This is a genomic window from Candidatus Gastranaerophilales bacterium (assembly GCA_028696075.1).
Classification (GTDB): Bacteria; Cyanobacteriota; Vampirovibrionia; order Gastranaerophilales; family JAILCC01; genus JAQVHS01.
In genome coordinates, this window is record JAQVHS010000001.1 from 57,672 (window position 1) to 115,342 (window position 57,671).

57 protein-coding genes (2 of these 57 cut by a window edge) are annotated in these 57,671 nt (G+C 36.7%); 37 read left to right on the top strand and 20 right to left on the bottom strand.

Annotation, left to right across the window (positions count from 1 at the left end; genetic code table 11):
* The 3 genes from PHX18_00310 to PHX18_00320 form a co-directional block, all read left to right on the top strand.
* A protein-coding gene (locus PHX18_00310) for a type II secretion system protein (protein MDD3593050.1) crosses the window boundary here: on the top strand, positions 1-988 show its end. Its footprint begins 3,320 nt before the window's first position; only the last 988 of its 4,308 coding nucleotides appear in the window; the start codon falls outside the window, past its left edge; its stop codon occupies positions 986-988.
* A gap of 116 nt (positions 989-1,104) precedes the next feature.
* Positions 1,105-3,015, top strand: coding sequence for a diguanylate cyclase (locus tag PHX18_00315; GenBank protein MDD3593051.1), 1,911 nt, complete (start codon positions 1,105-1,107; stop codon positions 3,013-3,015).
* Between the two features lie 125 nt (positions 3,016-3,140).
* Positions 3,141-4,109, top strand: a complete 969-nt coding sequence (locus tag PHX18_00320; GenBank protein MDD3593052.1) for a DUF3326 domain-containing protein — start codon at positions 3,141-3,143, stop codon at positions 4,107-4,109.
* Here PHX18_00320 and PHX18_00325 read toward each other — a convergent pair.
* Positions 4,094-4,777 carry a type II secretion system protein gene (locus PHX18_00325; protein ID MDD3593053.1) on the bottom strand — a complete coding sequence of 228 codons (684 nt, stop codon included), beginning with the start codon at positions 4,775-4,777 and terminating at the stop codon, positions 4,094-4,096. The genes PHX18_00320 and PHX18_00325 overlap by 16 nt on opposite strands.
* Before the next feature lie 140 nt (positions 4,778-4,917).
* On the opposite strand from PHX18_00325, the gene PHX18_00330 reads away from it, so the two are divergent.
* From PHX18_00330 to PHX18_00345, 4 genes are read left to right on the top strand one after another with little or no spacing between them, the layout of a single operon-like run.
* A complete protein-coding gene (locus PHX18_00330) occupies positions 4,918-5,556 on the top strand; it encodes a DUF47 family protein (protein MDD3593054.1) in 639 nt (212 codons plus the stop codon).
* Positions 5,557-5,570: 14 nt separating this feature from the next.
* Positions 5,571-6,581 carry an inorganic phosphate transporter gene (locus PHX18_00335; GenBank protein ID MDD3593055.1) on the top strand — a complete coding sequence of 337 codons (1,011 nt, stop codon included), beginning with the start codon at positions 5,571-5,573 and terminating at the stop codon, positions 6,579-6,581.
* 6 nt (positions 6,582-6,587) lie between these two features.
* A complete protein-coding gene (locus PHX18_00340; GenBank protein ID MDD3593056.1) occupies positions 6,588-7,190 on the top strand; it encodes a nucleoside recognition domain-containing protein in 603 nt (200 codons plus the stop codon).
* A complete protein-coding gene (locus PHX18_00345) occupies positions 7,183-7,716 on the top strand; it encodes a spore maturation protein (GenBank protein MDD3593057.1) in 534 nt (177 codons plus the stop codon). Before PHX18_00340 ends, PHX18_00345 begins: the two co-directional genes overlap by 8 nt.
* A gap of 3 nt (positions 7,717-7,719) precedes the next feature.
* Here PHX18_00345 and PHX18_00350 read toward each other — a convergent pair whose 3' ends face one another.
* Both PHX18_00350 and PHX18_00355 read right to left on the bottom strand, forming a co-directional pair.
* Positions 7,720-9,024, bottom strand: a complete 1,305-nt coding sequence (locus PHX18_00350; GenBank protein MDD3593058.1) for an ATP-binding protein — start codon at positions 9,022-9,024, stop codon at positions 7,720-7,722.
* Between the two features lie 118 nt (positions 9,025-9,142).
* On the bottom strand, positions 9,143-9,952 hold the full coding sequence (locus tag PHX18_00355; GenBank protein MDD3593059.1) for a hypothetical protein: 810 nt from the start codon (positions 9,950-9,952) through the stop codon (positions 9,143-9,145).
* Positions 9,953-10,022: 70 nt separating this feature from the next.
* Here PHX18_00355 and PHX18_00360 point away from each other — a divergent pair, with 70 nt between their 5' ends.
* The 9 genes from PHX18_00360 to PHX18_00400 all read left to right on the top strand — a co-directional run bounded on the left by PHX18_00360 (position 10,023) and on the right by PHX18_00400 (position 20,557).
* Positions 10,023-11,096 (top strand): DnaJ C-terminal domain-containing protein, encoded by a 1,074-nt coding sequence (locus tag PHX18_00360; GenBank protein MDD3593060.1) that lies wholly within the window; start codon positions 10,023-10,025, stop codon positions 11,094-11,096.
* The gene (locus PHX18_00365; protein MDD3593061.1) at positions 11,089-11,829 is read left to right on the top strand and encodes a 7-carboxy-7-deazaguanine synthase QueE; all 741 of its coding nucleotides are present in this window, start codon (positions 11,089-11,091) and stop codon (positions 11,827-11,829) included. Before PHX18_00360 ends, PHX18_00365 begins: the two co-directional genes overlap by 8 nt.
* A 72-nt stretch (positions 11,830-11,901) precedes the next feature.
* On the top strand, positions 11,902-13,695 hold the full coding sequence (gene typA, locus PHX18_00370) for a translational GTPase TypA (protein MDD3593062.1): 1,794 nt from the start codon (positions 11,902-11,904) through the stop codon (positions 13,693-13,695).
* Positions 13,696-13,709: 14 nt separating this feature from the next.
* Complete coding sequence (locus tag PHX18_00375; GenBank protein MDD3593063.1) at positions 13,710-14,066, top strand: YraN family protein; 357 nt, start codon at positions 13,710-13,712, stop codon at positions 14,064-14,066.
* A gap of 76 nt (positions 14,067-14,142) precedes the next feature.
* A complete protein-coding gene (locus PHX18_00380) occupies positions 14,143-16,668 on the top strand; it encodes a tetratricopeptide repeat protein (protein ID MDD3593064.1) in 2,526 nt (841 codons plus the stop codon).
* On the top strand, positions 16,665-17,393 hold the full coding sequence (gene rsmG, locus PHX18_00385; GenBank protein MDD3593065.1) for a 16S rRNA (guanine(527)-N(7))-methyltransferase RsmG: 729 nt from the start codon (positions 16,665-16,667) through the stop codon (positions 17,391-17,393). The genes PHX18_00380 and rsmG overlap by 4 nt, the downstream gene beginning before the upstream one ends.
* A 53-nt stretch (positions 17,394-17,446) precedes the next feature.
* Positions 17,447-18,142: a prepilin-type N-terminal cleavage/methylation domain-containing protein gene (locus tag PHX18_00390; protein MDD3593066.1), complete on the top strand. Its 696-nt coding sequence runs from the start codon at positions 17,447-17,449 to the stop codon at positions 18,140-18,142.
* 57 nt (positions 18,143-18,199) lie between these two features.
* Positions 18,200-20,035, top strand: a complete 1,836-nt coding sequence (uvrC, locus tag PHX18_00395) for an excinuclease ABC subunit UvrC (GenBank protein ID MDD3593067.1) — start codon at positions 18,200-18,202, stop codon at positions 20,033-20,035.
* 234 nt (positions 20,036-20,269) lie between these two features.
* Complete coding sequence (locus tag PHX18_00400) at positions 20,270-20,557, top strand: helix-turn-helix transcriptional regulator (GenBank protein ID MDD3593068.1); 288 nt, start codon at positions 20,270-20,272, stop codon at positions 20,555-20,557.
* 79 nt (positions 20,558-20,636) lie between these two features.
* Here the strand turns inward: PHX18_00400 and PHX18_00405 are convergent, their stop codons facing one another.
* The 7 genes from PHX18_00405 to rpsO form a co-directional block, all read right to left on the bottom strand.
* On the bottom strand, positions 20,637-21,698 hold the full coding sequence (locus PHX18_00405) for a hypothetical protein (protein ID MDD3593069.1): 1,062 nt from the start codon (positions 21,696-21,698) through the stop codon (positions 20,637-20,639).
* 181 nt (positions 21,699-21,879) lie between these two features.
* Positions 21,880-23,088 carry a U32 family peptidase gene (locus PHX18_00410; protein ID MDD3593070.1) on the bottom strand — a complete coding sequence of 403 codons (1,209 nt, stop codon included), beginning with the start codon at positions 23,086-23,088 and terminating at the stop codon, positions 21,880-21,882.
* Positions 23,081-24,202, bottom strand: coding sequence for an acyl-CoA dehydratase activase-related protein (locus PHX18_00415; GenBank protein MDD3593071.1), 1,122 nt, complete (start codon positions 24,200-24,202; stop codon positions 23,081-23,083). Before PHX18_00415 ends, PHX18_00410 begins: the two co-directional genes overlap by 8 nt.
* 117 nt (positions 24,203-24,319) lie before the next feature.
* Entirely contained in the window at positions 24,320-25,252 is a 933-nt protein-coding gene (locus PHX18_00420; GenBank protein ID MDD3593072.1) for an RluA family pseudouridine synthase, read from the bottom strand.
* Entirely contained in the window at positions 25,249-25,716 is a 468-nt protein-coding gene (gene lspA / locus PHX18_00425; protein ID MDD3593073.1) for a signal peptidase II, read from the bottom strand. The genes PHX18_00420 and lspA overlap by 4 nt, the downstream gene beginning before the upstream one ends.
* A gap of 11 nt (positions 25,717-25,727) precedes the next feature.
* The gene (locus tag PHX18_00430; GenBank protein ID MDD3593074.1) at positions 25,728-26,600 is read right to left on the bottom strand and encodes a hypothetical protein; all 873 of its coding nucleotides are present in this window, start codon (positions 26,598-26,600) and stop codon (positions 25,728-25,730) included.
* A 114-nt stretch (positions 26,601-26,714) separates the two neighbouring features.
* Positions 26,715-26,984 (bottom strand): 30S ribosomal protein S15, encoded by a 270-nt coding sequence (gene rpsO, locus PHX18_00435; protein MDD3593075.1) that lies wholly within the window; start codon positions 26,982-26,984, stop codon positions 26,715-26,717.
* Between the two features lie 3 nt (positions 26,985-26,987).
* Here rpsO and PHX18_00440 point away from each other — a divergent pair, with 3 nt between their 5' ends.
* The 16 genes from PHX18_00440 to PHX18_00515 all read left to right on the top strand — a co-directional run bounded on the left by PHX18_00440 (position 26,988) and on the right by PHX18_00515 (position 42,899).
* Positions 26,988-27,296: a hypothetical protein gene (locus PHX18_00440; protein MDD3593076.1), complete on the top strand. Its 309-nt coding sequence runs from the start codon at positions 26,988-26,990 to the stop codon at positions 27,294-27,296.
* Between the two features lie 68 nt (positions 27,297-27,364).
* Positions 27,365-28,405 carry a tetratricopeptide repeat protein gene (locus PHX18_00445; protein MDD3593077.1) on the top strand — a complete coding sequence of 347 codons (1,041 nt, stop codon included), beginning with the start codon at positions 27,365-27,367 and terminating at the stop codon, positions 28,403-28,405.
* A 7-nt stretch (positions 28,406-28,412) separates the two neighbouring features.
* Positions 28,413-29,627 carry an HDOD domain-containing protein gene (locus PHX18_00450; protein MDD3593078.1) on the top strand — a complete coding sequence of 405 codons (1,215 nt, stop codon included), beginning with the start codon at positions 28,413-28,415 and terminating at the stop codon, positions 29,625-29,627.
* Between the two features lie 110 nt (positions 29,628-29,737).
* Complete coding sequence (locus PHX18_00455) at positions 29,738-30,016, top strand: hypothetical protein (protein ID MDD3593079.1); 279 nt, start codon at positions 29,738-29,740, stop codon at positions 30,014-30,016.
* A 132-nt stretch (positions 30,017-30,148) separates the two neighbouring features.
* Entirely contained in the window at positions 30,149-31,495 is a 1,347-nt protein-coding gene (gene dacB / locus PHX18_00460; protein ID MDD3593080.1) for a D-alanyl-D-alanine carboxypeptidase/D-alanyl-D-alanine-endopeptidase, read from the top strand.
* A 112-nt stretch (positions 31,496-31,607) separates the two neighbouring features.
* Positions 31,608-32,486 (top strand): sugar ABC transporter permease, encoded by an 879-nt coding sequence (locus PHX18_00465; protein MDD3593081.1) that lies wholly within the window; start codon positions 31,608-31,610, stop codon positions 32,484-32,486.
* Positions 32,479-33,321: a carbohydrate ABC transporter permease gene (locus PHX18_00470; GenBank protein MDD3593082.1), complete on the top strand. Its 843-nt coding sequence runs from the start codon at positions 32,479-32,481 to the stop codon at positions 33,319-33,321. The genes PHX18_00465 and PHX18_00470 overlap by 8 nt, the downstream gene beginning before the upstream one ends.
* A 112-nt stretch (positions 33,322-33,433) precedes the next feature.
* Positions 33,434-34,372 (top strand): hypothetical protein, encoded by a 939-nt coding sequence (locus tag PHX18_00475; GenBank protein ID MDD3593083.1) that lies wholly within the window; start codon positions 33,434-33,436, stop codon positions 34,370-34,372.
* A gap of 136 nt (positions 34,373-34,508) precedes the next feature.
* Positions 34,509-35,072 carry a dTDP-4-dehydrorhamnose 3,5-epimerase gene (rfbC, locus tag PHX18_00480; GenBank protein MDD3593084.1) on the top strand — a complete coding sequence of 188 codons (564 nt, stop codon included), beginning with the start codon at positions 34,509-34,511 and terminating at the stop codon, positions 35,070-35,072.
* A gap of 3 nt (positions 35,073-35,075) precedes the next feature.
* Positions 35,076-36,062 (top strand): dTDP-glucose 4,6-dehydratase, encoded by a 987-nt coding sequence (gene rfbB, locus PHX18_00485; GenBank protein ID MDD3593085.1) that lies wholly within the window; start codon positions 35,076-35,078, stop codon positions 36,060-36,062.
* A gap of 10 nt (positions 36,063-36,072) precedes the next feature.
* The gene (gene rfbD, locus PHX18_00490) at positions 36,073-36,915 is read left to right on the top strand and encodes a dTDP-4-dehydrorhamnose reductase (protein ID MDD3593086.1); all 843 of its coding nucleotides are present in this window, start codon (positions 36,073-36,075) and stop codon (positions 36,913-36,915) included.
* A 9-nt stretch (positions 36,916-36,924) separates the two neighbouring features.
* Positions 36,925-37,791, top strand: a complete 867-nt coding sequence (gene rfbA, locus PHX18_00495; protein MDD3593087.1) for a glucose-1-phosphate thymidylyltransferase RfbA — start codon at positions 36,925-36,927, stop codon at positions 37,789-37,791.
* A 6-nt stretch (positions 37,792-37,797) separates the two neighbouring features.
* A complete protein-coding gene (locus tag PHX18_00500; GenBank protein ID MDD3593088.1) occupies positions 37,798-38,604 on the top strand; it encodes a TlyA family RNA methyltransferase in 807 nt (268 codons plus the stop codon).
* Positions 38,604-39,470 carry an NAD(+)/NADH kinase gene (locus PHX18_00505; GenBank protein ID MDD3593089.1) on the top strand — a complete coding sequence of 289 codons (867 nt, stop codon included), beginning with the start codon at positions 38,604-38,606 and terminating at the stop codon, positions 39,468-39,470. Before PHX18_00500 ends, PHX18_00505 begins: the two co-directional genes overlap by 1 nt.
* Before the next feature lie 6 nt (positions 39,471-39,476).
* Entirely contained in the window at positions 39,477-41,150 is a 1,674-nt protein-coding gene (recN, locus tag PHX18_00510) for a DNA repair protein RecN (protein MDD3593090.1), read from the top strand.
* Between the two features lie 54 nt (positions 41,151-41,204).
* On the top strand, positions 41,205-42,899 hold the full coding sequence (locus PHX18_00515) for a hypothetical protein (protein MDD3593091.1): 1,695 nt from the start codon (positions 41,205-41,207) through the stop codon (positions 42,897-42,899).
* 9 nt (positions 42,900-42,908) lie between these two features.
* Here PHX18_00515 and PHX18_00520 read toward each other — a convergent pair whose 3' ends face one another.
* A complete protein-coding gene (locus PHX18_00520) occupies positions 42,909-43,922 on the bottom strand; it encodes a PfkB family carbohydrate kinase (protein MDD3593092.1) in 1,014 nt (337 codons plus the stop codon).
* Positions 43,923-44,006: 84 nt separating this feature from the next.
* Between PHX18_00520 and PHX18_00525 the strand changes: the two genes are divergently transcribed.
* Positions 44,007-44,408, top strand: coding sequence for a hypothetical protein (locus PHX18_00525; protein MDD3593093.1), 402 nt, complete (start codon positions 44,007-44,009; stop codon positions 44,406-44,408).
* Between the two features lie 2 nt (positions 44,409-44,410).
* Here the strand turns inward: PHX18_00525 and PHX18_00530 are convergent, their stop codons facing one another.
* The 3 genes from PHX18_00530 to PHX18_00540 form a co-directional block, all read right to left on the bottom strand.
* A complete protein-coding gene (locus tag PHX18_00530; protein MDD3593094.1) occupies positions 44,411-45,199 on the bottom strand; it encodes a transporter substrate-binding domain-containing protein in 789 nt (262 codons plus the stop codon).
* 52 nt (positions 45,200-45,251) lie between these two features.
* Positions 45,252-46,238, bottom strand: coding sequence for a thiamine-phosphate kinase (gene thiL / locus PHX18_00535; GenBank protein MDD3593095.1), 987 nt, complete (start codon positions 46,236-46,238; stop codon positions 45,252-45,254).
* A gap of 253 nt (positions 46,239-46,491) precedes the next feature.
* The gene (locus PHX18_00540) at positions 46,492-47,235 is read right to left on the bottom strand and encodes a hypothetical protein (GenBank protein MDD3593096.1); all 744 of its coding nucleotides are present in this window, start codon (positions 47,233-47,235) and stop codon (positions 46,492-46,494) included.
* A 131-nt stretch (positions 47,236-47,366) separates the two neighbouring features.
* Here PHX18_00540 and wecB point away from each other — a divergent pair, with 131 nt between their 5' ends.
* Complete coding sequence (wecB, locus tag PHX18_00545) at positions 47,367-48,497, top strand: UDP-N-acetylglucosamine 2-epimerase (non-hydrolyzing) (protein MDD3593097.1); 1,131 nt, start codon at positions 47,367-47,369, stop codon at positions 48,495-48,497.
* A gap of 337 nt (positions 48,498-48,834) precedes the next feature.
* Here the strand turns inward: wecB and PHX18_00550 are convergent, their stop codons facing one another.
* A complete protein-coding gene (locus PHX18_00550) occupies positions 48,835-49,671 on the bottom strand; it encodes a hypothetical protein (GenBank protein ID MDD3593098.1) in 837 nt (278 codons plus the stop codon).
* Positions 49,672-50,020: 349 nt separating this feature from the next.
* Between PHX18_00550 and PHX18_00555 the strand changes: the two genes are divergently transcribed.
* Complete coding sequence (locus PHX18_00555) at positions 50,021-50,749, top strand: hypothetical protein (protein ID MDD3593099.1); 729 nt, start codon at positions 50,021-50,023, stop codon at positions 50,747-50,749.
* Between the two features lie 31 nt (positions 50,750-50,780).
* Here PHX18_00555 and flhA read toward each other — a convergent pair whose 3' ends face one another.
* The 5 genes from flhA to fliP are packed head-to-tail and all read right to left on the bottom strand — an operon-like array spanning position 50,781 to position 55,831.
* The gene (gene flhA / locus PHX18_00560) at positions 50,781-52,883 is read right to left on the bottom strand and encodes a flagellar biosynthesis protein FlhA (protein ID MDD3593100.1); all 2,103 of its coding nucleotides are present in this window, start codon (positions 52,881-52,883) and stop codon (positions 50,781-50,783) included.
* Positions 52,884-52,886: 3 nt separating this feature from the next.
* A complete protein-coding gene (flhB, locus tag PHX18_00565) occupies positions 52,887-53,957 on the bottom strand; it encodes a flagellar biosynthesis protein FlhB (GenBank protein MDD3593101.1) in 1,071 nt (356 codons plus the stop codon).
* Between the two features lie 8 nt (positions 53,958-53,965).
* On the bottom strand, positions 53,966-54,757 hold the full coding sequence (fliR, locus tag PHX18_00570) for a flagellar biosynthetic protein FliR (protein MDD3593102.1): 792 nt from the start codon (positions 54,755-54,757) through the stop codon (positions 53,966-53,968).
* A 14-nt stretch (positions 54,758-54,771) separates the two neighbouring features.
* On the bottom strand, positions 54,772-55,038 hold the full coding sequence (fliQ, locus tag PHX18_00575) for a flagellar biosynthesis protein FliQ (GenBank protein MDD3593103.1): 267 nt from the start codon (positions 55,036-55,038) through the stop codon (positions 54,772-54,774).
* Between the two features lie 13 nt (positions 55,039-55,051).
* Positions 55,052-55,831 carry a flagellar type III secretion system pore protein FliP gene (gene fliP, locus PHX18_00580; protein ID MDD3593104.1) on the bottom strand — a complete coding sequence of 260 codons (780 nt, stop codon included), beginning with the start codon at positions 55,829-55,831 and terminating at the stop codon, positions 55,052-55,054.
* A gap of 187 nt (positions 55,832-56,018) precedes the next feature.
* Between fliP and PHX18_00585 the strand changes: the two genes are divergently transcribed.
* A complete protein-coding gene (locus tag PHX18_00585) occupies positions 56,019-57,332 on the top strand; it encodes a hypothetical protein (GenBank protein ID MDD3593105.1) in 1,314 nt (437 codons plus the stop codon).
* Between the two features lie 8 nt (positions 57,333-57,340).
* Positions 57,341-57,671, top strand: the start of a protein-coding gene (locus PHX18_00590; GenBank protein ID MDD3593106.1) for a 3-isopropylmalate dehydratase large subunit. The gene runs 968 nt beyond the window's last position; only the first 331 of its 1,299 coding nucleotides appear in the window; the start codon lies at positions 57,341-57,343; its stop codon lies beyond the right edge, outside the window.

Genomic DNA, 57,671 nt, shown 5'->3' on the forward strand with positions numbered 1-57,671 from the left:
GTACTGGTCTTCAAACGTAATTACTGCTTCAGGTACAAATCGAAAATATTTTGATTTATCAACACAGATCGGATTAGCCGTCGTTGTTGGTGAATTCAGCCCGAGAAGCTGGTTTAATATGTTCAATAATACAGATACAGCTGCAATTACAGAAGATGCTACAGAAAATAATCAAGACATTTCTGAAGATATCGATTCCAATTATGTTTCCGCTTATCAGGTAAAAGGTAATTGTCGTGAGTTATGTGACAAGGGCGGAATAAACGAAAAAAATGAATGTATCAATACTTGTGAAAACTTCAAGGTAAAACAAGATATATTTAATGATTGTAAAAAAATAGGTGGTGCTAAACCGGAACTTTGCTCAGGCGGGGCGATATCTTACAAGGATTGTCCCTATTCCGTAGCGGAAACATTCAGAAGATATTCTTCACCTTTAGTTCTTGATTTATTGGGTGACGGACTGTTATTTACTTCGCTTGAAGACGGGGTCATATTTGACCTTGATGCTGACGGTCATGCTGAAAAAACGGCATGGACTACTTTGCAAACCAAATTTGACAATGCCTTCTTATGCCTTGATAAAAACGGCAATGGACAAATCGACAACGGCAAAGAACTCTTTGGCGACCAAAGCGGTGCAGCAACCGGCTTTGATGAACTTGCCAAGTATGATGAAAACGCAGACGGCGTTATAAACAAAAAAGACAAAGTTTATTATCAGCTTCGTCTATGGGCGGATATGAACAAAAATGCCAAAGTTGACCCCGGAGAACTAAAAACGTTGGAAGAAGCCGGTATTATAGAAATTCCCGTGGACTATTCTATTGAAAACGATTCTTCAGGTCAAATCAAAAAAGATATGCATGGCAATATTGTCGGTTTTGTCGGCGCATTTAAAATGTTTGTCAGCCAAATTGTTAATGGCGTTGCTACTATGGTTGAAACCGTAAGACACATGATAGACGTCTTCTTTGTAACGTCCTAACCTCTTATCTTCACCCCTTCACTTCCTAACTTCTAAGCGAGCCCTACTTATATTTATATAAAAAATAGTGTATAATTATTAAAGTCAATTTGTTAAGAAGAGATAGCTTATTTTACATGTTTGATAAATTTTTTAACAAAATAAAAACCTATGGGGAAAAAATCCAAAATTTTGAGTCGGTGTTGTCGAGCGAACAGCTTAATTTTGTTGAAATTTTAGAAAAAAATGTACGTTTGGAAAAAGAAATAGCAGACCGTACAGAGGAACTTTATCACGCCAATAAAAGTATCCTCACTCTCAAACATATTTGGAGTACTATGAACTCTTCTGAGCCTTTGAGCGAGGTTTTGCGCACTATTGCCGATGGTATGACGAAGGATTTAGGCTATTTGCACGCTATTATTTTCCAGTCTTTCGGCAAAGCCGGTAATGAATATCTTAAAATAAGAGAAGCCTCCGATGAAGAATATGCCGCTAAGGTTAAAGGAATAGTAAATATAAACCCCGAGGATATTTATATTCCCTACAAAATTGAAAACAACCCTCTAATTAAGTGTATTACTACCAACGAAATCGTAGAAGTTGAACATGCTACGGAACTTTTAGAGGGTTTTGCGCTTTTTTTGCCCGACGAACATAAAAAAGCTATAGAAAAACTTTTTTCAGGGAAAGCTATTTCTATTATCCCTATTATTTTTCAGGATAAAATTTTTGGCTGCATGCTCGTGATATCAATCAGATCCGAGATATCAGATATTGAAAAGAATTTTTTGGGACTTTTTGCCAAGCAAATTGAGCTTGCCGTTACTATTGCGGATTTGTTCCAGACTATCAAAGAGCAGGCTATTACGGACGGTTTAACGGGTCTTTATAACAGACGTCATTTTGACCAGTGTCTTGCTAATGAAACCAAGCGTTCTTTACGTTTAAAGCAGCCTTTTACTCTCATTACGCTTGATTTAGACCATTTAAAAGCTATTAACGATAATTACGGACATTCGGTAGGTGATGCCGCCATTGTGGGTATTGCCCAAATTCTTAAACAAAATGCACGTTCTATTGATTTGCCTTCACGTTTTGGCGGTGAAGAATTCGGAATTGTACTTCCCGGTATTGATTTAGACGGCGGTTTAATCGCGGCGGAAAGAATGCGCTCGGCTATAGAAAACACCACGATTGAAGGCGCCGGCAGAATTACCGCAAGCATCGGCGTCGGCACTTTTTTGACCCATACGGATAATGTTGAAGAGCTTTTAGAACTTGTTGACCAGGCGATGTACAGGGCTAAAAGAAACGGCAGAAATCAGGTTCAGGTTGCTCAGCCATGGGATGAAAATATTTGGAAACGTCAGGCGCTAGATTCTTTGGTTAGCTTGCTTTCAAGGCAAATGATGCCTATCAACCAAAATTTGGCGATGGAACTTATTGAAAAACTCAGAAATACTAACCTGAACGATAAAAACGTTGATGAGATTATTTTCCTTGTGGTTGATGAATTTGTAAACATCTACAAGCCGCATTATCAGCGCGGCAATATTAAAGAAAAAATGGAAATGATTGAATATATTGCAAAAGAACTGAATATTTCGCAGGAAGACATAGGCAAATACAAAATGGCTGCTATGGTTTATGATATCGGTAATGTAATGCTGCCTGAAAGCATTTTGCTTAAAGAAGGACCTTTAGATGAAGGGGAACGTAAAAAACTCCTAAAACACCCATTGGTTGCAGCAAAGGAAATTCTTGCACCTATAGGTACAGCTTCCAACATTGTTGCTTTGATTGAGCACTGGAATGAAAATTATGACGGTTCGGGTTATCCCGGAATTTTAAAAGGCGATGATATCCCTGTCGGTACAAGTATCTTAGTGGCTGTAAATGCTTATTTTGCTTTGATTTCACCCAGACCGTACCGCAAGGCTTTTGATAAACAAGCAGCGCTTGAAATCTTAAACCAAGACGAAGGCAAAAAGTGGAGTCCTAAAGTTATAGAAATTATTAACCGTCTAATACTCGCCAAGAAATAAAATATACCCAATCGGCTAATATATTAAATTGTCAGAAATGGCTATATTTGAATTGTGCATATTCCACTCTCACTCATAAACTTTTTAAGACCTTAAGTGGTCTTTTTTTTTGCTAAAATTATTTTATGGACAATAATTTTGCAGCATTTATAGTTCCTGCGGGGATTGGGGCTTCTATAGGAGGCTTTGCGGGTGATGCGGGAATTTATGCAAGGAAGCTAAGTCATGACATTAAACTTATTGTCAACCCCAATGTGGTTAATGCGGCATGTTTTTCCGCCATTAACGATAGCATGCTTTATGTTGAAGGTTTTGCTCTCAACAGATTTTTCAAAGGCGACATTGCGCTTAGAAAAAGCACTAACAAAATAGGTGTAATTTTTGATAAAGCCATACCTCAAGGGGTTCTTAATGTACATATAAATACCTTAAATGCCATGAAAATGGTTTATGGCGTTGAGGGTATAGAGTTTGAAGTAACCTCACAAGCGGCTTGTGTCAATTTTGAAATAAGCTCAAGCAATATTTCAACGGGAAGCGTTGACAATCTTGATACGCTTATCGAGGCAGGACATAAACTTGTTAAAAAAGGCTGCAGCGCTTTAGCAGTTGTATGTAGGTTTGATGAAACGCCTGATGATGGCTATGAAAACGGGCAGGGTGTCGACATAGTAGGTGGCGTTGAGGCTATAATTTCTCATGCTCTAAGCCGCAAATTTAACCTTCCTTGCGCCCATGCGCCTGCTTTTGAAGATATGACAATTTCAACCGGCATAGTAAGTCCTAAAGCAGCTGCTGAATATATTACGCCTACTTTTTTACCCTGTATAATTTTGGGATTATGGCATGCGCCTCAATTAATTGATATAAAAAAAGCTTCTTGCGGGGATATTGTAATCGAGGACTTAAAAGCCTTGGTAATGCCTTATAATGCTTTGGGTTCTACCCCTGTTTTTAAATCTTTGGAAAAAAACATACCGGTTCTGGCGGTGAAGGAGAATTCTACAGTACTTAGCGTTGATAAAAATAAACTCGAACTAGCCGATATTGTCGAACTTGAAAAATATGCCGATGTTGCTCAATATTTATCGTAAATATTTTCTCTAAGGTAGTTCATATTGCCGCGCAATATAATCCATCCGGCGCAATCATATCCTTGAGATGAGGTGGTCATACAGTAAAAATTCTTGGTTGCAGGTCCGCCTGCAAAAATGATGCCTTTGTCTGTAAGTGCAAATAGAAATACATCCGTACCAAATTTGTTTGGCCCTTTTAAGCCGTTAATATCAACATATATTTGAGAGCAAATCTCGCTGCTTCCAAAGTTTGATGATACGTTTTTGCAGTCAGGGTAAGTGCTTGGCGGACGAAGACCTATAGAAACGTTATCTGCTAATATGAAGTTTTCATAAAAAGAAGGCGTGTGGACGTTGTCGCTGTTCATGTATTTGACAGGTTCCATGCAGCCACTGTTAACTGATGAGGCGCTGCAATCTTTTATAATATTTAAATAAGGTTTCATTTTATCTATGGTCTTTAGCGTTGTTAATCCCCAGCTTGTTGGGGTGCCGTTCTCTATTTCTGCCAGTTTATATGCTTGCTGCAATACCGAATAAGTCTTTTTTAGTTTAGTAACGGTTTCTCTTTCTTGGTAAGTTTGAATTAAACTTGGAATAGTTATTACGGCAAGAATACCTATAATCATTAGGGTTATAAGTACTTCTGCTAATGTAAAACCTTTTCTTTTATCTAAATTCCTCATAATTACACTTTCTTTCTGAGGTTATAATAGTTTATATTGGAGTTTTTGTAAAAGTTTTTTTACAAAAGACCGGATTTTTTCTGTAAAAAAATATCTGCTTGTTGTATATTGAAGTAGTGGATATAAGAGAAGGAATAAATATGCTGGCAGGATTAATCAAAAGAATATTACCTCCGCAGGAAGAATATTTTTATAAAAGTTTTGAAAGTACCACAATAATTTGCAAAAATAGCTGTAACAACCTTTTAGACGTTTTGACTAACGGTTACAGCGATGATAAAGTTCAAAAAGCAAAAGAATATAAACGTGCAAGTGCAAGAATTTCCGAGGAAACTTTGGAGCGTTTAAACCAGTCTTTTGTAACGCCTATCGACAGAGAAGACATTCAACATATTACAAGCAGTTTGCATAAGATTAACAGAAGAATTTGCCGCGCGTGTGTGAATATTAAGTTATTCCAAATTGAAGAATTTGATGAAAGAATAATCAATCAGGCAAAAACTTTAGAAACAGCATTGAATGAATTATTTTATATGGTTGAACTTTTGAAAAACCACAAAGAAGTTAAATCATTTGTTGAAAGTTATGAAAAAATTAACGAGATAGAAACTCAGGGAGATGAAATTTTCTCTAACGTTATTGAGGATCTTTTCTCAGGCAGGTATGAAGCTATCGATGTTATTAAGCTCCGGGATATTCACAACAATATAGAAACAGCGCTTAATACAAGCGTAATTGTTGCTGATGATATTACTCAAATTGCTTTAAAACACGGTTAGTCGGGAGATTTAATATGTCTATAACGTTATTTGTTTTACTGATGGTTATTCTATCAGCGCTTATATTTGAGTTTATTAACGGATTTCATGACAGCGCCAATGCTATTGCTACCATCGTTTCAACAAGGGTTTTATCTCCGCGTAATGCAATTATATTCGGCGCTTCGTTAGAATTTTTGGGAGCGTTTTTCGGAACTCACGTTGCAAAAACCATAAGCAGCGGTATTTTAACAGTCGAAGCTCCGCCTCAAACTCTCATTATCTGTGCATTGCTGGCAGCTATTATGTGGAACCTTATAACCTGGTATTTCGGTATCCCGTCAAGCTCTTCTCATGCTTTAATCGGCGGGTTAATAGGTGCGGGTATCGCTTTTAAAGGAATTAACGCTCTTCATATTACAGGTATTATCAAAAAAGTTATTATTCCTATGTTTACATCCCCTGTTTTAGGGTTTTTCATAGGATTTTTCTTTATGCTGCTGTTGGTATGGCTTGTTCACAAAAGAAATCCTGATAGAATTAACAAGTGGTTTAAAAAACTTCAGCTTATTTCCTCAGGATTAATGGCATTCAGCCATGGTTCAAATGATGCCCAAAAAACAATGGGTATTATTACCCTGGCACTATTCAGTTTTGGGTTTTTGAAGAGCGCGGAACATATTCCTGTCTGGGTAATTGTTATTTGTGCGTTTACAATGTCTGCAGGTGTTATGTCAGGCGGTTGGAAAATCATCAGAACAATGGGTTCTAAGGTTATTAAATTGAAGCCTATTCACGGTTTTGCCGCTGAAACGTCAGCTGCTATTATCATTTTAACCTGCAGTTCTTTAGGTATCCCTATCAGTACCACCCATGTTATTTCTACGGCTATTATGGGGGTTGGAAGTACTTTAAGACTATCCGCCGTTAAGTGGTCGTTGGTTAAAAATATACTTTCTGCCTGGGTTATGACCATTCCTATTTGTATGACTTTGGCATTTATTTTGTATTCACTTTTGAAAAACTTAGAATTTTTGAAAGGTTAATTCTCTATGATGGGCTACATTTGGGTATTTTTACTCGTTGTTTCAGTTGTAATAGCTTTCTTTAACGGCAAAATGCCGCTTGTAGTCCAGTCCGTTGCCGATAATGCAAAACTCGCTGTTGAAATATCAATCTCGCTTATTGGTGTTATGGCATTTTGGCTTGGGCTTATGAAGCTTGCCGAAAAGTCAGGGCTGATTACTTTTATCGCTAAAATCATTGAACCTGTTACAAATTTATTATTTCCTGAAATACCTAAAAAAGACGAAGCATTGGGATTAATTGCGATGAATGTTTCCGCTAACGCCCTTGGAGTTACCAATGCCGCCACTCCAATAGGTATCAAGGCAATGAAAGAAATGCAGAAGTTCAATACTGTTAAAAACACCGCCACGAACCCTATGTGTACTTTTCTAGCTATTAACACAGCAGGCTTTCAGCTTATTCCTGCTTCTATTATTGCAATTTTAGCGGCATCAGGCTCTGTTAATCCTACGGAAATTATCGCACCTACAATACTAATCACGGCATTGGGAACCGTTGTTGCCGTTATTGCAGTAAAGCTTTTGCAGCCGTTCTTTCCCGTAAAGGAGCAAACGCAGGATGATTAAAGAAATTTTAAGTACAATATCTCTTTATGCGCTGCCGGTGATAGTTATTGCTATTCCTTTATTTGCTATGTACAAAAAAGTTCCTGTATATGAAACTTTTATTGAAGGAGCAAAAGAGGGATTTTCTGTCGGGGTCTCGATTATTCCTTATCTGGTAGCTATTTTAGTTGCCGTAGGTATGTTTAGAGCTTCAGGCGGGATTGAGTTAATAGCAAGAGTCTTAGACCCTATTTTGACTAAAATTAACATGCCTGCAGAAGTCTTGCCGCTTGCTATTATCCGTCCGCTTTCAGGCAGCGGGGCTTTGGGCATTTTTTCCGAGATTGCAGCCCAAAACGGCGGAAACGCCTTTGTTACGAAAATGGCAGCTGTTATGGTTGGCTGCAGTGAAACCACTTTTTATGTATTAACGGTTTATTTTGGCAGCATCGGAATTGTGAAATTCAGGCATGCTGTTTTGGCGGGGTTAATAGCTGACGTTGCAGGTATTGCAATGGCTGTTGCTTTAAGTAATTTGATTTTTTAATTCCTATGTTTCTTCCCGAATAATTTTCGGAATGGTTACCCAGAAGGTTGAACCTTTGTTGAGTTTGGAGGTAAAACCTATGTCGCCTTCTATAATTTCTGCAAGCTTTTGTGTTAAAGCCAATCCTAATCCTGTTCCTTCCTGTGTCCTTGAGTAACCGGAATCTATCTGGACAAACTGTTTAAACACCTTGTGAAAGTGCTTTTTAGCTATACCTATTCCGTTATCTTCCACTTCAATTTTTAAGTTATTCTTTATAATTTTGGAACGTACTATTACTTTTCCTTTTGGGTTAGTGAATTTTATTGCATTATTGATTAAGTTGTACAAAATTTGCCTGAAAAATTGTGCATCACTGAATATTTTTGCATTAACAATACTTATTTTAAGCGTTATTTGTTTTTCCAAAGCCAGACTTTGCAGGCTGTCTACTGTCTCCTGAATTATTTCTTGTGAGTTAAAGGTCTCAAAGTTAGCTTCAATTATTCCGGCATTAATTTTTGAAAGTTCCAATACATCATTGATTAACCTTAATAAGTGGTTAGCGCTGTACGAAATATTTTTCAAATAATGTTTTTGTTTACCCGTAAGATTGTTACAATCCACGCTGCTTAATAAATCCGCAAATCCTATGATAGCATTTAACGGTGTACGGAATTCATGTGTCATATTGGCAAGAAATGTTGATTTTAATGTGTTGGTTTTTTTAAGTTTTTTATTAAGGTAGTTTTGCCTTATATTTATCCCGATTATGCTGCTTATATATTCAAGCGATTCTATATGATAGTGCTTCCATTGCCGTTCGTTTGTCAGTTCTTCGTTTAAAATTAAACCGTATATTTTCTTTTTAGTGCCTATAATCGGGGTTAGTATCAATGATTTTAAATCTTTTGCGCAGTATTTTTTTATTTCCTGATTACATCTGTCAAAGTTATTTATTACTATAGATTGTTTTTCTTTTTGAACAATATCATCCCATAATTCGTGCATCTTTATTATTTGAAATTCTTCTGACAACCTGGGAATTTTTTCGTGTTTAATATGTTCGCTGTGAATTTCAAATTGTTTCTTGTTAAAGTTAAAAATAGCAATGCTGCACCTATCTACATTCAGCAGTACTCCTATCTCTTTGCAAATATTATCCAAAGTTCCTTTTATGCTTAAATTTTCCCTCAAAGCATTAATTATCCATTTAACAATACGTTCTTTCTCTTTTTGCTCATAGGAATTATTTATAAAATTATTTAATTCAAGCTGATTAAAATTAATTTTAATCTTCTTATTTTTTAGTAAAGTTTCGTCAGACATATTTACCTTTTTTGGGGAGTATAAGGTTGTAAGTCGCTACCGATAACAGCTGTGATATAAAGGCGCATATAATTATGTGTTATATTAACACTTTTTTCTCTGGTTGTAAATATTGAATTTATATATTCGGCAGCAGCAATTTCAAAATATTTTCCAAATCACTATACCTGCCGGCTTTTAGAAGCATTATAAAATGATTATAAGCTGAGGGCGCTATTTTAACGGTGGTATCATAATCAATTACAAGCCCCTCTATAAATCTTGCGAATAATTCGGTTGGTTTTTTGTAATATCTTTTCATTTTTGCAATACGATTTTTAAGTTTTTTACATTTGCGGTAGACAGACAAGAGTTTAATATAGTTTTTAAAATTTTCGCCCAGTTCCGGAAAGTCTTCTTCCAATGTATTTATACTGTAAAATTCTGTTTTTCGAAAAATCGGTGTAACTATTTTTATGTGGTCGTATTTCAGGAAATATTTTGCTTTGGATTTTGTTTTCTTTAAATATGTTTCAAAGGCTTCAAATTTCTTTGATTTTTTAAAGTCCGGATATTGGCGTTTTATTTGATTTTCAAGCTCTTTTATCTCTTTTTCAAATTTACGCAAAGGCTCTTGAAATTTCAAAAACAGCGAGTTTTCATCAACGAAATGCGTCACTCTCAGAAGCTCCCTTGTTATTTGTGATACATCCTGAATATCAAATAAGAACTCAAGCGTTCCGCCTTTATTAAAATTATTTTTTTCAATTTCGCTGTGGATTTTGTGGGTATATTCATGCAATAAAATCTGTACGAGTTTTTCTTTGGGGATATTTTTTGATATTGCAATTTTACCCTTTGTATAAAATCCAAGATGCCCCCGTGCTTTTGTTTTAAGGCTTATTTCTATATTTTGTGATTTTAAATATTCCAGTACTTTTTCATGCAAAATACTTAATCCCCTTGTGTTTCTAAATTCATTATTGCATGATTATGAAAATATAGAGTAGAATCATCTTATGTATAAGTTCAAAGATAAAAATTTATATGCTGTTTTAGGTCTCCATCCTTCTGCCGATAAGAAAGAAATTAAATCGGCATACAGAACATTAGTTCGCAAATATCACCCTGACGTTAACAAGGGGAACAAGTCCAGCGAAAAAATGTTTATTGAAATCACCCAGGCTTATGACGTTTTAATTGATGAAGTTAAGCGCAAAAAATACGATTATGTAAGAGGGTATAACCAGCCTGAAGAAGCCCCCCCGCAGACTAAAACCGAAGCGCCTCCGCCGCAGTCCAACAAACAACAACAGCAGCAGGCTAAGCAGGCTTATTCAAAAACCCAACCCCCGCCCTCCAAACAAAAAAATGCTAAAGATAAGTCCAAACCTTTTGCCGATGTATTCTCCGAATTTATGGAGAGTGTTTTTGTTAAAGACGATAAACCTAAATCAGGCGCTGTTAACGGAACAGATATTACGGTAGATTTAACTATTACGGTAAACGAAGCCAAAAACGGAACAGTAAGGCGGATTAATGTTTTGCATACTCAATGCTGCCCCAACTGCACAGGCAAGAAATTTATAAATGAAGCTAAATGCAACAAGTGCGAGGGCGCAGGCGAAGTTTCTTCGCATAAAAAAATACTGGTAAAAATCCCGCCCGATATTAAAAACGGCGAAAAAGTCATGATAGCGGGCGAAGGAAATAGCGGGCAAAATGGCGGTGTTAACGGCAATCTTTATCTTAAAGTAAATATTGAAAAAAGTGATATGTTCAGATTTGACGGTTTGGATGTTCTTTCCGATATCCCTATAACAGCGTCAGAAGCTGCTCTTGGTACAAATATTTTAATCCCCTCCATTGACGGACATATAAATATGAGAATTCCGCCTGAAACCTCATCAGGACAAAAATTCAAACTCGCAGATGAGGGGATTTTTGATAAAGACGGCAAAAAAAGAGGCAATCACATTGTAACCGTGTATATAAAAACACCTAAAAACCTTTCTCCCGAAGAAAAAGAATTGTATAAAAAACTCTCTAAAGCAAGGGATTTTAACCCGAGAGAGGATTTAATCAATGAGTGATAACACTGCCGACTTGTCTGAAATTTTTTCTTCTATTCAGGGAGAAGGTCCTTATATCGGCGAAAAACAACTGTTTATAAGATTTGCAAAGTGTAATCTCAATTGCAGCTACTGCGATACGGATTATTACGCTAAAGACAAGTTTGCTATCCATAGCCCTGACGGAACTGAAAAATTGCTTGATAATCCCTGCGCTGCAGCCGATTTAATTGCAATCGTAAAAAACTTCTATCAGCATTACCACCATAGTATCAGCCTTACGGGCGGTGAACCGCTTATGGATTATGAATTTTTGAAGGATTTTTTACCTGCGCTTAAATCCGAAATTCCAACTAAAATCTATCTTGAAACAAACGGTATAATGTGGTTTGAGCTTGAACAAATTATTGACCTTGTCGATATAATTTCTATGGACATTAAGCTTAAAAGCGCTACGGGTCAGGAAAATACGTTTTTGGACAATATAAAGTTTATCAAAACTGCTGTTAAATACGAAAAAGAAATTTTTGTAAAAATAGTTGTTGATAATAATTACGATAAGGAAGAGATTTTAAAAGTTATTGATATTATAAGCCCTTATAATCTGCCGTTAATAATTCAGCCTGCAAATTATAAAGACCGCACAAAAATACTTGAAGGAAAGGCGCTGGAAGATATGTTTGCCTATACGGCGGACTTGTATCCTAATACAAGACTTATCCCGCAGGTGCATAAGTACATGAACTTGATGTAATTAACCATTTGAGATGTAGAATTATGTACTATGAAATTTTTTTATAGTACGATTTTGTGTAGTGAGGTAGAAATGAAAAATAAAAAAATCAGAAATATTGCAATAATAGCGCATGTTGACCATGGCAAAACAACTTTGGTTGATTGCATGCTTAAACAGAGCGGTGCATTCAGAGAAAATCAAAATGTTGAAGTAAGAATTTTAGACAGCAATGACTTGGAAAGAGAAAGAGGGATTACTATCCTTTCTAAAAACATTGCCGTCAACTACAAAGATGTAAAAATTAACGTTGTAGACACACCCGGACACGCAGATTTTGGCGGAGAAGTAGAGCGTGTTTTAGGTATGGTAGACGGTGCATTGCTAATTGTTGATGCGGCAGAAGGTCCTATGCCCCAAACCCGCTTTGTACTGTCAAAAGCGCTTGAGCTTGGTATTAAAATTATTGTTGTAATCAACAAGATAGATAAACAGGGAGCTGAACCTCATCGCGCATTGGATGAGGTTTTTGATTTATTTACAGAATTAACGGACAATCAGGATTTAATAGATTTTCCGTTTATTTTTGCGAGCAGCTTGCAAGGATTTGCTAAAAAAGAACTTGAAGATGAAGAAAAGGATATTACTCCGCTTTTGGATTGTATTTTAGAAAATATTGCAGCCCCGAAAGGCGATGAAAAAAAAGTATTGCAATTTCAGGCAACTACATTGGATTACAATGATTATGTAGGCAGAATTGTAATAGGCAGAGTAGTTAACGGGGTTATCAAATCTCAAGAACAAGTAGCTTTGGTTAAAACAGACGGCTCAATAGAACGGGGCAAAATCGTTAAACTATACGGCTTCAAAGACCTCGGAAGAGTTGAAATAGAATCGGCGGGAGCAGGTGATATTGTGGCTGTTGCAGGGTTTAGCGATATGCAGATAGGAGAAACGCTTTCTTCTGTAGCTAACCCTAAACCTTTGCCGTTGATTAAAGTTGATGAACCTACTTTGCAGATGAATTTTTCAGTTAATAACAGTCCTTTTGCAGGAACAGAAGGAACCTTCGTTACCAGCAGACAAATCAGAAAAAGACTTTATCATGAACTTGAAAAAAACGTCAGTCTACGTGTTGAAGATACAGACAGCACAGATATTTTCAGAGTTAGCGGCAGGGGTGAGTTGCATCTTGGAATTTTAATTGAAACAATGCGCCGTGAAGGGTATGAATTTCAGGTTTCCAAACCTCAAGTTATATTCAAAACCATTGATTCTGTCCACTGTGAACCGTTTGAAAATCTTATTATCAATGTACCTGAAGAGTATGCGGGTTCCTGCATAGAAAAACTCGCTAACAGAAAAGGCGAGATGAAAGACATGAGCGTTTCAGGCGGACGTACTCATATGCGTTTTATAATCCCTGCACGCGGTCTGATAGGATTTAGAAGTGATTTTATAAGGTTTACAAGAGGCGAAGGCATAATGTATCATACTTTTTACAAATATATGCCTTATGCAGGCGATATCGCAAAACTTCGCCCGGGGTCTATTATCAGCCATGAAGACGGGGAAGCTGTCCCTTATGCTTTGGCGCAGTTTGAGGACAGAGGGGTCTTTTTTATTACCCCTAAAACTAAGGTCTATCGTGGTATGATTATCGGTGAAGGTAATAAAATGCAGGATATTACGGTAAATATCTGCAAAACCAAAAAACTTACTAATATGAGAAGCGCTACGGCAGATGTTATGGTTACGCTGCAAGCCCCTAAGCTTATGAGCCTTGAAGATTCTCTCGAATACATTGCCGAAGATGAGCTGGTTGAAATCACACCTGAAAATATTCGTATCAGAAAAGCTGATTTAACAAGAACAAGATTTATCTAACCTTTGGAGCAGGCATGATAAACAATAGAACAACAGGAAATAATGGCGAAGATTTGGCAGTTGAATTTCTGCAACAGTCCGGTTTTAAAATCATTGAGCGAAACTGGCATTACGGTAAACTCGGCGAAATTGACATTATTGCTGTTGATAAAGATGTTTTGGTCTTTGTTGAAGTAAAGGCAAGAAGGTCTTTGGCTTGCGGTCATCCTCTTGAAGCTATCAGCTATAAAAAACTCGAACAAATTAAGATGACAGGACTTGCTTATTTATCCCAATGTTCTCAAAAATACAACTCTTACAGGTTTGATGCGATTAGTGTTATTTTAGGACATCAGCCGCAAATTGAACTTGTTAAAAATATTTTCGGGTAGATTTTGCTTAAAACTTTTTAGTTTTTTTAAAAAATAGGTATAATGATTTTATAATTAAAATATCAGGTGTCATTCATTGGGTTTTATAAGAAGAGAACTTCTAGAAAATATTAATACGGATATAGAAAAATTTTTCAAATTACTTGCGGGCAATTTGAGTGATTTTTTGCATTATTTTGCCACTTTACAATATAAAAATCTGAAAACATTTTACCGTGAAATTGATAATTATTCTTTCTTTGTAATAAAGGGTATAAACGGCTCCGGCAAAAGTGCCTTCAGGGAAATTATGACGAAATCTTTGGATAAGAATGTTCTTGTCTTTCGCTATAACTGCAACGATATTGTTGAATTGGATGATATCTTCTTTAACCTCTACAAGTATTTGATAACAACTCCTGTTGAAAAAGAGATGAAAACAAAAGGCAAAACTATATTCAAGCCCTCTTCCATTGATGAAAAGATTATGAATTTCCTGAAAAAAGATGCTACACCTTTTGTTTTAATTTTGGAAAATTTTGAGAAGCTTTATGATGAAGACGGAGCGATTGCGGCTAAAAACATTTTAAGTTTCCTGCAGTACCTTTCTTCAATGCAGAATATAAAAACCATTGTTTTTGCCAATACCTTTAATGAAGCTAAAGTTCCCTTGCAGGAAGATAGTGTTCTGCAGATAAAAATAGCCGGAATTGAAGAAGATAAAACCGGCGAGTTTTTCAGTTTTTATAATATTGAAATACCCCAATCCATGGTGTTGCCTATTCATGAAGCTACGGGCGGTTACCCGTTTTTGCTGAATTTCTTGGCAAATTCACAAAAAACCCTGGACCTGCCGCTTGCTGAAATAATGAAAGAATATAATTCCCAAACGGCTAATATTGAATCGTTTTTGGTTAAAAAACTTTATACCCATTTATCAGAAGACAGCAAAAGAATTATTTTTTATCTTGCTATGTTCAGACACCCTGTTACCGTTAACGTTCTGAAAACCATAGAGCATTTCAACCGTGCAGATGAGGCGGTTGCTCAGTTAAAAGATTTCATGCTCATAGAAGAAGAACGTGATTTTGAGACGAGAGATTTTGTTAAAGAAATTATAGTTGATTTTATGACTGACCGTGAGAAAATGGCGGTTCATTCTAAAATCGCCGATTTTTACGCCGAACAAATTCCTTTAAGACCGGAGGAAAGACTTCTGATTTTATCCAGGGCAACTATGTATTCAGAAAAATTTTATCATTATAACGCTTTTTCAAAGCTTGAAAAAAATTCTATGCTTTCAGGACAAATTGCCTCAATTAAATATAATGACGATGAAAAAGTAGACAGCGAAAAAATCAAATATATTGCTTCAAGCAAGTATTATAAACCTATTATTGATATGAAGCAGGATGTGGTTAACTCGATAGAAAAAGAAATTGTAGAAAACAAGCCTGAGGAAAAAGAATGTGAATGTGAAAATCAAGACACTACAACAGACGATGAAGAAATACTGTTAACACGTGAAGAAAGAGAGCTTCTAAAGGCAACAAGCGAGAAGTTTAAGCCTTTGAGCGAAGAAAACAAAGATAACTTGCTTGACGATATTTTAAGAAAAGCAACCCAAAAAGAATTGAAAAAAATTGATGAAGCAGACAACCCGCCCGGCAAAAAGGATGAGGATGATAATACAAGAGCTGTCATGCTTTATCAAAGCGGCCTAAAACTATACGAGCAGGATGAAGCCGCTAAAAGTACTGGTTATTTTAAATCCGCATTAAGCCTGATTAACGAGGAAGAAAACCCGCAAATAACAGATTCTATCAGAATGAGCCTTGCAAAAGCCCTAATTGAAACCTACAAATACCCTCAGGCATTAGAATGTTTGGATATCTTAAACAAAAAATTCGAGGAACTTGATGATTTGATGAAGCTGGATGTCCTTATCGAATTTGCTGTAGTTAATGAGCTTGAAAAAAATTATGACGCAGCTTTAAAATATTATGATAGCGCTCTTGAATTAGCCCAAGACTTTGATAATAAGGCTTATGTCGCCAGAATTAATTTTAATAAGGGGCTGATTTATGATGATTTGAATAACACAGAGTTTGCCAAACAGTATTATTTATCGTCCATAAAAAACTTTGAGGACGACGAACTTAACCCTGTTTTGGCATCCGCTTATTCTAACCTTGCGAACATTTTTGATGAGGAAAGCGACTATCAAAAAGCTGTTTTTTATTATAAAAAATCCTTCTTCCTGGATGAAAAAACCAATAACATCGAAGGTCAGGTCAAAAACTTGTCCTGCCTTGCCAATATTTTCTTTATGAAGCATGAAATTAAACTTGCGGTAAAAGTCTTTATCAAACAGGTTCAAACCGCGAAAAAATCAAACGATAATTATTTAATTGCTTCAAGCTATTTGGAGTTAGGCGATGCATTTTTCTACTCCAAAGACTTCAAAAATGCAATAAAAGCATACTTGCTGGCAAAAAAGAATATTGACGGTACGATTTCCACGGACAGTAAAAACAAAATTGAGCGCAGGTTCAAAAATATTGTCGATGAAATAGGCGAAGGCGCATACAACTTCTTATTGAAAGAACTAAAAAAACGATGACAAAAACATACTTAAAACAATTAAAAACAGGCGCATTGGGCTTTGGCATAACTTTAGATGATGATATGCTTTTAAAGTTTGAAGAATATAAAAACTTTTTAACCGAATATAACACGCATACCAACCTTATTTCTAATACTGATTTAGATGAAATTTTTGTCAAACACTTTTTAGATTGCCTATCCTTTGGTGTTTTCAAGGACAAAGCAAACTTTGACAAAATTATAGATATAGGTGCAGGTGGAGGCTTTCCCTCAGCGGTAATGGCTATAGCACTCCCTTGTAGTAATGTCACTGCTGTTGACTCCATAGCAAAAAAAACAAAATTTCTTGAATTATTAGCAGCACATTTAGGTCTGAAAAATCTTGAAGTGGTCAATGCAAGAGCAGAAGAACTTGGCGCCGATAAAAAATATCGTGAAAAATTTTCTCTGTCAACAACTAGAGCTGTAGCAAGACTCTCTGTTATCAGTGAATATTGTATCCCGTTTGTAGAAAAAGGCGGACATTTTCTGGCATTCAAAGCCCTCAGCGCTCAAGAAGAAATAAGCGAGGCTAAAACAGCCGTTCATACACTGGGTGCAAGTTATAAAGAAACTTTTTCTTATGAGTTAAAAAAAGAAGAATCTTATTCAAGAAATTTACTTCTTTTTGAAAAAATAAAAACCACGCCGGCTCTTTACCCACGCCAAATTGGTATACCTAAAAAAAGCCCGATTTTGTAAAGTCTATAAATCATGTTAGTATAGTCTTGAAAAAAGGAACCCCAAAAATATAAATGAGCAAAAGGTTGTACAACAAAATATTCATCAAACGTCAGCAATATAAAGCATTTACGTTAGCTGAAGTACTTATAACTTTGATGGTTATAGGCATTTTGGCAGTGGTTACTATACCGTCTATTTTGCAAAGTTGGGAAGAGCAAGCTACTGTGGCTCAAGTGAGAAAATTATATTCTAGTTTAAGCCAAGCTTTTATATTGGCAGAAATACAAGATGGTACCGTCAAAGATTGGGGTTGGGGCGCCTTTGCTACTGCTGCTCAAAATCCTTTGAGCATATTTTTGAAGCATATGAAAGTCGATAAAATATGCAACCTGACTAAAGGCTGCTTTCCGGATTTAGTGTATAAGGGAGTAGGCACATCTCCAGCACTTAATTACAATACAAGTGGTTCTTGGGCAAGGGCTCGGCTTGCCGATCAAACTTCTTTGGGCATGATTAGCTATTCTACTGCCTGCAATTTTACAAGAGGTTCATATCAAGATGTTTGTGGTGCGATTTTAGTCGATATAAATGGTGATAAAAGTCCTAATCAACTCGGGGCTGATGCATTCACTTTTTTAATAACGACTAAAGGAATAAGACCCTATGAAGGTTATAATTGTACTATTCATATAATTTCTAGCGAAAACGGTTTTGGCTGCAGCTCTTTGCTTCTCAAAAACGGAAATATGGATTATTTGAGAAAATAATTTTCTATCTCAAAAAGTCCGATTTTGTAATATTTAAAAAAGCTTTATAATATAGTTATGAAGAAAGAAATTACTATTAAAGACAGGTTAAAGCTTTTACCAACCCTTCCCGGGGTTTATCTGATGTACGATTGTACGAACACAATTATTTACGTCGGCAAAGCCAAGAGCCTTAAAAACAGGGTTAAAAGCTATTTTAACAAGACATTGGACACTCCCAAACTTAGAGTTATGGTGCCACAAATTATAAGGTTTGAATTTGTAATCACAGATTCAGAGATTGAAGCATTGATTCTGGAATCTCATTTGATTAAAAAACATAAGCCCAAATACAACATTCTGCTTAAAGATGACAAAAAATTCCCCTGGTTTTTTATTACACAAGAAGATTATCCGAGAATTTTAATAACCAGAAGAAACAGAGATGAGCAAAAACGCAAAGGGAAATACTTTGGTCCCTATACAAATTCAAGAGCCATGTACTCTACACTTGAACATATAAAAAAGTTGTTCCCCTTAAAACAATGTTCCACACCAAGATTCAAAGACCGTCCATGTATTTATTATCAAATGGGCAGATGTCTGGCACCCTGCCAAAAACTTGTTGAACCTTCAGAATACAAGAAAATCGTTGCACAAGTAGAATTATTTCTTTCAGGCAGACAGGGCGAACTTGTTGAAGAGCTCAAGAAGCAAATGGAATTATACGCTCAACATCAGCAATATGAAAAGGCTGCAAAATTTCGTGACAGCTATTTTGATATAAAGCTCGCTATTGAAAAACAAAAAGTGGTTGATGAAAATTTAACAAGTTTCCAGGATGTTATAGGTATAGTACAAGATGATATTCGATTCGTTATTTCTCTTTTAGAAATAAGAACCGGGCGTTTGCTGAATAAAAAGAATTTTGAAATTTTAAAAAATGAAACAGATTCTATTCAAGAAGCCGTTTTGGCTTTTCTGAAAAATTACTACCTTATGCAAGAAGGTGAGGAAATTCCCAAAGAAGTACTGCTTCCTTTGGAAATCGAAACAAGTGAAAGAACGTTAATTGAAAGTTGGCTTGCCCAAAAACGAAACAGAAGCTGCCATTTAATAGAACCTAAAACAGGAAAAAAACATGATTTGATAGAACTTGCCAATAAAAATGCCTCTTCATATCTTGAAGAATTAAAAATTAACGACCTCATGCAGTTGCAATCAGATTGGAACGAAGTTGGCAGTTATATCAAAGAAAAACTTAATCTGCCAAAGTTTCCTCATATTGTTGAATGCTTTGATATTTCTCATACTCAAGGCTCAAACACTGTTGCCAGCATGGTGATTTTTCAAGACGGAAAACCTTTAAAATCCGCCTATAAAAAATACAAAATACATTCAACAGAAGGAATGCCGGATGATTTCCAATCAATGAAAGAGGTTATTAGAAGACGCTATTCAAGGCTCATAAAGTATAACCTGCCTTTGCCCGATTTAATCATAGTTGATGGCGGCAAAGGTCAATTATCGAGCGCTGTTGAGGTTTTAGAGGAGTTAAATGCGGGAAACCAGCCTATCGTATCTCTGGCAAAACAGCTTGAAGAAATATTCCTGCCATATCAAAGCAACCCTGTGATAATTCCGTTTACTTCACCTGCATTGTTTTTTTTCCAAAGAATAAGAGATGAAGCGCACAGATTTGCTATTTCTTTCCACAGAAAACTGCGTGAAACCCAAGCTCTGACCTCCATTCTTGATGGTGTAAAATATCTTGGCGAAAAAAGGAAAAAGGCTCTGTATGAAGCCTTTAAAGATATTAAGGGTATAGTAAAAGCAAAGCGCAAAGATTTGGAAAAAATAGTGGGGAAAACTTGTGCAAAAGCGCTATACAATAAAATCAGGCAATCTAAATAGTCTAAAGCGCCTAACCTCCGCGGGCAAAGGAGTAATTAAGCGTTAAGATTTTTTTGCTTTCATTGTAACAATTATGCAAACTATTGCTGCTAAAACTATTATAATATTATCCAACAGTTGTCCAGACTGCATTTTATCAATAAATAAAAATACTTTATCCAAAGCCTTTTATATCCTATTAGCCATGTTCTATAAGTAATAACTAATTGGTAATATACCATTAAAATCATTTATATGCAAACCTCGCAAAATGATAAATATACAAAAAAAGAAATTTTATTAAGGACTGTAGGGAAAATAATCAAAGAAAAGCGAAAACAAAAGGGAAAGGGAATTCTTCTTTTAGCTTATGAGTATGATATCCCGAGTAGTTCTCTTGATAAAGTTGAAAAAGGCTTAAGGGATCCTCAACTGACGACTCTTTGGCGGATTGCCAATGCTCTTGATATGACTTTTGGCGAATTTATCGCTACTTTGGAACAAAAACTGCCAAAAGATTTTCAGTTGATTGAAGAAAAATAAAAAACGCTGCATATAGCAGCGTTAAAATGAATTGTTATGTGATTTACTGTTGAGTTTTCCCCCACTCAACAATTCTTTATTATGCGGGTAATTTGCTCAAATATTCACTTGCTGTTGCTTTTACCGCATTGTTGGCATCGTGTTTTGCACTGATGTCATATAAGATTCTTAGTACTTCTTTGTCTTCAGGTTTGCCAAGATAGTTAAGAGCGCTTAGACAAGCTTCTCTTACCGTTGGGTTTGGATTGTCTTTTAAGTTATCAACAATACCTTCTTTTATATAAGGCAGGTCATTAACCGAGATACTTGGCAAGTTGTTTTTTGCCATTTCTTTGTTGATTTCTTCCCTGAAATTCTTTTGAAGAATTGCTAATGTATATACGCCGAATTGTTTGTTGATTTCAGCTTTTTCCAACGGTGAAAGCGCTTGATTTTGGGCATCGCCGGCAGGTCCTTGAAGTTTTGATGTATCGGCGTTAATTATTTTACTCAAACCTTCAAATACTTGTTCATTAAGTAATGACTTTGAGCCGATTGGGTCAGCTTGTGCCACCTCCGCTATTTTTTGGATTGCTGCGGTTTGGGCATCTTGGTCTGATGATGCCAAAGCTGCAATCAAACCGTTCACATCAAGATTTGTACTTGGGATTGCTTCTTGTACGGGAGCAACAGGTGCTACGGGCGCTATAGGTTCTGCTGCCGCAACAGGTGTTACGGGAGCTATAGGTTCTGCTGCCGCAACCGATGATGGAGCAGGAGTTTCTGCCACAAGAGTCGGTGCAGGAACGACCGGCACAGGAATTGCAGGAGCTACGGGAGCTGTAGGAACAGCGGATACAGGTGCAGGTTGAACAGGCACGATTGGCGGAGCGTATGCTGCAGGCGCAGGAATTGGTTGTCCTGCTGCAGGATGATATACAGGTGCATACGGAATATTGTATGGTGATAATTGCTGGGCTTGCGCCTGACCTTGTCCGCCGTATGCTTGCGGATTGTTAATATCGATTTTTACCGCATTTACCTGGGGCAGGGCATAAGGGTTTGTGTAATACTGCTGGGGAGCCGCTTGTTGTCCGTATGGATTAGGATAATGGGGCTGCAATTGTGGGGGATACTGTTGTAAATTTGGAATTGTTGACATAACTTACCTCATATATAATTCATTTGCTACTTACATGTGATGAAATTTGATACTCATATAACAATGCTCCATAAAAAAGATTGCTAGTATAAGAGAAAAATTTTTAACAAATTTTAAACCCCTTGTCTTACAGGGCTTTTCAGACTTCAATATCTTAACAATTCTTAATAAGGGCATATTTTCACCTTCTGAGCAATCCGTTTTCATAGGTTAAAGGCGGTCTTTCAAACGTTAAAAATACAATATCATTTGTTTTGGCATGCTCTGTTTGGTTGCCGTATTCATCAACAATAGCACTTATTTTAGTAAAAAATTGTTCCCTAGGGGATATAAATTCATATTCCTCATGCATAGATATATTATTTTTAATTAATGTTTTTAGCCCTTTATCTGTTTTATCCAAAATTTGCGCGCAAAACGTATTCCCTACATCTGACGGCTCTTTTTGATATGTGTAGTTGCCTTTTTGGTTTTTATCAAGAAAAAACCCTGTTGTATAGCCTCTATGGCGAACTTTTAACACTTCATTTATGTAGTATTTGTTGTCAATAAATCCGTTTTTAATATAATCGTTTATCGCATTTTTATAAGTTTTCGCGATGCAGGAAACGTAATATGTACTTTTTGTACGTCCTTCCACTTTGAAAGAATCAACCCCCGCATCAATAAGCGCAGGAATGTATTCAATAAGACACAAATCTTTAGGACTCAGGATAGTTGTCCATTTATCATTTTCTTCTATTTCGTAGTACTCTCCGGGGCGTGTTTCTTCAAGCAGTTTATAATTCCAGCGGCATGGTTGTGCGCAGTTGCCGTGATTAGCCTTTCTTTCATCTGCTGTCATATAATCACTTAATAAACAGCGTCCTGAAAATGACATACATTGTGCGCCGTGAACAAAAGTTTCAAGTTCTATATCAGGCACGTTTTTTCTTATTTTTTTTATCTGCTCCAAAGATAATTCTCTGGCAAGAATAATTCTTTTTGCACCGTTGTCACGCCAAAATTTTACCGCTTCGGTATTAAGCGTATTTGTTTGCGTACTTACATGCAAAGGGATATCAGGCAGATATTTTTTCAAAGTGCGCAAAACCCCAAAATCAGAAAAAATTATTGCATCAGGGGCAGCTTCTTTTATCATTTCCATTTTTTCTTCAAGGTTTTTTATATCCTCATCAAATGCAAAAATATTAGCTGTCATATAGGCTTTTGCTCCTAGTGCACGGGCTTTTTCCACAGCAGATTTAATATTAAACCGGTTAATAATCTCACCAGATTTCATGCTGCGAAGCGAAAAATCCACCATCCCGAAATATACCGCATCAGCACCGTATTTTATTGCATATTCCAGTTTTTCAAGATTGCCTGCAGGCATCAAAAGTTCAGTCATTTTTGCCCTCTGACATTCTTTTTCTGCGCTTCATTAAATCCACAAATGCTTCCAGCCTTGTTACATAACCTGCCCGTCCGGTCTGCTCATCCATAATCAAGGGCAAGATGGGGATTTTGCACTCTTCTCTCATTGTAGGAAATATATTTTGCGACATAATTTCAGGCATGCAGGTAAACGGCGAAATATGTATAATCCCGTCAGTTCCTTTGCTGTCGGCGTTAATAATATCGCTTATAGATTCTATTGCATCTCCGCCTATATCCCTTGTTAAATAGGGTCGTGCAAGCCTTACCGCCCTTTGAAGGTGGGTTTCGCCTTTTAAAAATATTTTAGGAATAATAGCGTCTTTCAGCCAGCTGCTTATGGTTAAGCTGCGTCTTACCTGTACCCCCAATCTGCCGAGTTCACGTTCTATATTTTGGTTGGCAAAAGGGTCTAACACCATAAAAATTTCGCCTGTTAAATCAACATGCAATATTTCTCTGTTTACATCAAGCGGAATTAATCTAAGTTCTTTTATCCCTTCTTTTTGAGCGAGTTTTAAATCCCTGCTTGTGTAGGCTTCAAAAATCTTCTTAATTATTTTTTTGTGAATTTTCTCCGCGCCGCCTGTGTTTATCTCTCTTGCACGGTAGTATGAAACTATATTTTCCAGTTTATCAAGCACAAATACTTTTTTAATACCTAAAATAAGCGCTTTTATTATTCTGACAGGATTACGAACCCCTGTCATTTTTATTATGCACTTGTACATTTCTTTGAATTTACCCTTATACAGGTCAATATCATAGTATTCTGCGACTAAATTCAAGTTCTCAAGCGCACTTTTCACTGTTCTACCGTATTCGCCAAGCCTGCATATCCCCGGGGAGCTAAGCATTATTACAAGGTCCGCGCCTTTTTCTATCGCTTCTATAAAATTGCCCAATACAAGTTTATACGGCAGACAAATTGCTTCAGGGCTGTATTTTGTCCCTAAAGATAATGTTTTTTTGCTTGAGTACGGCGGAATTATCGCTGTTCCGCCTAAAGAGTTTATTATAGAACCCCAAACTACGTATATTGTACCCATATGGGGGAATGATACTTTTGGTTTTTTATTATTTTTCATATCTTCGCTGGTTGTGTAATTCGTTTGCTATAATATTTTACTACTTCAAGCCCGCTACACAAGTCAGAAGAATTGTTTTTTCGATTTTTGCAGTAAGAACCCTGCCGGATGTAAATTTCATTGTTTTCTTGAGCGAAGATATTTCAAAACCTTTGTCAGGTCTTCATCAGGGGGAATTTCAAACGATAACTCCTTATTATCTTTGGGATTTATAAATTTCAACGAATATGATTGCAAAACTTGCCCTGTTGTTTTTACTTTTACGCTGCTGCCGCCATATAATTTATCACCGTAAAGCGGATATTTAAGGTAAGAAAAGTGTACCCTGATTTGGTGTGTTCGTCCTGTTCTTAGCGCTGCTTCCACAAACGTATAATCACCAAAGCGCTCCAGTACTTTATACATGGTAATTGCGTTTTTCCCTTTTTCATCCACCGCCATTTTGCATTTTTCGCTGCGATGCCTGTCTATAGGCAAGTCTATTGTGCCTTCATCTTCTTTTAAATTGCCATGAACTATTGTTAAATACTTTCGGACAGCTGTTTTCTCTTTAATTTGCCCTGAAAGATGCCCATGCGCAAAATCATTTTTTGCTACCATTAATAAACCCGAGGTATCTTTGTCCAGCCTGTGTACAATTCCGGGTCTTAAAATACCGTTTATACCGGAGAGATTTTCGCGGCAATGATACAAAAGCCCGTTTACAAGGGTGTTTTCACTCTCCATGCCTGTCGGATGGGTAAGCATTCCAAACGGTTTATTAACAACAAGCAAATCGTCATTTTCATAAATTATATCCAGGTTCAGGTCTTGCGCTTTGAGGTTCAACTCTTTTGCTTCGGGCATACGGATTGTTATAATATCGCCAAGTTTGAGTTTATAAGAATTTTTGGAACTTTGGGAATTAACGGTTATGCTTGAGCTGTCTTTTATAAGAGTTTGTATTCTGCTGCGTGAAAACTCGGGCAAAATTTCTGACAGATAAATATCAAGACGTTTTGATACATCTTCTAACTCTACTTCTTGTTTTATGAAAAATTCTCCGGTCATTTTTTATATGTAAATAACTGCACAATTAAAATAATAGCACCTATATTAATAAAAATATCAGCAAGATTAAAAACAGGAAAGTTTATAAACTCCAGCCTTAAAAAGTCAATTACATAAGAATACACTAATCTGTCAATAAGGTTGCCCGCCGCTCCGCCGAGTATAAACCCCAAGGCTATATAATAAGCGGGTTTAAGATTTTTCATGGCAAAAATATACCATATAATGAAGCCTGATACCGCAGCCGAAACAACGCTCAAAAGCAAGGTTTGATTTTGAAAAATACTGAAGCCCGCCCCGGTATTATAGGTTAAATTCACACCGATTAAATTGTTTATAAGGCTGTAATGCACATTAAAAGCCAAATTTTGGTTAACAAAAAATTTAACCAGCTGGTCTGATATTATACAAATCGCAGCTATTGAGAAAAAAATGATGATATTTTTGATTTTGTTATCAGCCATATTTTGTACCGTTATTTTTTGATTTCGTCTTGTTTAGCAGGACAAAATACATCTACTTTTTCCATTAAAATAAGAAGTCCGCCCAGTTTTATTTTCGTCTGCTTGGAAGAAGCCTCTTCAACAAGCTGCGTCAACCCTACAGATGCTATCACCATTTCATTTTGCCCTTTTTTATTGGCTTTCATAACCCGCTCTAAAACAGAGTTATTTAAAGGAACTTGTCTGAATATTTCCTTACCCGTTTTTAAGTCAGGAGTTATAGGCTCGTTATTTATGGATGCTAATGCCGCTGTGTTGCTTGGAATATCTATAATAAGAGAAGCCGTGTAATCGCTGTCCGACGCAACTTTTAGCGGCGCTGTAATATCAGCGCAGATTTTTTTTGCCGCCCCGTACGCCAGCCCTGATTTTTCAATCAGCACATCTTCGTAATATACTGCCCAGGAAGCGTTTATCTTTTTTAAATATATTACTTCTTTTATATAAACATTCAAATGCCCTTGTTCTGTAATAATTTCAGAGTTTTGCTTAGTCTTGCCTGTTATTTTTTCTGTTAAAACAACCGCCGCATAGTTGTTGTTCACTATTATGTCATCAATTTTAATCTCGAATTTTAAATCATTGTAAGCATCATAGGTTTTCTTTATGACTACAAGCAGTTCTTCCTTATTAAATCCGTCATCATTGGCATAATCTTCGCTGTAGAGTTTGCTGAGCGCTTTTTGATTTTTCGCATTTGAATATGTTTCTATTTCATTAATGACTTTTGTTATTTCCTGCTTTCTAACATCATTTATGCTAAATGTTAAATCTTCCTGCGCAAACGAAACTTGTGCAAAACTGATTGCACATAAGGTTAAAATTAAAGTTAAAAATCTCTTCATGTAATTCCTATTCTAATATAACTAAAAGGGATATTGCTTATTATAAAACTGTTTTTTGAGAATAGCAACCAACAAACATTAACGGCAAAAAAAATCGGTTTTTTAAAAAACCGATTATCCTCTGATTTTAAGTTGCTTAATCAAATCTCTGTACTTTTCCAGATTTTCTTTCTTTAAGTAAGCAAGAAGTCTTTTTCTTTTACCTACCATCATTAACAAGCCTCTTCTGCCTTGAAAGTCTTTTTTATGTTCTTTAAGGTGTTCGGTAAGCTCGGTAACATTAGTTGTTAAAAGCGCTATTTGTACTTCAACAGAACCTGTATTTTTAGCAGATTTGCCGAATTTTTTTATTACTTCCGCTTTTTTAGTTGCATCTAATGACATGCTGTGTCCTCTTTTTCTTTTTCACTTGCTTTTTATATTCTTATTACAAAAGAACTTTTTTTGCAAGCGGATTATGTCAGGCAAAAAAACAAAGTCCTGTTAATAGATGAAAAGGTGAAGAGCTTAAGAGTTGAACATCGCCCAAGCCTCGTTATTCTGAATCCGACACCGGTTAAACACACATGTTCTAAAATCGTACAACAATCAACCTGCGTCGGCGGCGCAAAAAAAGGGCTGACGCAGTGTCAGCCTGAATTGGATTGTGTCTGGGTAAGAGTCGAATATATGCTGTTATCATATTTACAAGATTAGGCTAAATTGTGTATTCCCTAACACGGTGCTTTAGTCTTATAATGGTATTAGTCATAGTGGGTAATAGTATGCTTAATTTTATTAAAAGCACAGCTTTAAAAGTTATAATCCTAATTCTGATTGTGTTGGGAATCAGTTTTGTAGTGTTTTTCCCTCAAAAAGTCCGAACCGCCTGGAAGGTTACAAAATCTTTTTACAAAGTCTATCAGGGGGATAAAAAATACCGAAGTCATGATTTAACAGGTGCTATTAACTACTATAATGAAGCTTTGGTATTGTATCCGCAGCACCCTAAAGCAAGTTATAACCTCGGGAATATTTATGCTGTTTATGAAGACTATAACAGCGCGCTGGGCGCGTATGAACATTCTTTAAAATACAACCCCAAATATATGACTGCAAGGATTGCGCTCGGTATTTTACTTTCGGAAAAGTTTTTTGACTATGACAGAGCTATCAAGGAATATCAAACCACTATTGACGATGCCCCTTTTTATATCAATATTCCCATGCTTTACAATAATAAAGAGTATGTTATTTACAACAAATCTACCGCGTTTTATAACATGGGCTTGGCTTACAAATGGAAGTCGCTTCTCAATAGCGAAAATCTTTTAGCGGTTAGAAAAAATCTTCAGCAATCCGTTGAAGTTTATAAAAAGTCCATTGAACTTATGAAGAACAATTATAACGCGTATTTTAATTTGGCATTAAGTTTACAGCTCTTAGGCGAATCTACCGAGGCAAAAGCATTTTACTGCAAGTGTATAGAAATGCGTCCGTTTGATTATGATGCCCATTACAATATGGCGGTGCTTTTGAGGGAAGAGAACAATTATCTCGATGCTATACTTGAGCTTGAAAAAGCTGCGTTGATTGTTGATTCTGCGGGAGATGGATTTAAGACACGTTATATATACGATGTTTTGAGCGAAACATCAAAAAAACTGTACGCACAGCAAGATTATAAAGAGTTAATAGAAAAATTAAACAACGACCCCATCAGGAGGTATGAGCCTACTTTTGTTAATGGTAAAATTGTAGCTTCTGAAGAACTCGATAGAGCTATGCTGGAAAACATGCGTACTTGCAGTTACAAAAAAGAATGAGGTTAATTTGAAAAAAGCTGTCGGATATATTAGTGCCACCGGAAAACATGAAATTGAACGTGAAATTGAAATTAAGGTTCAAATAGAGCATATTGCCGATTTTTGCGAAAAAAACAATATGGAATTTTTACAAAATTTTATTGAACCGAAAGAAAGCACCGAAGATTATAAAAGCGAACTTTTCAAACTTTTGGACGAAGCCGGTTCCGGCAAATTTACGGATGTTATTGTGCTTAATCTTGACAGAATGGCGCCTGATAATATTGCGAAAGCCTGGATTATTGATGAACTTAAGAAAAAAGGTGTCCGTTTACATTCATTGACTGAAGAATTATTAATGGGGGTTGAATTTTCTGATGAAAAAATAAAAATTAAAGCTGAAAAAATCAAACAAAAGGTTCGTGATATTCCTTCCCTGCCTGAAATCGTCAATAAAGTTGTAGCTCTTATTCAAAACCCCAACTCATCAGCGCTGCAGCTTTCAAATGTTATTTCGCAGGATGCTGGTTTAACCTCAAGAGTTCTTAGATTGGTTAATTCAGCCTATTACGGCTTCCCTAAACAAATATCTTCCATTCAACATTCCATTGCTATTTTAGGTTTTACCACTATCAGGGGGCTTGTACTTTCTTCTTCGATTTTCAAAATCTTTGCGCCTAAAATGGAGCAGTCTAAAATGCTGGATTACAAGCAACTTTGGAAACACTCTTTATTATGCGCCATAGCTGCTAAAAACATTAATAAGTATTTGCATAAAAATTATGAGGAGCATATTTTCAGCGCCGCTATTTTGCATGATATGGGCAAAATTATTTTAGACCAGTACGACCATCCCAACTACGTTTTGGCATTGAGCGAATTTGATTATTCCGACATGAATAATAATCTTGTTATAGAAAAAAAATACTGCGGACTGGATCACTGCGAGGTTGGCGCTTTGATTACCACTCACTGGAATTTACCTGAAGCTATCAGTCAGACTGTTCAATATCATCACAACCCGTTTGAAGCAGATGAAGAACACCGTGAATTAGTTAGCGTCATTGCTATCGGAAATGTATTTGCACACGTTTTAGCAAGTAACATAAATCTTGAGAATGAATATTTTGACCCTAATATTTTGACGATTTTGGGTATAAACCATGGCGATATCTCCCGTATTTATTGCCTTATCAATGAAGATTTACCTGAAATTCATGAGCTTGAAGGTTTCTTTCAATAGTTAGCTGATACCACTTTTGTTTTTGCGTTTGAAAAAAATTTTTTATCATGTACAATTTTCTGTATAAGCATTAATTGTATTAAATAAAACGCATCATAAAGGAGTTAGAAATGAGCAATATTGTATTAGAGATAGAAAAAAGAGATGAAACTAAAAACCCTCGTCAAATCAGAGCTGAAGGAAATTTACCGGCTACAATTTACGGCAAAGATAAAGCTTCTGTTTCCGTCCAGTTAAACAAAAGGGACTTTGTAAACACTTACAAAAACAATAAAGATGCTACTTTTGAATTAGTCATGGGCAAAGAAAAATTCAACGCTATTGTTCAGTATTTCCAAGTTGAAGCCGGTTCTCAAAAAGAAATGCATGTTGAATTCAAATTAGTTTAGTCTTTAAAATTTAGAATTTTAAAAAGACCGTTGATATGTTTCAATGGTCTTTATTTTTCTACAAATTTTACTTCGTACCCCAAAATATCCGCAAATTTGTTTTTTTGTTCAAATTTTTATATACTGCATTGTATGAAACGAGTTATTTTTACATTTCTGATTTTATTATTTTGCGCGGGCTTCGGGTGCAAGGCTTGGGCTTTGAACGCCCAATTGCTTGAAAATACCATAAATTCCAATCCTGTATCAAAATCTTCCATTGTGTCGGTTAGTGTGCGCAACCTTCAGACAGGAGGAATTTTGTACCAAAAAAACTCCTCTGTGCTTGCAAGACCTGCCTCTACTTTGAAATTTTTCACAAGTGCCGCGGCTTTAGATTTTTTGGGGTTGGATTATAAATTCATAACAGGCTTTTGGAAAGATGCAAACACTACCTACTTAAAAGTTTCCGGCGACCCGCTTTTTGACGAATCCAATATGTTTTATATCATCTCGCAGCTGCTTGCCAACAACTACAAAACAACTAAGGATTTTGTCATCGACGATACTATTATTGACAAAATTCCGTACGGAGTAGGGTGGTACGCCGATGACAACGCAAGCGGATTTTTTCCGCAAATGAGTCCTTATATAATCAACAGAAATTTATTTTGCGTAAGAGCCGAAATAGTCAAAAATAAAATAATACCTTCTTTTTGCAGCACATACCACGAGCCGACTATTGTAAGGTTAAAAGTTTCTCAAACGGACTATTATAATATAAGCAGAGACCCTTTTAGCAAAAGAGCGGCTGTTATTGAGGGTGAAATTTCACAAAATACCGAGTTTAAAATCCCTGCCCTTAATACGGAAGAAATGTTCAAATCCTATTTTTTCAAAACTTTACAGCATTTTAACCTTGCCGTTAACCCCATGATTAAATATGAAAAAACGCCGAGATTTTCCTATGAGTTATCGAGCATATACCACACCGTTAAAGAAGTTCTGTATGCGATAAATAAACGCAGTGATAATCTGGCGGCGGAAATACTGTTGAAGCATTTAGGTGCTGTATCAAGCGGACAAACAGGCTCTACAAAAAACGGGCTTGAGCGCTTCAAACTATTTTATCAAGATTTAGGGGTTTACACAGAAGGAATAATAGTTGCCGACGCATCAGGAGCTTCTATGAACAATTTACTGACCTCTGATTGGCAGACAAAAGCGCTTTGTGCCATTTCAAAAACAAAATATTTTAACGAGTTAAAAAGTTCTATGGCAACACCTTCCGATGGAACTTTCTCCGGACGCTTAGGTGAACTTGACGGCAAATTAAATGTTAAAACCGGCACCCTTTCCAATACAAGTACTGTTGCAGGCTACATTACAACACAGGACGGAGAGCAGCTGGCTTTTTCCATTATGCTTGATAATTTGCCCGAAGGGGCAAAACCGAAGGAATTCGAAAATAATTTAATCAGAGCCATATATTCCGAGTAAATTTATGTGTTCATATTGAAGCCGGAGTTTTATTTGATTTTTCTTTTTAAGTTTAAGCCTAAAAGCTTGTAAATTTAATGCCAAAATTCAAAAAACTTGTTAAAATCTAAATATGGATTATTCGAGATATTGTAAAAAATATGTTCCTTATCTGTTTGTTGCACCTGCTTTGATTATGCTTGCGGTGTTTTTTTTCTTACCGTTTTTTGAGAGTTTTTACATAAGCCTGCTTGATTATTCAAAAGACATTTACAACCCTGTTTTTGTAGGCATTGGCAATTACATCAAGCTTTTTCACTCTCCAATGTTTTATAAAACGTTGATTAATACGGTGATTTATTTGGTTGTTGCAGTACCGCTATTGGTGGTTTTACCGTTGATAATTGCGGTTGTTATTAACCAAAAACTCAGGCTCATTAATTTTTATAAGGTTTCTATTTACTTGCCCGTTATAGTCTCTATAGTTGTTGCGGGGATTGCCTGGAAGTGGCTTTATGCCGACAACGGGATTTTGAACTATCTGTTGTCTTTTTTCGGAGTGCATAAGATAGGATTTCTCACCGACCCCAAATATGCCTTGTACAGCGTCATAGCCGTTACTGTCTGGAAAGGGCTGGGATATTATATGATGATATACCTGGCAGCGTTGACAAGCGTGCCTCAGGATTTGTATGAGGCGGCAGATATCGACGGAGCATCACTGTTGCAAAAACATTTCGCCGTAACTGTTCCGCATTTGCTTCCTGCTATTGCGCTTGTTACGATTATAAGCTCAATCAGCGCAATGAAAGTCTTTGTTGAAATATTCATTATGACGCAGGGCGGTCCTTTGAACTCCAGTATGACCATTGTTTATTATATTTATCAAAAAGGGTTTGAAAACCTTGATTTAGGCTATGCTTCCGCCGTAGGTATTGTGCTGATGGCTATTATAATGCTGATTTCGGTATTTAATATTAAAAAAATAGAAGGGCAGGCTTTTAATGGATAGAATAATCAAAAAACTTGCCAGCCATATTTTCTTAATTTTGATGGTCATAATTTCCGTAGGACCTTTCCTATGGTTGATTTCTACTGCATTGAAATCCCCGGGAGAAAATATTTTTGCATATCCGCCCCAATTTATCCCTCAAAAAATCACTTTTGACAACTTTATCGGAGCCTGGAACCAAATACCTTTTATGGGCTATATCATAAACAGCACTATTGTTGCTGTTGCTACGATTGTATTGAATCTTTTATTTGCTTCTTTGGCAGGTTACCCTTTGGCAAAGATGGAATTTAAAGGCAAGGACTATGTATTTTTTGCAATGCTTGCCACTTTGATGATTCCGTTTCAGGTTATTATGATTCCGTTGTATTTGCTCGTTTTGAGGTTAAATTTGGTCGACAGCGCCTCTAATATTGCAGGATTTTTGGGGTTAATTTTGCCTTTTGGGGTTAGTGCATTCGGAATTTTACTTATGAGGCAAGCTTTTATGGCTATACCCAAAGAACTCGAGGAGGCAGCCATTATTGACGGCTGCAATGTTTTTCAAATTTGGTTCAGAGTGCTATTGCCGCTGGTAAAACCCTCTTTGGCGACTCTTGCTATCTTCACTTTTGTAGGGTGCTGGGGTGAATTTTTGTGGCCGAGCATTGTACTTACCAAGCAGGAAATGTTCACTCTGCCTGTAGGGCTGAACTATTTACAGGGGTTTTTCAGCTCTAATTGGCGGTTTATTTCAGCCGGCGCCATTATTTCCATTGTTCCGATTCTAATTTTCTTTCTGGCATTACAAAAATATTTCATCGGCGGTCAGACCCAAGGCGCTGTCAAAGGATAAACAGAATATTTGTAAAGCTTAAAATTATACCCGATTGTACTATTTTAAATTTAAAATTCATGGTAGAGTGGGTACATTAAATTATTTTTGTAAAATGTATAAGGAGTAATTCATGAAAAAGTTTTTCACTACCGTTTTAGCTATGAGTATATTTTGGGCGGTTCAAAATACCTGTGATGCAAAAATCCCTTTCTTTCACTTTAAAAAGCCAACGGAAGTAAATCAAATAATTGAATCTCAAAAACCTACGGGCGCAGCTGTTCCTGTAGATACCCAAAAACCTGCCCAAGAAGAGGCACAACCTTGTGAAACCGAAAAAAGCCAGCCTTGTGATATTAAAACCCCCTGCAAATGCGACAAAAAATCAGAAGTTTGTCCTCCTTGCGCTGTGAAACCTGTTTGCAACTGCGGCAAAACCCCTTGTGATTGTGATAAAAAATCACCCTGCGATATTAATAAACCTTGTCCTTGCAGCAAAACCCCTTGCGACTGTGATAAAAAATCACCCTGCGGCATTAATAAACCTTGTCCTTACGGCAAAACCCCTTGCGACTGTGATAAAAAATCACCCTGCGACATTAATAAACCTTGTCCTTACGGCAAAACCCCTTGTGATTGTAATAAAAAATCACCCTGCGATGCAGCAAAATGTCCCTGCAATAAAGAAGCTGTAAAAAATTATTTTTGCGAAGCGGATAAGATGTTATGCCTGACTGCCGAACAAAAACTGCAAGCTATTAAAATAAGAGAAGAAGGTAGCGTTAAAATGCGTCCTCTTATTGAGCAATACCGGGCTAAAAAAATAGAGATTAAAAAACTTAAATGTTGTGAAATGGAACAATCTGAAAAAACCAAACAATTAAAAGCTCTTAAAAAAGATAGTCAATCTGTCAAAAAACAAATGAAAAAAGTCAGAAAACAAACCGAAAAAGAATTTAAGGCTATTTTAACAAAAGAACAAAAAATCACTTACAAAGAAATTCAAAAAGCCAGAAAAGCAAAAATTAAAGAAATGAAAGCCAGACAAAAAGAAGGCTGCGGCCGTAAATAATTAATAATTTCATATAATAAAAAGCCGGCTAACGCCGGCTTTTTTGTACCTTTGTAAAAAGTCTGTAAAAAACCGAACTTACCCTTATTTTTATAGTAAAATTAAATGGTAAAGAGCTTAAGGATAGTTTTGCAATATGCCATTTGAATTTGTAAATACGGAACTTGAGGGAGTTATTCTTATAAAGCCGAAAGTTTTCGGTGACGAAAGAGGATTTTTCCTTGAAAGTTATAAAAAAAGCGACTTTCAAAAAGCGGGTATTAACGCGGAATTCAATCAGGACAATCATTCTAAATCCACCAAAGGCGTCCTTAGAGGATTGCATTTTCAAGAAAATCCTTATGCACAGGCAAAGTTAGTCAGATGCATAAGAGGAAACGTGTTTGATGTTGCCGTAGATATAAGGAAGGGTTCTGCCGATTACCTTAAATGGGTTGGTTTTGAACTGTCTGAGGAAAACAAAAGTATGCTTTTCATACCCGAGGGTTTTGCGCATGGTTTTCTTGTTCTTTCTGATGAAGCTGAATTAGCTTATAAAGCTTCTAACGAATTCAATTTAGAGTCAGACGGCGGCATCCGCTGGGATGACCCCGATATAAACATAACTTGGGGAATTGATTTTGACCCTGTTGTTTCCCAAAAAGATGCGGCTTTACCGTTTGCTAAAGATTCTATTCACAATTTTAAATATAAGGAGTAATTTATGCGTATACTGGTTACCGGCGGAGCCGGATTTATAGGAAGTTGCTTTGTAAGGCAAATGCTTACCACTCACCCTGATTATAAAATCATTAACCTTGATGCTCTTACTTATGCAGGCAATATAGAAAATCTTGATGATGTTAAAACCAACCCTAACTATAAATTCGTACACGGTGATATTTGTGATAAAAAATTAGTTTTAGAATTAATGCATGACGTTGATGTTTGTGTAAATTTTGCGGCAGAAAGCCACGTTGACAGAAGTATTACAGGACCCGAGATTTTTATAGAAACAAATATAAAAGGCACTTTAAATCTTCTTCAAGCGGCTAAAGAAGCAAAAGTTGAACGTTATTTGCAGGTTTCTACCGATGAAGTTTACGGCAGCCTGGGCAAGACGGGTTACTTTACTGAACAAACCCCTATAGCCCCTAACAGTCCTTATTCCTCAAGCAAAGCCGGGGCAGATTTACTTGTCAGAGCTTATTTTGAAACTTATGGTATGCCTGTTCTTACAACACGCTGCTCCAATAACTACGGTCCTTATCAATACCCCGAAAAGTTAATCCCGTTCTTCATAGGCAATTTGCTAAATGATAAAAAAGTTCCCGTTTACGGAGACGGCTTAAATGTAAGGGATTGGCTGTATGTTTATGACCATTGCAGCGCTATTGACCGTGTCTTACACCGGGGCAAAGCCGGCGAAGTTTACAACATAGGCGGTAATAACGAAAAAACCAACATGGAAATCACCCGCATTTTATTGAGCGCTATGAACAAAAACGAAAGCTCAATACAATATGTTGAAGACAGGTTAGGACATGACAGAAGATATGCCATTGACAGCTCTAAAATTCAAAATGAACTCGGGTGGTCGCCTTCCGTTACTTTTGAAGAAGGTATTCAATTAACCATTAACTGGTATTTGAACAATCAGGACTGGATTAAATCCATTGAAGCTAAAAAATCCGCTATGGCTGTGAATTAAGGAGTTTTTGATGTCCGAAGCTAAGTTACCGCAAAAAATTCTTGTAACAGGCGCAAATGGCATGTTAGGCAAGGATTTGTGTCCTGCTCTTGAAGCAGAAGGCTTTGAGGTTATAAAAACCGATATTGATAATCTTGATATTACCGATTTAACCCAAGTTGAAGAGTTTTTTGCAAATAATACTCCTGATTTTATTGTCCATTGCGCCGCTTATACTAATGTTGACGGCGCGGAAGAAAATCCGGAATTAGCCGAAAAAATAAATGTTCTGGGTTCCAAAAACATTGCCCTTCAGGCGAAAAAATACGATATCCCTATTTTAGCCGTCAGTACGGATTATGTTTTTGACGGCAGAGGTTTAAGACCTTACGAGCCCACAGATAAGCCTGATCCTCAAAGTGTTTACGGCGCTACAAAATTAGGCGGAGAACTTGCAGTTAAAGAGCAGACTAAAAAGTATTTCATCGCCAGAACAAGCTGGTTATATGGCATTCATGGCAAAAACTTTGTAGAAACAATGATTGCTTTGGCGCAAAAAATGCCCGAACTTAAAGTTGTAGACGACCAAATAGGCTGCCCTACCTGGACTATGGAGCTTGCCAACGGCATTATAAAAATCATCAGGGAACAAAAACCTTACGGTATTTACCATATTTGCGGTTCAGGATTTACAAGCTGGTACGGTTTTGCAAAAAAAATCTTTGAACTTGCAAGAATGTATGTTAACCTTAAACCATGTACTACAGAAGAGTTTCCCCGCCCTGCAAAACGTCCCGCTTACTCGGTTATGGACAATAACAATATTTGCAGACATTGGGAAGAAGCGCTTGAAGATTATATGAAATTAAGATAGGAGTTGCAAATGAAAGGAATTGTTTTAGCAGGTGGTTCGGGAACAAGACTTTATCCTTCTACAATAGCTGTTTCTAAACAAATTTTGCCTGTATATGATAAACCTATGATTTATCACCCTGTTTCTGTACTTATGCTTGCAGGGATTAAAGATATTCTTATTATTTCTACTCCGCACGATTTACCTCATTTTGAAAAACTTTTGGGTACAGGCAAACAATTCGGTGTAAAGTTTACCTACGCTGAGCAGCCAAGCCCCGATGGTTTGGCGCAGGCGTTTATTATAGGTGAAAATTTTATCGGCAATGATAACGTTGCTATGGTTTTAGGTGATAATATTTTTTACGGCGTAGGCTTTTCTAAACTATTGGCAGAAGCTGCGCAAAGGCAGGAAGGAGCAACCGTTTTCGGTTATTACGTCAAAGACCCTGAACGCTTCGGGGTTGTAGAATTTGATGAAAGCGGCAAAGCAATTTCACTTGAAGAAAAACCTAAAGCCCCCAAGTCCAACTACGCTGTTACGGGATTATACTTCTACGACAATAAAGTTGTAGAATATGCCAAAGCCCAAAAACCTTCCGCAAGAGGCGAACTTGAAATCACGGATTTGAACAATACATATTTAAATCAGGGTAAGCTAAACGTTGAGCTTTTAGGCCGTGGCTTTGCCTGGCTTGATACAGGTACACATACTTCTCTTCTTGAAGCAAGCCAGTTTGTCCGCACAATTGAAAATAACCAAGGCATCAAAATAGCCTGCCTTGAAGAAGTTGCGCTTAGAAAAGGGTTCTTAACGAAAAAAGAAATTTTAGAATTTGCCGCACCGTTCAAAAACAACGAATATTACAACTATGTCCGCTCCTGCGTAAGTAAGTAAAAAATTATGGCTGGCAAAGAACGGTTAGATAAAATTTTAGTTGATTTAGGGCTTGTTGAAACAAAATCCAAGGCACAATCTTTGATTATGTCGGGTGATGTTTTGGTCAACAACGAAAAAATAACCAAACCGGGACAGGGATTTGCTAATCCTTTAGAGCTTGATATAGTTGTAAAAACTATGCCTTACGTCAGCAGAGGCGGCTTTAAGCTTGAAAAAGCATTAAAAGAATTCGCTATAAATCCTGCAGGCAAAATTTGTCTTGATGCCGGTGCTTCTACAGGCGGCTTTACCGATTGTATGCTTCAAAACAATGCAAAATTTATTTATGCGGTTGATGTCGGTTACGGGCAGATTGCCTGGAAAATCAGGCAAAATCCCAAGGTTAAAGTTATTGAGCGTACCAATATTAAAAACTGTGAGTTAAACGATATTTTTGACAATCCGGATGATGAAAAGTGTGATTTTTGCGCGATGGACTTGTCTTTTATATCAATTACAAAGGTTTTGAGAAATATAAGAAGGTTTTTAAAAGATGAGTTTGCAATTGTATGCCTGATAAAGCCTCAATTTGAGGCAGGAAGGGAAAGTATCGGCAAAAACGGTGTGGTTACGGATAAAAAAGTACATTTGGAAGTTATTAAAAATATCGTACAATTTGCTTATGAAAACAAACTTTATCCCCAAAAGCTTACTTTTTCACCAATTAAAGGTCCCAAGGGAAATATAGAATATCTTATTTACTTAACAAATAATGAAAATAATATTTTAGATGATAAAATACTAGAAGTAATAGAGAAAGTAGAACTGTAGTGATAATTTCTAACGAAGATACCTCAATAAATCTTGGAAAGATAAATATAATCTGCAACATCGACCAAAAAAATTCTTATAAAGTTGCACAGGTGCTTATGAAATTCCTTGAAAAAAACTCTTTTAACTATACCTGTCAGGACATTAGCCCTAAACAATCACTTACTGATTTAAACTTTGATAAAGACGCTACTTTTGTAGTTACTATCGGAGGCGATGGCACTCTTTTATCCAGTGCAAGATTTTATTCCAATTTTGATGTTCCTGTTTTCGGTATAAATGCAGGGAGGCTCGGATTTTTGGCGCAAATCGGGCATGATGAATTAAAAATCGGGCTTGAAAAAATTTTAAAAGGCGAGTTCAAAATTCAGGAACGTTTGATGTTAAAATGCCAAACCTCTGTCACCAATACTAAATTGGACGCTCTTAACGATATTGTGCTGAAAGGCGGAGCTGTTTCAAGAACCTCCCGTTTGTTTCTAAGCATTAACGGCAACAAAGTTTGCGATTATCTGGCGGACGGGCTTATAATCTCTACCCCTACAGGTTCTACCGCTTACAACCTTTCTGCGCACGGACCTATTATTATGCCTACACTAAAAACGATTGCAATTACTCCTATCTGTCCGCATTCTTTGACAGTAAGACCACTGGTCGTTTCCCAAAAAGAAAAAATAGAAATCCGCACCGAAAATACCGTGGATATAACTTATGTTACCGCTGACGGTCAGGAAAATTGTCGATTGGAAAAAGACGAAGCAGTGTTTATAGAAAAAAGCGATAAAAAAGCCAAGCTGGTTATGCTTACGCAAGATAAGAACAATTTTTACAGGGTATTGCGCCAAAAACTTTACTGGGGTTTATAGCAAAAGATGATTAACTATTTAACTATTCAAAATTACACTATCATTGAAAATTTAAAAATTGATTTTGAAAAGGGTTTGAATATTATTACAGGCGAAACAGGGGCAGGCAAAAGTATTATTATTGATGCCATTGATATTGCGCTGGGCGCTAAAATACCAAAGGATGTCGTTAAAACAGGCAAAAATAAAGCTTTAATCGAACTCGAGATTTCTTTATCCGACAAAATTGCGGAAGTTTTTGCTTCACAATTTGATATTGAACCCGAGGATGGCAATGTCGTTATTTTTTCTAAAGAAATTACCGAAACATCTTCAAGAACAAGGGTTAACGGGGTTGTTATCCCTCAAAATACTCTGCTTGAAATGCGCCGATTTATTCTTGATATTCATTCCCAGCACCAAACTTATGTTTATATGCAGCCGAAACTCCACATTAATTTGCTTGACAATTTTGGCGACAAATCCTATAGAGAAAGTGTTCTGGAGTTTCAAAAATTATTTAAGGACTTTCAGGAACTTGAGGCTAAATATAAAAAGTTGCTCGAAAATAATACTAAAAATGAGCAGGAAAAGGACTTTTTAAAATTTCAAATTGAAGAAATTCAAGCAGCAAATATAGAAGACCCGAATGAATACGAAGAGCTTTTTGCTAAAATGGAAATCTGTGCTAACGCCCAGGAGCTTAAAACTTTGAGCTTTGGAGCATACAGCGCTTTGTATGAGGAAGAAGGCGCCGTTATTGACAGGCTTAACGAGATTAAATCTACTTTGTCTAAAGGGGCTTATTTCGATGAAAAACTTTCAGCCATTGCCCAAAATATTGAAGAAACTGTTATAACACTTAAAGATTCTGCGCATGAACTTAGAAGCCACCATGAAAACCTGAACTTTGACCCTGAACTGCTTGAAGAAATTCAAACAAGACTTGATATATTAAGCAAGTTAAAACGCAAATACGGCGGTGATTTACAGTCTGTTTTAGATACGCTTGAGAAATATTTGCAAGAATATGACGAGCTGGAAAATTCCACTGACAATATTGTCAAATACGAACAGCAGCTAAAAGCCATGAGAACTTTTATCGATGAAAAAGCTTCAAAAATCAGTAACGTAAGAGCGCAGCTTGCGCAGGAGCTTTCTTTGACAGTCAGCGAAGAATTGAAAAAACTTGAAATGCCTTATGCCGAATTTAGCGTTAATATAGAGCAAATTCCTGTAAGTGCAAACGGCACTGACAATGTTGAATTTATGATTATTACCAATCCTGCCGAGGAGTTTAAACCTTTAGCAAGAATTGCAAGCGGTGGAGAAATTTCACGGGTAATGCTTGCTATTAAAACCATATTTGCCAAAGCTGACGATATTATGAGCGTTATTTTTGATGAAATTGATACAGGAATCAGCGGTAAGACTTCAGAGGCTATCGCCCGCAATTTATCGCTTTTGGCAAATTCTCACCAAATTTTGTGTATAACCCACCAACCCATTATTGCTTCTGTTGCCGATGTTCATTTTCACGTCAGCAAAAATCAAAGCACAAACAGCTTTGAGGTTTTGGTAGAAAAACTTACGGAAGAACAAAAAACAAATGTAATTTCTAAAATGCTCTCAGGCAAACAGGATGAAGAATCCGTCGAATTTGCAAAAAAACTGATTAAGGACCTGAAACAAGTTTATTAATGGCAATTTTTTAGATTTTTATGGTTTTAATACAGTATAAGGTGGTAATGTAATATGCAGGTAAATCAACCTCCCAACAGGGCAGAATTGAATAAAACCTTTAAGGATTTTTTGCCGGAAAAACCTTCTGTTTCAGCTGCTCTGCCTACTGTTCCGCCTCCTGTATTTGTACATCCCGGCAAAGCGGATTCCTTTGAGAAAAAGCATGCTTTTCTTATTACAACAGCTTCTCTGGGTTTTTTGGCAACAACAGGTTTTTTACTGTTTCGCGGCGGCAAATTGATAAATCTTAGCGAGTTTATTAAAAAAACCGCCAATAAGTTTACAGAAACCGCTCATAATATCGGAATAAATGATAAAGCCGCTAATTTCTTAGATAGTGCAAAAGCCCGTATTTCCGTTTGGATGGCAAAAGGTCTGAAAAAACTTCAGGGACTTGCTAATTTTAACACTTTAAAAGATTATTATGCGGGTAAAGCGCTGGAATCAAAATATTTGAAACCCCTCAAATTAAAGGAAGGGTTTGACTGGATGACCAGAAAACTCACCGCAAGCGGTAAAAATTTAACTCTTTCAAAATATAAAGCGCCTCAGGCACAATTCCAAAAACTAAACCAAACTTTAAATGAAGTTTGTTCTATAATTGAAAAAAATCATAGCCAATTTTTCCCTTCCCAAGAAGCAGCCAAGGCAGCTGCGGCTCATATAAGAGGGTTAGCGGCAACAAGCGGCGATGATTTAGGAAAACTTATCAACGGATTTTCAGACAGATTTGATAAAACCGTAACAGTCTTGAATAACAATTCTATGAAAGAATTTTTAGCGGAAATTAAAAAACTTCCGGGAGATAACTGGAAGACTAAACTAATGCACAAAGTTGATGATTTCGGCGAATTTATACCTTATAAAACAATGAAACCGTATAAAGATGATTTGTTTAGAGGGCTTATGGCAGACAAAGCCAAGCTTTCCAACAGCGTTATTGATTTCCACAGAGAAGTTTCTACGAAGCTCGATGATATTTTCTACAGTAATTTATTGTACGATAAAGGGCATAGAGCCCAGTACAGCAAAATTAAAGAACTTTTAGCGCAGTTTAAAGATCCTAAGAGTTTCTTTGTAACAGACAGGCAATTAGTTAAGTCCCAAATCGGGAATGAAGTACAATCGCTTATTGAAACTATTTCAAAAAAACCCGGCAGCGATAATTATGTTAAAAAACTGCAAGAGTTATCCGGTATTATAAAAGCCGATAAAAAAGGTACTGTTGAAGATATGGTTGCTTATTGTACTTTCTTAAAAGATAAAAACCCTCAACTGTATACCCGGCTTTTAACCCAACGTGATAAATTCCAAAAAGCGCTTAACAATGCTGTAAGTTTTGAAACCGAAAAATCTTACGGCAAGCTGTTGGATTTTTCACTTAATTCACTTGTAACAGACGTCTTTACACAGGTTGCAGGTATAGGAACCATATTATACTTCCTGCTTAACTGGAAAAAAACCAAGGAAGAAAAAATCGCCGCAAACTTAAAGACGGGTATCCCTTTCCTCGGAGGCTTGGTTGTGGCTTTCTTGTGTAATTTAAGACAGGTAGCGTCAGGTCCCGGCGCCTTATTCTTAGGTTTCTTGACCACTATTGCGCTTAATAAAATAGGTAATTTTACAAATAACAAATATGTGGCATCATTGAAGGGTAAACAACCGGCAAGTCCCGGTTTAGACCAAACTAAGCCTCTTAATGCCTGATATCGCTTATTATTCTACATTTAATTCATTTAAACTTTTAATTAATTCCTGCCGGCTTGTTGTAGCGCAGCCAAAATAACGGATAACCAGACTTGCCGCAAGATTACCCACAATTGCAGCTTCATAAGCGCTGGCGCCTGCAGCCAAAGCAAGCGTAAATGCTGCTATTACTGTATCCCCCGCTCCTGTTACGTCAAATACGTCAGTTTTGTTAAAAGCGCTTACCGAATGGAACGTATCTTTCCCGTCAAATACTATCATGCCTTCATCACCCCTTGTTAAAAGCATCATCTTGGCTTCTGTAATATCGATAAGGTCTTGTCCTGCTTCTATTGCTTTATCATAGGAATTGATAAGATATCCCGTGGCTTTTTCCGCATCAGGCTGGTTTGGGGTTAAGCATGTTACACCTTTAAACCGGTTTAAGTCTTTTTGTGTATCTACCGTGATAATTTTATTGTGTTTTTTCGCTGTATTAATTGCACATTCAATAATTCTTGGCGTCATGACGCCTATATCGTAGTCTGACAGCACAACCGCATCAAAATCGGGAACAGATACCTCTATATTTGCTATAATTTTGTCTTCCGTTTCTTTGCTGACAGGTGTATTCATTTCCCTGTCTATTCTTACTATTTGCTGCCTTACAGATTGAACCGAGAACCCTGATATCCTCGTTTTGGTTGTTGTAGGTCTGTTTATATCTTCTACCATTAAAGAAGTATCTATGTTGGCTTTTTTTAGTGTATTAAGCAAAACAGGCGCATGATAATCCCTGCCATAAATACCGATTGTGCTTACTTTTCCGTCGTTTAAAGCCGAGATATTATGTGCTGCATTTGAACCGGCGCCCAGTATAATTTTTGTTTCAGAATGTTTCAGGATTAAAACAGGAGCTTCTCTTGATATTCTTGCTGTTTGACCGTAAACCATTTCATCCAGCGCAAGATCGCCTATTACTAAAACTCTTGGGGTAATTAAATTTTCAATAACTTCTGATATTCTTTTTTTATCAATCTTCACTGTAAATATCCTTTAATAAATCGATTACGAGAATAAAAATATGTAGTAAAATTATTATGGCATAAAAAGTAATTTGAGGAAATCATGGAATTTTCTGACGAAAATCTCGAACAAAGTACATTAGATAAAGAATTACACCATATTGAAGAGCAGGGTTACAAAAAATACGTCGTTAAAATAAATAATAAATTTGTTTCCCTGATTGACGATATGAGTGTGGATGAACGCAATAGCATTATTAATGATATTTTAGAAACCTATAGAGAACAAGAAAATGAGAAACGGCAAACCCGGTTCATTAAAGGAATGGCCATTAAGATTTTAATCACTATTTTTGTAATGCTGTTTGTTGTGCCGTTTATTTTTCTGGCAATTAATAAAGCGTTGAATGTTACTTCTAAAAATTACAAAGAAATGCAAAACAATTTTCAAACTTTATATGATAATTCCTACCATAGCAAAAAACAAAAGAGAACAGGCTTGTAATTTTATCTCTTATCTACATGCCATTTTTTACTTAGATATTGCAAAGTGCCGTCCTGTTCCATAGATTTGATTGCTTGCGAAACGGCTTTGTTTAAGGCTGCCGTGTTACTGTTTTTTCTTAAAGCTACTGCATAATAGTCGGTTGTGTACCTGTCGGGCAGTATTTTATAATCAGGGTCGTCAAGGATAATGCCGTATAAAATGGAATCATCAGTGCTTAATGCCTTGATTTTATCCTTTTTCAAGTCTGAAAAGGCATCCTTATAATGCTTATAGCCTTTTATTTTGGCATTTGTGGCGACAAAACGGATATTCTTTTCTGCGGTTGTACCCAAGACAATCCCGATTGGTTTTCCGTTTAAATCTTTTCCGGAACGCACCTGCGCGTCTTTGTGAACTAAAATCGCCTGTCCCGCTATAAAATAAGGTGATGTAAAGTCGATTATTCTTAATCTTTCGTTCGTTATCGACATTGTGGAAATTATCGCATCAATTTTTTTAGAATTTAACATCAAAATACGGTTTGACGGCGTTACTTCTTTAAAATCAACAATATCAGGGTTGTTAAAAACTCTTTTGGCTATTTCTCTTGATAAATCAACGTCAAAACCTTGTAACTTACCGTCATTTATATAACTGAAAGGTTTTGAATCATAGCTGATTCCGATTTTAAATTTTTCATTGGCGGCTATTTGAGTTAACAGGTCAGTTTGTACCTGTTCTTTTTTATTACAGGCACTTGTTGTTATCATCAGAAATATTAAAAATATTGCGGTTAAAAATTTTTTCATTAATTCTCTCTGTGCCGATTATAACAGCTTATAAAATCGTAGTCAAAAGTTTTCAAAAATGACTAAAACAGCCTGTTTCCACTGCATTTTTATCTATAATAAAATTTTTATCCCCCTGTTTTACAATTACAGTCGGACTGTTTGTTTTTTTGCCTGTTTTACCTATTTTACGTATAGGAATATTTTTTTGCGCAAGTTTTTCCGCTGTTTTCTCATTCACACAGGCAACAAGCTGATAGTCTTCTCCTGCGAACAAAATCCATTTATTTATATCAACATTTGCCATATCTGATATAATTTTTAAGTCTGCATCAATCGGTACGAACTCCATATCTATTTCAATATCAACCCGGCTTGCCTGCGAAATTTTAAAAAGCGCATCAGCAAGCCCGTCGCTTGTATCCATCATACAAGGCAAAGGCTGTGAATTTTGGGCTATAATTCTGCCAAATCCCATCTGCGGTTCGGGGCGGTTATGAATTCGCTTGAATTTGTCAAAAATAAACTCAGGCAGTTCTTTTTGCTGCGCAATAGTATCAGGATTTTCTAAAATCCATAACCCGGCTGCGCTTGAACCAAAAAATCCCGTTGCGATTACAATTTGCTCTTCTCCGGCAGTACTCCTTTTCGCGGGAATAATTCCGTCAGGAGAGCCTAAAAGCGTTATATTAACAACAAGTTTCTCACCGCCCGCGACATCACCGCCAACTATTGATACCCCATACCTTGTTGATATTTCCTTTAACCCGTCATAAAATTCTTCTACAAAAGCTTCATCTATATATTTTGGAAGACTTAACGAGATAAGCGCAAACTTTGCAATTCCTCCTGCGGCAGCTATATCACTTAAATTTACCGCCATAGATTTGTAACCTAAATCAAAAGGTGTAGTTGAAGATAATCTGAAATGAACGTCTTCTACAAGCATATCAGTTGTAAGAAGCAGCCTGAGGTCTTCTATATAGGCACAATCATCGCCAATACTGTTTGTGCTGTCAATGCTGTTTTTTATCAGTTCTATTAAATCTAATTCTTTCATAGCTTATATGATAAACAATATAAAGTTTTTGCACAAGAAATTAATATGAGTATAAACACAGCAAAAGACAGTATTGAACTAACCTTCCACTCGTTTCGAGCCCCTTCTTTAAATAAAGAAAAACTTGTTAATCAATGCTGTCTCTGCTATTTATTATATACCCGCATTGGAAAAATTTTAAACATATAAACACAAAAAAGCATAGAATTTCATCTATGCTTTTTATATAAATTAGTTTTATTTCCGAAAATGATTAATAATTCATCTTCCAATTTTGTTCAATAATTCTGGCAGCACACTGTTCGCCGTTTCCGTCTTTAGGGTCACATTTGCCTTTTGAAGTTTTCCAGTAGCCTACTTTATCATCTTTTACACCCATAGGAACTATCTCACCCGATTTTGTAAGATAAAAATAGAATAAATCACGTCCGTAAATATTAGGGTCAACAGGTCCGTTTACATCAACGAATATATAACCTAAAACACAATTTAAAGGCGCTTTGTTCTCTACGCTATAGTTTCTGCAAGTGCCGTTGTTCTTCATTATTACGCTTGCACCGTTTGATGAAAGGAACTTAAAACCATCCCATTCATTCATATTTGCCCATAGTCCGCCACGCAAAATTTTATATCTGTCAGGCATGCAGTTACCGCCTTTTTTCACTCCGCAAATTTTCATCGCCCCTAAATTTTCTTTTGCAAAAGAATCATAAAAACCTTCTTTGACAATTTTTTCACAAGTTAAGTTTTTGGGGCAGCCTTTTGCAGCCAAATAAGAGTTCAATCTTGCCGAAAATTCTTCATAAAAAGTTCTTAACTTAACTACAAACTGTTGTTTGTAGGTGTATTCTTTATAAGCCTGATATCCAAAATAACCGCCTACAGCAAGCGCTGCTACTACGACAACTGATATAACCGCTATTATTAATTTTTTATTTATAACTTTTTTTTCTTCAACAGTTGAACTTTCTTGGATATTTTGGTCTTCGTTTCCCATGATTTTACCCTCGTTAATGTACGGACATCATTATAACAATAAATTTAACATGATTTCAAGCTATTTTTTAATGAACACCGTTAAACAGTTTTATGCTATTATTTATAATTAACAGCCCCGAGAGGATTACCTTGGATAAAATTCGTGTTTTAACTGTTTTCGGCACCAGACCTGAAGCCATTAAAATGGCTCCTGTTGTTATGGAACTGGAAAAACATCCCGATAAATTCGTTTCTATCGTGTGTACTACCGCACAACACAGACAAATGCTGGACCAGGTTTTGGATTTGTTTAAAATTACCCCTGACTATGATCTGAATATTATGAAGCATAATCAGGATTTGTGGACGTTGACTGCAGGCATGCTGCTTGGCATGAAGGAAATTTTTGAAAAAGCCGAACCGCATATTGTTTTGGTTCATGGCGATACCACCACTACTATGGCTGCAGCGCTTAGCGCTTTTTATGCCAAAATTCCGGTTGCCCACGTCGAAGCCGGTTTAAGAACTTTTAATAAATACTATCCGTTTCCCGAAGAAATCAATAGGGTTGTAGCAGACAGTGTTTGTACTTATTTTTATGCCCCTACCGAAAAATCCGTCGAAAATCTCATTAACAGCGGTATTACCGATAAAGAAAGGATATTTCTGACAGGGAATACCGTAATTGATGCTCTTTTACACACCGTAAAACATCATGAAACGGATTTATCGTATTTAGGGCTTGATGAAAATCTAAAAATTATCTTAATGACTTCACATCGCAGAGAAAACCTTGGAAGACCGTTAGAAAATATTTGTGATGCTATCTTAGAACTTATTAACAAGTATGATGACATCCAGGTGGTTTATCCGGTGCATTTAAACCCTAATGTCAGAAAAACCGTATTTGAAAAACTGGATAATAATCCTCGTATAAAGTTAATTGACCCGCTCGAATATGCTCCGTTTTCAAGTTTAATGAAAAAAGCTCATATTATATTAACAGATTCCGGCGGTATTCAGGAAGAAGCGCCCTCTTTAGGCAAGCCTGTTCTGGTTCTACGTGATGAAACAGAACGTCCTGAAGCATTAGCGTTTGGAACGGTAAAACTTGTCGGTACTGATAAACAAAAAATTGTTAATACAATCAGCATGCTTTTGGATGATGAGCAGGCATATCAAAACATGTCTGCGGCAGTGAATCCTTACGGCGACGGTTTGGCTTCCGAAAGGATAGCCGATGCAATTTATAAATTCAAAGACGAATTGATTATTAAGTAATATCAACTATTTCCCCTGCCAGGTTAAGTTTTATTAAGCGAAAACAGGTCAACATGTTTAAAAAAGCGAAACATGTGGAACTATACTAATGTAAACAAATTCTCTCTCTCTAATTCCTCTCTCTAATATGTGGTAGACTTAGCCGACTCTCAAAACGTCGGTTTTTTTTTGCGCTGATGTGGTAAACCCGCCGACTCTCAAAACGTCGGTTTTTTGCACCGCTGAAACAAATCCGCCCCCCCGCAAATACGGTTTGGCAAATTAAATTAAACAGCCGAATAACAATAAAAATGTTCTCTGGCAACGCTTCCCGGTTGCTTAGCCCTCTTGCTGACGTTTATCGTAAAATCCACTTTTTGTAGTTTTCTTTTCTGGCATCATTGATTGTAGAAGGCTGGATTTCGACCTGATTTTGATTGTTCATGGGAATTTCTGACTCAAAAGTTTGTTCTTGACTCAGGGGTAATTCCCGGGCATGCACTTGCGTTTGTACATCTACATCAGGTACTTGCGGCGCAATTTTCAAATAAATTTCCGACGCTATTTTTTGAGCCGTAGGTCGGGTATATTTTTTTATTTGTGCAACAGGAACTATATTTTCACCGAATTCTTGTGCCGGCTGTTGGAATGTATTTATATTAAAGTCTTTACCAAGGCTTTTTTCGTAAATATAACTTCTGTTTTGCACATCCACAACCGTTGTCATTAATTCAAATTTTGCCGAAGGCGTTGCCATTGGCGCCCATATCCATTGCAGTTTGTGTACTATATTAGGTTTTAAAAAAGAACTTTGTGTATCAAACCCCCCATTTACGAGAACTACATAATCTACATCAAGCGAACTTGCAATTTCGTCTAAAATTTTATAATCAATAACGTAATTATTCTTGTACTCACTTGCCATTTTTTGATATTTGCTTTCAAGATTGTTTAATTTTAAAATTTGTCTGGAAGTATAAATATCCATAGCTTTTAGCCCCTGTTTTGCATTTAAGGAATTAACAAGGTCCGAGCTGAACATATTTACAGATGCGGGATAAAGAGAGTAGCTTGAACCGCCGGCCGGCATATCAAGCGAAAAAACAGCTATGTTCTTTGTTGCCGCGGCAAATGCATTATTGGCTGCAAAAACAGTTATTACCGTTAAAAGTATTAATGTTAAAAACTTTTTCATATTTTATCCTTAGTTCCCTGTAATAATATTATTATCCTATTATATGTTTGGGTTTTAATCCACTATGTATAGTAAATTGTTTGTTACAATTAGTTTACAAATAGTTTTTTTAACTTGGTATATTGGCAATAAAAAAAATTTTATGTTTTTATACTTCTTGTAATGGAAAATTAGGTAGGTTCGTATGGTAGCAGTTAATAACAATGAACAAAAGTATAAATCACCGGGATTTTTGCTTTCTACAGGTGGTTTTTTGGCGGGAAATTTGGCAGCAGGTTTGGCTGTGAATATTCCTAATCGAACCATAAACATGGCAATAGCAAAGAAGCTTGTCAAGTTAAATGAGAACTTGTCAAAAGATGAGCTGACTTTGCTTAGCGATGGAGTAAAAACCTTATTGGACAAATCAGGTTTAGCAGCTAAGGGCGTTTCTTTTATTGAATATACAAGAGATAGTGCCAAGCAGGTAGCTGATTTATTAAGAATTAATGCCCCTAAAATTTTACCCTATAGGCTAAAGGAACTTTTAATAAGAGGTCCTTTAAATATGCTTGAAGTTGGTAAAAATGCCTTTTTTGCACCAAAAGGTAATAAAATAGTTATCCCCACGGGTGGGAAATTTTCTTTGGCATATTTTCATGAAATAGGTCATGCTATGAATGCTAATTTTAGTACGGTTGGAAAAATATTACAAAAAATGAGACCTTTAACGATGTTGGTTCTACCCATCGCTTTACTTTCTCTTTTGAAAACAAAAAAAGCTGAAGGAGAACAACCTCAAGGAATTTGGGATAAAACAACTACCTTCATAAAAAATCATGCGGGTAAATTAACTTTTGCGGCTTTTTTACCTGTGCTGGTTGAAGAAGGTTTGGCTTCCATTAAAGGTCAAAAATTAGCTAAAAGTATTTTAAGTCCTGAATTATTGGCTAAGGTTTCAAAAAATAATAAACTTGCTTATTTAACTTATCTTGGACTGGCTCTTGCCAGTGCCCTTGGCGTCGCTTTAGCAGTTAAGATTAAAGATAAAATAGCACATAGAAAGCCTATTGAAGATAAGGCAACGGTAAAAGCTTAAAATAAATAAATCCGCCTGATAGTTGGCGGATTTATTTGACTTTTTGTTCAATCTTTATTATTCCGACAGACTTCGCTGTTGTTGTGCTGGAAATCTCGTTGTATGACATTACGGAAATTTGCGGGAAAGTTCTTTCTACAAGCCTTCTAAATGGAAGCCTTATAGGCGCGCTGCATAATATCACAGGCTGGCTGCCTGTGTTTGTTATTGCACGCTCTATTTCCGTATTTAATCCGTCTATAAGGTTTGTGGTAAAAACGGGGTCCAGTGTTAAATTTTGACCGTCCGAGCTTATCCCGTTCATTATAGCGCCTTCTATATCAGGAGATAACGTGATTGCCAAAAGTTCGCCGGTATCTGCCAGATTCTGTTTACAAATGCTTCTGGAAAGAGCCAGTCTGCATTGTTCCGTCAAAAAATCAGAGTTTTTATTAATTCTGGCAAAAGTACTCAAACATTCTAAAATAGTGTGCAAATCTCTTATCGATACCCTTTCTTTGAGAAGATTTTGCAGAATAATTTGTATTTCCGCATAATTCATTTCTTTAAGTAAATCTTCCACAAGACTTTCCGATACTTTTTTAACGTTTTCAACAAGAGATTTTACATCTTCTCTGGTTAAAATATCAGAAATATTGCGTTTAATAACTTCGCTCAAGTGGGTTGTTACCACGGCTGAAGGGCTTACTACCGTGAAACCTAAACCTTCTGTATATTCTTTATCACTTTCAGCTATCCAAATGGCAGGAAGCCCAAAAGCCGGCTCTTTATCCGCTATGCCTTTAATGCCGTATTTGTCTGCATCGTTATTGGCATTCATTGCTAAAAATCTGTCCGAATACACTGTTCCTTTCTCGACAGGGATACCCTTAAGCTTGATTTGATACGAATTTGGGGCAAGTTGCAAATTGTCCCTGACCCTTATCGACGGCAATACTACACCATAATCAAGCGCGGTTTGTTTTCTTATCTGTGCAATACGCTCAAGCAAATCCCCGCCTTGCTCTAAATCAAGCAACGGAACTAATCTGTAGCCTATTTCTATTTCCATTGCTTCTACGGTTAAAAGCTCCATGACTTCTTCTCTTGAAGCACGTTTTTTCTTTTTGGATACTCTTTGCGCCAACTGTTCATCTGTTTTTTCTTTTTCCTGCTCTTTTTCTTTGTTTTGCATTTCAGAATAAATAGTGTAAGCAAGAGCGCCCAATAATCCGCCTATGGTCAAAAACGGTATGTTCGGCAAGCCGGGAATTACACCAAGCGTAAGCATTAGACCTGATACTACTCCCAACACTTTTGGGTCAGAAAACATTTCTTTATTGATATCTTCGCTTAAGGATTTATCCTGACCGCTTGCACGACTGACTATTAGACCTGTTGCCGTTGAAATTAACAGCGCCGGTAATTGTGCCACCAAACCTTCTCCGACCGTTAATATGGTAAACGTTGAAGCTGCAGTCAGAAAGTCCATTTTCATCTGCCATATCCCTATTATAAAGCCGCCTACGATATTTATAATAGTTATAACTATAGCTGCCATCGCATCGCCTTTTACGAATTTGCTGGCGCCGTCCATAGTACCGTAAAAATCCGATTCACGTTCAATTTTTCTTCTTTTTGCTTTCGCCTCGTCTTCTGTTATCAAACCTGAATTTAAGTCAGCATCGATACTTAACTGCTTACCCGGCATACTGTCTAACGTAAACCTTGCCGCTACTTCCGCTACTCTGGTTGCACCGCCCGTGATTACCATAAAGTTAATAATTACAAGAATTGCGAAAATAATTGTACCTACAACGTAATTGCCGCCTACAACAAACTCGCCGAAAGAGTGGATTACTTCGCCCGCATGACCATGCAGCAGAATTAATCTGGTTGAACTTACGTTTAAACCGAGCCTGAATAATGTCGATACAAGCAAAATAGTCGGAAAAGACGAATATTCCAACGGTTCTCTTGTATAAAGACAAACTAACAGAATTATTACAGATAATGATATGTTTACGGTAATCAAAATATCCAGAATAAAAGCCGGTAAGGGTAAAATCATCATGGCAACTACGGTTACAAGACCTATCGCCAGTGCTATATCGTTATTTTTTAATATCTTTGCTAAATTATTGATACTTAGCATACTCTACCCTTGCTGTTTTTTCTTGTATACAAATGCCAAAATCTCGGCTACCGCAGCATACAATTCTGCTGGTATTATACCATCTACAGGCACCAATTTGTGTAAAGTTCGTGCAAGTGGTGGATTTTCTATTACCGGTATATTGTTATATTGTGCTATATCTCTGATTTTGAAGGCTATTAAATCCGTCCCTTTGGCTATTACCTGCGGCGCAGGGGCAATTGAGGTATTGTACCTTAAGGCTACGGCATAATGAGTAGGGTTTGTAACCACAACATCAGCGCTTGGTACCGCACTCATCATTCTTGATTGCGCCATTTGCATTTGTATAGAACGCACTTTGCTTTTGATTTTCGGGTCACCTTCGGCATTTTTGCGCTCATCTTTTACTTCCTGTTTTGTCATCTTAAGAGATTTATCAAATTCATATTTTTGGTAAATTTTATCAATGACGCCTATTATAATCATTGCTATACAAATATTAATAATAATATCCGCCAGTATATCCGCAAGTTTCAGCAAAAAAGTTTCAACGTCCGCACCTAACAGTAAAAGAAGCTCATCTTTCCTTCCGGCGACAACACTCCATGCAAATGCACCGATTACGGCGAGTTTAATAAGTGATTTTGCTAATTCTACTGCTTTTTTAGGCTTAAATATGTTAAAAGTTTCAACAAAACTCTTCCATAATTTCATCGGTGAAAACTTTTCAAATTTTGGTCTTATTGCTTTTGGCGCAAACAATCCCCCTAACTGTATTCCCACCACAAATAAAGTTGTGATAAATAAAAATATCATAAACGGCATTAATATATCAGCCATCAAAGTGGCATAAGGCGCCAAAATCCCCATAATATTATCGGGGTTTATATTATATGGGCGCAGGTTGCTTAGTATTTCTTTCAATGCAAATTGCAGCTTTTCAAACATTCCCGGAGCAAACATATAAAACAACGCTATGCCGCAGGTTAAAACAAGTGCAGAATTAAAGTCCTGGCTTTTGGCTACCTGACCATCTTCTCTTGCTTTTCCCTGCCGTTTCGGGGTGGCTTTCTCCGTTCTTTCTTCTGACATTTTGTTCCTTAACTAAACATTGTACTTATGTTTTGCAGCAAAGTTTGCATTAGACTTGCTATATAAGTTGAGGTAGGAATTGCAAACGCTATCATTAATGCTATTCCTATATAGATTTTCAATGGCAGCGCTACCATAAATACGTTCATTTGCGGCATTGCTTTGGACATAAAGCCCAAAACAGTCGCTGTGATTATTAAAATCGCATAAATTGGCATAATTATGCTGAATGCTATTTGGAAGATTTGACTTACAAAATATATTATGGTCTCTACAAGCTGCCCTGAAAAAATAAAGTTATAATTCACGGGGATAACATTATAGCTTTTATAAATACTTTCAAACAGCCATATATGTCCGTTTATGAATATAAAAGTTAAACTTGCTATAAACAGATAGAACTGCCCTAAAATAGGTACGTTTTGTTGAGTGACGGGGTCTAATATTTCGCTTATCGCAAGCCCCATCTGAATACTCAGTAGCTGACCCGCAAGCTGTATGCCCGAAAAAATAAGCCCCGCACAAAACCCGATAGTAGCCCCTACGACAAACTCCTTTAACATTAGTATAACAAGAGACGGAATATCAAGCAGCCCCGTTGTTAAGACCCCTGTATGTGCCGCTACAAAGGGATACATCATAAAAGCTATGCTTAAAACCAAAACAGCTTTAGTTTGAGTCGGAATAGGCAATGTTGAAAAAAACGGCGCACTGACAAACATTCCTGATAACCGCGTCATTACAAGAACAAAAATGACTATATTTGTCGGTGATAGCATTAATAAAAGGTCGGTCATCATAAGCTGTTTTACCTTTAATTTATCCCTGAAATTCGTGCAAATAATTCATTTGTATAATTCAAGAACACTTCCAACATCCAAGGCATTAACAAAATTAGCGTTAAAATTGCCGCAAAAATTTTCGGTACAAATGTTAAAGTTGCTTCCTGTATTTGGGTTACGGACTGGAAGATACTTATAGCAAGACCCACTACAACACTTACTATTAAAACAGGTGCAACAAGCTGCAAGACTAAAAGGAGGGTATTTTGTATTATTGTGATAAATTCAATTTGTGTCATTTTCTCTGCCCCCCTACATCATAAAGCCTTCAAGCAGCGATTTGGTAACCAGATACCAGCCGTCAATTAATACAAAAAGAATGATTTTAAACGGAGTTGCAATAATTGCCGGAGGTAAGAATAACATACCCATTGCTACTAAAATACTTGATACTACAATGTCAATAACAAGGAAAGGAATGAATATCATAAACCCGATTTTGAAGGCTGTTTTTAATTCGCTTATTATAAACGACGGCAACAGCACGTAAGTAGGGATATCATCCTTGTTTTTAGGTTTTTCGATTTTGGACATTTTAACAAACAGCGCAAGCTCTTTTTCCTCCGCATATTTAAACATAAAATCTCTCATCGGCCCCATACTTCTTGATAAAGCTTCTTCCTGTGTGATTTTGTTGTTTAAATATGGCTGGAAGGCTGTTTCATTAATTTTATTAAATGTCGGCGCCATTATAAAAAATGTCAAAATAAGCGCTAAACTTATGATAACCTGCGTCGGCGGCAGCGAAGAAGTTCCTATTGCCTGTCTTGTCAAAGACAACACTATAACTATTCTTGTAAAAGAAGTTGTCATAATCAAGATACTCGGCGCCAGCGTTAAAACCGTAAGCATTATTAAAATTTGTATCCCCTGGGAAAACTCCCTGGGGGAGTTAGCCGGCTGCATACCTACGTTTATTGTAGGCAGCGCTATTTCTGCCAATGACGGCAGACACATCAAAAAGCTCAACAGTATACCTGATATACCACCGAGTAAATATTTTAGCGAAAATACTCTGTTTTCTCCAAACATACTCCACCCCTTATTCATTATTTATTATGGTTAGTCTTATTTCATCGGTTAAAAAACCTATTTAATAATAATATTCTATATATTGTAATTTGGCGAATTAGCTTATTTTTTAGCAATATTTTGTTACATAAGAACGGCATTTTTTGTGTTAGAATGAAACTTAAGCGAATTTATTATGAGGCAAATAATGACTGATAAACGTATATATATTGTAGATGTAACTAACCGCGACGGAGTTCAGACTTCAAGACTGGGACTTGCTAAACTACAGAAAACTATTATTAATATTATGCTTGATGATATGGGTGTTACTCAATCAGAGTTTGGTTTCCCTACTACAAAACATGAACAAAACTATCTTAACGGCAATTTGGAATTAGTAGACAGAGGAGCCATTGTTAAAACACGTTTGAGCGGCTGGATGCGCAGTATCAGAGAAGATGTCGTCAACTCCTTTCAGATTGTACCCCGGCTGAAATATGTTAATTTGTCCGCCTCTACCTCCGAACAAATGATAAACGGTAAATTTTCCGGTAAGAAAAATTTTGGGGATATTATCAATTTAATGACAGAAGCCGTTGACACAGCTAAAACTCTTGGCGCTGTTGATGTAGGGGTTAACGCCGAAGATGCTTCAAGAACCGAAATCTCTGATCTTATTGCTTTTGCAAAAGCAGCTAAAGAACACGGCGCTAAGCGTTTCAGATATTGCGACACTTTAGGATACGATGACCCTTATAACACTTATAAAAGAATTTTCGAGATTGCCAAAGAAACTCAAATGGATATGGAACTCCATTATCATAACGATTTAGGTATGGCAACCGCCAACTCTGTTATGGGGGCAAAGGCTGCTATCGATGCAGGCGTGAATGCTTACATCAATACGGCAGTGAACGGCATGGGAGAACGTGCAGGGAATGCCGATTTAGTTTCGTGCCTGCTTGCCATTTTAAAATCAAGCGGCTTTTCTAACAGTGAATACAGGCTCGACCCTAACATAGACTTGAGTAAAGCTTGGAAATTAGCCAAGTACGCCGCTTATGCCTTTAATATTCCTATCCCTATTAACCAGCCTGCCGTAGGTGATAATGCTTTTGCTCATGAATCAGGTATTCATGCCGATGGTGCTTTGAAAGACAGACGCAATTATGAATTATACGACTATGAAGAATTAGGCAGAGGAGAACCTGAAATTATTGAAACGGGAAGAATGATTACCACGGGCGAATATGGCGGAATTAAAGGGTTTAGAAATGTTTATGAAAAACTTGAACTTGAATTTAAAGACGAAGATGAAGCCAGAAACATTCTTGAACTTGTCAGATGTGCAAATGTTCATACGCAAAAACCTTTGACAGCAAGCGAGCTTAAATTTATCTATTATTATCCGAGCGTAGCGGCAAAGATAATGACTTCGACTCCTTATTATTTACCTGTCGGGGCTTTGAAAGACAGAGTAGAACAATCGGATATAATTACTTCAGGTACAATCGTGTAGGTGCAAATATGGGACAAACTATTGCTGAAAAAATATTAAGTGCGCATGCGCATAAGCCTGTTAAAGCAGGTGAGCTTGTTATTGCGGATGTTGATGTATGCATGGTTCAGGACGGAACAGGACCTTTAACCGTGCAGGAATTTAAAAAACTGGGCAAAGACAGGCTTGCCAACCCGCAAAAAACTATTTTGTTTATAGACCACGCAGCGCCAAGCCCGAGAAAAGAACTTTCAAACTCTCATATGGTTTTAAGAGAGTTTGCCAAAGAATACGGCGCTGTTCTCTCTGACGTTGGGGAAGGCGTTTGTCATCAACGTCTGATAGAAAGTTTTGTTTACC

Coding starts and splice junctions, on each gene's coding strand:
- PHX18_00315 (MDD3593051.1), top strand. CDS start 1,105: ATGTTTGATAAATTTTTTAACAAAATAAAAACCTATGGGGAAAAAATC.
- PHX18_00320 (MDD3593052.1), top strand. CDS start 3,141: ATGGACAATAATTTTGCAGCATTTATAGTTCCTGCGGGGATTGGGGCT.
- PHX18_00325 (MDD3593053.1), bottom strand. CDS start 4,777: ATGAGGAATTTAGATAAAAGAAAAGGTTTTACATTAGCAGAAGTACTT.
- PHX18_00330 (MDD3593054.1), top strand. CDS start 4,918: ATGCTGGCAGGATTAATCAAAAGAATATTACCTCCGCAGGAAGAATAT.
- PHX18_00335 (MDD3593055.1), top strand. CDS start 5,571: ATGTCTATAACGTTATTTGTTTTACTGATGGTTATTCTATCAGCGCTT.
- PHX18_00340 (MDD3593056.1), top strand. CDS start 6,588: ATGATGGGCTACATTTGGGTATTTTTACTCGTTGTTTCAGTTGTAATA.
- PHX18_00345 (MDD3593057.1), top strand. CDS start 7,183: ATGATTAAAGAAATTTTAAGTACAATATCTCTTTATGCGCTGCCGGTG.
- PHX18_00350 (MDD3593058.1), bottom strand. CDS start 9,024: ATGTCTGACGAAACTTTACTAAAAAATAAGAAGATTAAAATTAATTTT.
- PHX18_00360 (MDD3593060.1), top strand. CDS start 10,023: ATGTATAAGTTCAAAGATAAAAATTTATATGCTGTTTTAGGTCTCCAT.
- PHX18_00365 (MDD3593061.1), top strand. CDS start 11,089: ATGAGTGATAACACTGCCGACTTGTCTGAAATTTTTTCTTCTATTCAG.
- typA (MDD3593062.1), top strand. CDS start 11,902: ATGAAAAATAAAAAAATCAGAAATATTGCAATAATAGCGCATGTTGAC.
- PHX18_00375 (MDD3593063.1), top strand. CDS start 13,710: ATGATAAACAATAGAACAACAGGAAATAATGGCGAAGATTTGGCAGTT.
- rsmG (MDD3593065.1), top strand. CDS start 16,665: ATGACAAAAACATACTTAAAACAATTAAAAACAGGCGCATTGGGCTTT.
- PHX18_00390 (MDD3593066.1), top strand. CDS start 17,447: ATGAGCAAAAGGTTGTACAACAAAATATTCATCAAACGTCAGCAATAT.
- uvrC (MDD3593067.1), top strand. CDS start 18,200: ATGAAGAAAGAAATTACTATTAAAGACAGGTTAAAGCTTTTACCAACC.
- PHX18_00400 (MDD3593068.1), top strand. CDS start 20,270: ATGCAAACCTCGCAAAATGATAAATATACAAAAAAAGAAATTTTATTA.
- PHX18_00405 (MDD3593069.1), bottom strand. CDS start 21,698: ATGTCAACAATTCCAAATTTACAACAGTATCCCCCACAATTGCAGCCC.
- PHX18_00410 (MDD3593070.1), bottom strand. CDS start 23,088: ATGACTGAACTTTTGATGCCTGCAGGCAATCTTGAAAAACTGGAATAT.
- PHX18_00415 (MDD3593071.1), bottom strand. CDS start 24,202: ATGAAAAATAATAAAAAACCAAAAGTATCATTCCCCCATATGGGTACA.
- PHX18_00420 (MDD3593072.1), bottom strand. CDS start 25,252: ATGACCGGAGAATTTTTCATAAAACAAGAAGTAGAGTTAGAAGATGTA.
- lspA (MDD3593073.1), bottom strand. CDS start 25,716: ATGGCTGATAACAAAATCAAAAATATCATCATTTTTTTCTCAATAGCT.
- PHX18_00430 (MDD3593074.1), bottom strand. CDS start 26,600: ATGAAGAGATTTTTAACTTTAATTTTAACCTTATGTGCAATCAGTTTT.
- rpsO (MDD3593075.1), bottom strand. CDS start 26,984: ATGTCATTAGATGCAACTAAAAAAGCGGAAGTAATAAAAAAATTCGGC.
- PHX18_00445 (MDD3593077.1), top strand. CDS start 27,365: ATGCTTAATTTTATTAAAAGCACAGCTTTAAAAGTTATAATCCTAATT.
- PHX18_00455 (MDD3593079.1), top strand. CDS start 29,738: ATGAGCAATATTGTATTAGAGATAGAAAAAAGAGATGAAACTAAAAAC.
- dacB (MDD3593080.1), top strand. CDS start 30,149: ATGAAACGAGTTATTTTTACATTTCTGATTTTATTATTTTGCGCGGGC.
- PHX18_00465 (MDD3593081.1), top strand. CDS start 31,608: ATGGATTATTCGAGATATTGTAAAAAATATGTTCCTTATCTGTTTGTT.
- PHX18_00470 (MDD3593082.1), top strand. CDS start 32,479: ATGGATAGAATAATCAAAAAACTTGCCAGCCATATTTTCTTAATTTTG.
- PHX18_00475 (MDD3593083.1), top strand. CDS start 33,434: ATGAAAAAGTTTTTCACTACCGTTTTAGCTATGAGTATATTTTGGGCG.
- rfbC (MDD3593084.1), top strand. CDS start 34,509: ATGCCATTTGAATTTGTAAATACGGAACTTGAGGGAGTTATTCTTATA.
- rfbB (MDD3593085.1), top strand. CDS start 35,076: ATGCGTATACTGGTTACCGGCGGAGCCGGATTTATAGGAAGTTGCTTT.
- rfbD (MDD3593086.1), top strand. CDS start 36,073: ATGTCCGAAGCTAAGTTACCGCAAAAAATTCTTGTAACAGGCGCAAAT.
- rfbA (MDD3593087.1), top strand. CDS start 36,925: ATGAAAGGAATTGTTTTAGCAGGTGGTTCGGGAACAAGACTTTATCCT.
- PHX18_00500 (MDD3593088.1), top strand. CDS start 37,798: ATGGCTGGCAAAGAACGGTTAGATAAAATTTTAGTTGATTTAGGGCTT.
- recN (MDD3593090.1), top strand. CDS start 39,477: ATGATTAACTATTTAACTATTCAAAATTACACTATCATTGAAAATTTA.
- PHX18_00515 (MDD3593091.1), top strand. CDS start 41,205: ATGCAGGTAAATCAACCTCCCAACAGGGCAGAATTGAATAAAACCTTT.
- PHX18_00525 (MDD3593093.1), top strand. CDS start 44,007: ATGGAATTTTCTGACGAAAATCTCGAACAAAGTACATTAGATAAAGAA.
- PHX18_00530 (MDD3593094.1), bottom strand. CDS start 45,199: ATGAAAAAATTTTTAACCGCAATATTTTTAATATTTCTGATGATAACA.
- thiL (MDD3593095.1), bottom strand. CDS start 46,238: ATGAAAGAATTAGATTTAATAGAACTGATAAAAAACAGCATTGACAGC.
- PHX18_00540 (MDD3593096.1), bottom strand. CDS start 47,235: ATGGGAAACGAAGACCAAAATATCCAAGAAAGTTCAACTGTTGAAGAA.
- PHX18_00550 (MDD3593098.1), bottom strand. CDS start 49,671: ATGAAAAAGTTTTTAACATTAATACTTTTAACGGTAATAACTGTTTTT.
- flhA (MDD3593100.1), bottom strand. CDS start 52,883: ATGCTAAGTATCAATAATTTAGCAAAGATATTAAAAAATAACGATATA.
- flhB (MDD3593101.1), bottom strand. CDS start 53,957: ATGTCAGAAGAAAGAACGGAGAAAGCCACCCCGAAACGGCAGGGAAAA.
- fliR (MDD3593102.1), bottom strand. CDS start 54,757: ATGATGACCGACCTTTTATTAATGCTATCACCGACAAATATAGTCATT.
- fliQ (MDD3593103.1), bottom strand. CDS start 55,038: ATGACACAAATTGAATTTATCACAATAATACAAAATACCCTCCTTTTA.
- fliP (MDD3593104.1), bottom strand. CDS start 55,831: ATGTTTGGAGAAAACAGAGTATTTTCGCTAAAATATTTACTCGGTGGT.
- PHX18_00585 (MDD3593105.1), top strand. CDS start 56,019: ATGACTGATAAACGTATATATATTGTAGATGTAACTAACCGCGACGGA.